Origin of the sequence: Geomesophilobacter sediminis (assembly GCF_016458275.1) — a bacterium.
Taxonomy (GTDB): Bacteria; Desulfobacterota; Desulfuromonadia; order Geobacterales; family Geobacteraceae; genus Geomesophilobacter; species Geomesophilobacter sediminis.
In genome coordinates this window covers 1-57,671 of the sequence record NZ_JAEMHM010000025.1, presented here as the reverse complement: position 1 = coordinate 57,671, position 57,671 = coordinate 1, and the positions used below count along the sequence as shown (strand labels likewise).

The following is a 57,671-nucleotide window of genomic DNA, read 5'->3' as shown; positions in this document are numbered from 1 at the left end:
TACGGTGTGAACTCGCTGGTTCACGGAAACATCGGAATCACCTCCCTTGTCTGGAGGCCGTCATGGTGTCCCAGGTCGTGCGGCCTCCAACATCGTAAACTGCGGACGGGCAAACGCGTGAGGCTAAGAGCAACTTTTGGCTCGCGACGGATGGGGGGGCTCGCACGGAGCGGTCCGGCTAACTAGATGCTGCTTTCCGAGAAAGAACCGGATGAGTTAATACTTCGAAGTGAAAACCGTGAAAAATTGAAGCGGTCGAGGAATTAGAAAAAGAAATTGAAGATTTAGGTAATCCAGTCCATCTGTGCTTTGATGCCTGAACCCAAGATCGGTGAATAAGATTGAATGTTTATGAAATTCAGGCGATGTAAGGGAGACAAAGATCTGATGCGTGACGTAATACAGATCAGTAACTGCATCAATGTATCGCATCTTTGGAAGGATGTATGGCAAGTTAGGGGAAAATAAGGTTAATGCTATCGGCTTTGACTGTAATTAGACATGATTAACTGTGCTCTACGGCGAGATCCTTCCCCGGCCCTCTCTGGCTGCCGACTTCACGCGGTGCTTCCGGCATCGATGGTGACCACCGATCCGGTGACCGCCCCTCCTTTTTCTCCCATCAAATAAGCTGCCGCCGCGGCAACGTCCTTTACCGTCACCAAGCGCCCCAAGGGGGTCCGCCGCACCACCGAGTCGAGTTTTTCCCCCTGCAACGAGGAGGTCATCTCGGTTGCCATAAACCCCGGGGCGATGGCGTTCACCGTGATGCCGGCCTTTCCTACCTCGCGGGCCAGCGATTTCGTGAAACCGACCAGGGCCGCCTTGGTGGCTGCATAGACGGAGAGACCGCTGAAACCGGTACTGGCGATGATGGACGAAATGTTGATGACCCGGCCGCGCCGCCGGGTCATCATCTGGCGCACCGCATATTTGGTCAGGAGGATCGGCGCCAGCACGTTCACCGCGACGAGCTGCTGGATCTCCCGTTCGTGCTGCGTTCCCAATACCCCATCCAGGCCCAAAGCCGCATTGTTGACCAGCCCGTAGGGTGCCGCCGAGTATCTCTGGCACAAGCCGGTAACGAGGTCGTGGATGGCGTCGGTTTGAGAAAGGTCGAAGCGCTCGAACTTGAGGCGCCCGGCGCTGTGGTCCAGCTCCGCCTGTAACTCCGGGGAAAGGGCGCGACCGATTGCCACGACCTGGTACCCCTCCGCGATCAACTCCTTGCAGATGGCCAGCCCCAACCCGCGCGTCCCACCGGTTACCATTACCCAGTCCATTGCGGCCTCCTGGTGATCTTCCCGCTTTCGTTGACCGTCAGATCATCAACAAGGGTCACCCGTGCCGGGACCTTGTACAGGTCGAGCCGCTCGCGGCAGAAGAAACGGAGCTCCTTCTCGATCTCCGTCGCTACCGTATGATGCCCGGGTTTCAGCGCGACTTCCGCCACCACGATCTGCCCCGAAATCGGGTTGCGGGCCCCGTGTGCCGAGGCCAGTAAAACGGCGGGGTGGGCCAGGAGCACCTGCTCCACCTCTTCCGGGGAGACCTTGTTTCCCCCGACGTTGATCGTTCCGTTCATCCTGCCGAGGAAACGGACGCGGTCACTGTCAACCAACACCAAGTCTCCGGTGTTGATGTACCCTTCCTCGTCGACCTCCACGATGCCGCATGTCGGAGAGAGGGTCCGCCCCGGGATCTTGAGCCAGAGCGTCCCGTCGTGAATTTTCATCCTGACGTTCTCGATCCCATCAGCCAGCCAGGAGCAAGGGAAGCCGGAAAGACCGTCCTTCACGGTGAAGCCGACCCCGGTCTCGGTGGAAGCATAGATATGCACCACTCTCGCCTCGGGAAACCGGCTCTTCACGAGATCCAGCAGCGGCTGATCCACAATCTCCCCACCGACGGTGATCTGCTGCAAACGAAGCCTCTCGGATAAGGGGGTCATCAGGATCTTGCGCCAATGGGTCGGGGTGGCGGAGAGAGCGGTACAGCCACACTCGCTGAGGTAACGTACCTTCTCCGGAAAACTTGCCCCGGAAGGAGGGAAGAGGAGCACCCCACCTCCCAGAAGGCTTTGCAGAAAAACCTGCAAACCGGCAAAGCGGGTAATGCCATACATGAGCCCCCAGTGGTGGGGGAGACCAGCCGCGGGCGACTTCACGGTCCGCGAAAGCGAGGCGGAGTCATGCGGTATCAACCGGGGCGTCCGCGTCGTGCCTGAGGTAGGGATCATCCATTTCGTGACGGTCTCCGGAACCGCTGCCCCCTTTACGTGTGGGACAGGCGGGGAATCGTCCCCCGCGAAATCGGCGTCGGTCAGCACCCCATCGGGACCAAAACCGCTTTCCACCGCTGCGCAGTCGGACTCCGGGGTGCCGGGGTGGATCAGCAGCAGTTCGGCGCAGAAGCCATCCAGGGTTAGCAGTGCCCTGGCCGTCAGAAAATCGCTGTTGCAACGCAGCACCACTTTTCTTCCTTGCAGCCCGGCGTGGCGCGATCTTAAAGCGGTGACCAGCACCTCGATTTCGGGGGCGGATAGTATCTTCCCGTCCGGACCGATCCAGACCGGTATATCGACACGTCTGCTTTTCATTCTTTCCAAGAGCATGGTTGCTTCCTCACGGTGCTTCAAAGGTTCCCATCGGGCCGGTACCGCTCGTAAATCTGAACGAAGTCACCGAACGTTACCGGATAATAGGGTTGATCCATGAGTGAGAAAGGATCGTAGCCTAACTTTGTTTCCAGTTGGGCAACAAGAATGGCAAAACCGAGAGAATCCATGCCGGTTTCAAGCAAGACTGCTTCATCGGATAGTTCAGTACGAAGTGTCGCATTTGCTTGGCTCATGACGTCCATGAACTCCTTCAAGATAATTTCGCGCATCACCGAGTCTCCGCTCTTGGTTTTTTTGTTTTATCCAATGAAAAACTGCCTATGTACGGCTGGGAGATATGTAAATCTAAATCCTCGGATTGGCATGTCAAGTCCGGTGAGGCGCCACCTTTGGGCAGCGAGACTGCGCGTCGGAAGCGGGGCGGCGGGCATATCACGGGTTGACCCAGGGGGATCAGGTGGTAAATAATTCCGATTGGTCTGCTCTAATGCAGGGTCCGCACTGGGGAGACACGGAAAGGAGCCCGGATTATGACTTCTGGCACGCAACCCCGCTCACCATTTCCCTTCGATGCGATCGCGCGTCAGGGGAAAGAGCCCCTGCGGCAGCTGCTGGAGAAGCTCCCGGTGCCCCGGCGCGATGCCGTGCTGGAGGAAGTCGGCTGGGTGATCCGGCTCCTCGACGCTGCCTCGGGAGATCAGTATTTTCGGGTTCCGGTCGAAGCTTTGGGTTGGTGGCGCAAGGTGAAGCCTCAGGAGGAGAGGGAGCAATACCTTTGGGGAGCCATACTCCTGGCCCTCCTGATTCCCGAGCTCCCGGAACGATTTCTGGCGCATCCCCTGCCTGCACCTTGTCTGGAGGGGGTTCTCGAGCAGTTGCAGCGGATCGTGTCCGGTCTTACCGGCGACTCACCCCGGCCGATGTCCCTGGAACACGATCTTTTCCTTAAGGATCTCGGGATCTGTCGGCTGGAAATGGTACCCGGAGGGGCTGCTCTGATCGAAAAATACGCTGCGATTCCGAGATCTTTGGCCTTCCGGCACGGGTTGCGCCAGATGCTGCAGGTTACCAAAATGGCGCTGCAGCATCGGGGCCGTATCGCTCCCTATCTCGCCCTGCATCTTCATACGCCGATGCTGAGATCCTTCAATGAGTCCGGCTGGGAGCGCTGCTATCGACTTGCCGCCGAGCTTTTGTCCCTTCACCCCGAGTATCGCGGCCTGATCGGAAGCAGTTGGTTTTACGACCCGGCGGTAGAGAAGATAACTCCCACGCTGTCCTACCTGCGGCGTTTTCCCCTGCAGGGGGGAGCTTTTTTCCTACGGGTCGGTTCTTCTCCGGCCGACATTGACCTCGCCACCCGGCGGGACCTGTCCGGAAACCGGGTCAAGCTCTACCAGGAAGGGAAGTATTTGCCGACCAGCTACCTGCTGGTGTGGCCGCGCGCACAGCTTCTGTCCTGGGCGCAGCGCTGAGAGGAGAATTCCATGCCGAAAAAGGGTTTCTCGGCCCACCTGAGAAAGAGCGTCAAGCTCGCTTTGCTGTTTGCCCTGAAGCTCACCGGGCTCTTTTCCCTTTCGCGTTACCTGACCCGGACCGGGGTTCGGATTCTCGCCTATCACGGCGTCTGGTTGGGCGACGAAGGGTTTCCCGGGGACGGGATGTTTATGAATCGCGGCACCTTCGCCCGCAGATTCAAATACCTGCAGACGTGGAGGTATCCGGTCCTCGCCCTGGAGGAGGCGGTTGCCGGGCTGCGTGACGGGAAACTCCCCCCGTGCGCCGTGGTGATCACCATCGACGACGGTTGGTACAGTACCTATGAGGCCATGCTTCCCGTTCTGCAGGCTCACCGGATCCCGACCACCCTTTACTGCGATACGGCAAACCTGGTGCGGGAGCAGCCGGTGCCGCACGTGATGGCGCGTTACTTGAAGATGCTGGCGGAGTCCGGGTTGGTCGGCACCGTTCCCGTCGATGATCGGATCTACGCGGCAGCCGTCTCGTTGGAGGGTGAGTCTGAGGAACGCCTGGAAAGGGTGCGCCGGCTGGCGCAATCGCTCGGGATCGATTTTGCCCGGTATTTCGATAACAAGACCTTTCACTACATGTCGCGCGACCAACTTCGGGATGCCTTTGAGAAAGGAGTCGACATCCAACTCCATACCCATAATCACACCCTTCACGATTTCAGCGACACAGCAATGGGGTCTGAAGTTGCCGATAACCGACGGCATCTTGCCCGCCTGCTTCAGGTCGAAGGCGACCGGTTCGTCCACTTTTGTTTCCCCAGTGGCAAGTACACCCGTGATTCGCGCAGTACCCTGGAACGCCTTGGCATCGCCAGCTCCATGACCACTGACCTGGGGATAGCCTTCCCCGGAGACCACCACTTCCTGCCGAGAATCATGGATGGGGAGCACATGGCACTGCTGGAGCTGGAAGCGGAACTGTGCGGTATTTCGGCCTTGTTGCGCCGGGTGAAAATGCTGTTGTCGAGCTGGATGTAGCGGGACCGGGTGGCCCAACCTGAGGTGTCGCCGGTATGACCGCGGGAGTAAGTGCGATGGGCGACCGTGCCGAACAGGGGAAAAGTGGATGACGAGTATCGCTGGATCGGAATTTGCCGGCGCCGCGGGGGGCGGAAACGAAGCCGGGCGGGATCCGCTGGTTTCGGTAATCGTGCCGACCCGCGACCGTTCGTCCCTGCTGCGCCGCGCCCTGCAAAGCATCCGCAGCCAGGATCTGTCCGACTTCGAGGTGCTCGTCGTTGATGACGGGTCTTCCTGCGAGCACCGAGCCGCTCTGCAACAGTTGAGGGGAGAACTCGACGGGCGCTTCCGTTTCATGCTCTCCTCCCCGGAGGAGGTTGGCTGCTACGGTCCCGCCGAGAATCGCAACCGCGGCCTTACCATGGCCCGCGGGCGCTTCATTGCCTTTCTCGACGACGACGATCACTGGCTTGCGGCGGACCACCTCTCCGCGGGAGTGGCCCTCCTGGAACAGGAAGCTGCCGACTTCCTCTTCGGCACCTGGAGCACCGAGGCAGACGGCAACATCGTTATTCCCGACTGGAACGCAGCTGTCTCGCCCATCCTTTCCGGTCCCATCGTGTCGACGGCTCCACCGGTGCTGCGCCTGGGCCGTGCCCAGTTTTGTCGGGCGATGCGGCGACACCCCATCGCGCACCTGAACACCTGCATCGTCCGAGCTGACCTGGCGCGATCAGTAGGTGGCTTCTGGCGCCCGATCCACTACGCCGAGGATCTCCATTTTGCCTCCCGCATCGTGGACCGTGCCCGAGCCATTTTGTACCGTACCGATCCGGTCGGCGTCCTTGACGTATCTCCCCGCCCCCGCGCCTTTTCCGCCTATTCCGATTTGTCCAAGTGTCTGCTCAATGCCACGATGGCAGGACATCTCGCCTTGTACTCCGTCACGCCGGAATGCCGGGCCCTTTCCCGACACCTGCTCTCCTGGAGCTACAAGCGGATCTCCGATTCCCTTCGCGCCAGCGGCAACTATCCGGCGGCCCTGCAGTTCTCGCTTCAGTCCGTTGCTTCCCGCGTCTCGGTCTCTTCTGTCCAAAGCCTGATGCGCTCCCTCTGGGAGCTGCTCCGGCACCACGTTGCTCCCCCGACCGACTCCCCATAGAGCAACCCCGGATTCACGGGCAAAGTGGTGAGGTGTCTGGCCTTGTGGCACGCGCAGTAGGAATTCGGGTGCTACGAAGCCGAGATCCATTCTCAACTCTGCTCCTTGACTGCGTTTTGACGACTCTTCCAGCGCAATGTGAGCCATTAGAGCGGACATAGGCACGGGCGAATGAAGATGTTCACGTTGGAGATATGATTAGGTTTGATTAACGGTTTGGCCGCCGGTGCTGCTGATAACGTCGAGGCAACGAAGAAGCTTTGGCGCAGGCGGCCGGGAGGAAGAGATGAAACCGGTGCGAGAAAAGAAGGTCGTCCAGATTGAGATCACCAACGCCTGTGTGAACCAGTGTTCCAACTGCTCCAGGTTCGTCGGCCACCACCGTGCGCCGTATTTCATGGAGTTCAAGGTGGTAGAGCGGGCGATCGATTCGCTGCTCGACTTCCCGGGCGGGGTCGGGATCATGGGTGGGGAGCCGACGCTGCACCCCCGTTTCGTTGAAATCTGCGCCCTGGTAAGGAAGATGCTGCCGCCGGACCGCCGGTTTCTGTGGACCTCAGGGCATAACTGGGGGAAGTACCGCGGTGTCATCCGGAAAACCTTCGGCTCGAACGTCATTTACAACGATCACCGCGATGTCACCCAAAAGCATCACCCCATGCTCCTGAGCATCAGCGACGTCATCGACGATCCGGCGAGTGTCGCCCGCTTGCTGGCTCGATGTTGGGTGGACCAGCGTTGGTCCGCGGCGATCAATCCCAAAGGGTGCTTTTTTTGTGAGATTGCCGCGGCCATGGACGTGCTTTTCGATGGGCCGGGAGGACTTTTGATCGAGCGCGGTTGGTGGAAGAAGGATCCCGCCGCCTTCCAGGACCAGCAGGACCGGTACTGCCTGCACTGCGGCGCCAGTGTTCCGTACGCGCCGGCCACCTTGGCCGAGGGGCACGACGTGGTTTCCGAGACCAACTACCGCAAGCTGCTTCATGTCGAGTCGCCCAAGGCAAAGAAAGGAAAGGTTCAGGTGGTTTCCGAGAAGCTATCTCCTGGCGCGGTAAAAAGTGCCGAAGAGTGGGAGCCTTGGAACCACCTCGGGGTCATGAAGGAGGAGGGGACCGGCAAGGGGGATGCAGCCCTGTACGGGCGCTTCCACGGGTGGCTGTACCAGACGAGGAAGGAACTGATCGAGAAATCCAAGGTGCTGCGCAAGGTCGATTTCGTCGTGTTGAGGGTTTTGTGGCGGCTGGGTGTCTGGTGAACCAGGCCGCCCGCAACGGCCCGGGTTTCAATCTTGGTGTCCAAAGGGAGTCGGCTGGTCCGGCTCCTTTTTTTATGGCCGGGGGGCGGGTGGCGGAATTGGGCGGGGCGCCGCTGGCTGCGCCCATTCCGGTGCTGCCGCTTGACCGGTTTATTTCCGGTAACGGCTCGCTTAATTCGGCCAATCCCGTTGCTTCGAGCCGCGGCATGCGGTAGTATGCCCGCTTCCCCATGCAGGATTCTCAAGAGGACCAATGAAAATAGCACCGTCGGAAAACTCCTATCTCAAATTCTCCCAAGTCGTTGCCGGATATCGCGTTTTTCAGCTGGTTCGGCATGCCGTACGTCTCGGTGTTTTCGAGGCCGTTGGCTCCGACGGCAACGCTGCCGGCATTATTAAAAGGACCGGCATGAAGGAGCCGGAGGGGAAAAGGTTTCTCGATCTACTCACCGCGGCCGGACTGCTGGAACGTTACGCCGACCACTACTATCTCTCCCAGTTTTCCCGCAAGTTTCTCTTGAAGGATGCTCCCCTGAGCCAGCTTGACGTCGTCAATTTCGAGGAAGTGGTTATGGCGAAATGGGCGGCGCTCGACACGGTCCTGGTCGAGGGGCAGGGGGCCCGCCAGGCAGAGCTTCCCGAGGCCGAGTATCGGGAACGGCTGCGTCTTTTCCAGGGCGCCATGCACCAGGCGGCCGTGGTGCGCGCCGATGAGCTTTGGACCGCCCTCGACTTTCTGCCGGAGCACGGGACGATCATCGATGTCGGCTCCGGCGACGGAACCTATCTCAAGGCATTTCTGGAGCGGCACCCGAATTGGGACGCCGTGGCGTGCGATTTAGCCGACGTGCTCACTTTGAGTGCCCTGGAGGGCTATCCCGCGGTAACCACACGGCCTTGCAACATCCTGGATGCCGAGGAGAGCGCGCAGCTGTGCGCCGCCTGGAGGGGGCAGGCATCGGTTTTGCTCTTCTCCAACGTCCTTCATTGCTATAACGCGGCCGAAACGGCCGACATCCTGGGACGGCTCAAGGATCTCGTCGCTTCGGACGGCCTGGTGGTGGTACACGACTTCTTTTCCGACGCGAACGACTTCAGCGCCTTATATGACGGGCACATGCTGGCGAACACCTACAGCGGCCGCACCTACGGCATCGACGAGACCAAGCGGCTCCTCGATGGCGCCGGATTTTGTCATGCGTCCGAGTACCATCTCCCTTCCGCCTCCAGTGTGGTGGTTGCCTCGGCCCGGCCACTGGTCGGCGCCGTCAGTGATCCGTTGCCCCTCTTGCAACGGGAGGCTCTAGCCTTGGGGCTCATCGATGCCAAGCCCCTTCCCGCCGACTCAATTCGGGTCGAGCCGTGGGTTAAGGCGAAGTGCCGCTACGGATGCGGCCTTTACGGGCGGAAATGGAGCTGCCCGCCGCACTCCATGGATGCCGGGGAGTTTGCCGAACTACTTACTTCCTACCGGCGTGCCTTGTTGGTGGTGGGGCAGCCGCCGTTGCGCGATTTTCAGGAACGGCTGCTGGAGTTGGAGAAACGGGCTTTTCTGCAGGGGATGAAAAAGGCGCTGGTTTTCTCCGGCGGTCCCTGCGTCTGGTGCGAGAGCTGTCCCGAACCGCGCTGCGCCTTTCCGGAGAAGCGGCGCCCTTCGCTGGAATCGTGTGGGTGCGACGTCTTCGAGTTGGCCGCCAGCTGCGGGATCAACCTGCGGCCGGTGAAGGAAAAGGACGATTTTGTCCAGTACGTAGGAATGCTGCTGGTGGATTGAAAGTTGAATGCAAAAGCCCACCGCAAAAGGGCGCGCTGAGGAGCGCAAAGGAGAAGGGCCCTTCACTTGTGGGAGCGCCTTTCCAGGCGCGATGCGCCCCGAGCCGGGCGCTGACCGTCTTAGACCGCTTGAGCAGATTATTAGTCCGAGCATGCGCCAAACGCGGCAGGAGCGACCTTCCGGTCGCGATTCCCTGCTGCAGGTCGCGACAGGAGTGTCGCTCCGACCAGAGCAAGCGATCACCCCCCCAGATCGCGACCAATGTCGCACGCGAGGAGGCACCGGTTCCCAATCCTATGAAAATAGTCATCGTCGAAAATCCCAGGCCGCTCACCATTGAGCATTACAACGACGTCGCCAATGCCCCCCTCTCCGCGAGCCTCAACAGCGGCTATGCGTTGGCCGTCGCCCGCGAGGCCGGCTGGGAGACCTGTCATCTCGACTTCACCCGGTCCGCCGAAGGTGACGCGTCCCTTGCCGCCGCCATCCTTGCCACCGGTGCCGATCTCGTCCTTTTTCATTGGGTTTACAGCTGGGGCAACGACGGCCGGGTCGCCGGCATTATCGATCTTTTGCAGCGCGAGCGCCACGTCATCGTCGGTGCCTTCGGACTTTTTCCCACCTTGGCCGGCGCTGCCCTGTTCGGATTCGCCGGTGGCCTGGATTGTCTGTTGATCGGTGAGTTTGAGGCGAGCCTAAAAGAATTACTGCTAAGCATGGAATGCAAGGGGAGACCGACCGGAATTGCCGGCGTGGCCTTGCCGGGAGAGCCGTTTCGACGCCGGGAGGTTCATCGTGACCTATCGTGGCTCCCGATTCCCGATGACGTCGGCATCAACGCCGGCCTCAGCAGCATCAACGTTGCCGCCAGCCGGGGATGTTTCGGGAATTGCGGTTTTTGCTTCATTCCTACGTACTACGGGGCTCCGGGGCGCCGGGTACGAGCCGTCGAGTCGCTGGAGGCCGAGCTGGACGCCCGTCTCGCCCGAAGGAAGGCCGACCACGCATATTTCATCGATCCCACCTTTTTTGGCATCGGCGCCGCGGAAAAGGAGCGGGTACGGCGGATCGGGAAACTCCTCGCTCAGAGGCGGGTTGGCTTTGGATTCGAGTGCCGGGTCGATACGGTCGATAGGGACCTGCTGGAGGATTTGGGTAGTGACGGCGCCACCGATATCTTTCTCGGGGTCGAGTCCGGATGCGATGCCGCCCTGCGGCGGATGAACAAGCGGGTTACCAAGGAAGATATCGTCCGCGCCGTGAAGTCGGTGCAGCAGGTGGGGATCAACCTCCACGTCGGCTTCATCATGTTCGAGCCCGACACGACCTTGGATGAGGTGGGGGAGAACTTCCGGTTTCTCGAAGAGCTCGGTCTTCTGAGCGATCCGGATCGGACCGTGAACCTTCTCTATCACAGCCAGATCGTTCTCTATGGATCGAGAAGCTGGGAGCGCTTCGAAAGGGAAGGACGCCTATTGAAGGATGAACGCCTTCCTTTCGAAGCATCATTCACCTTCCGGGACCCGAAGGTCGCCAAGGTCTGCGCCGGGATGAAGGAGATCGCCACGGAGTACTTCTTGAAGGGGGAAGGCAAGGTAGCTGCCGAGCACATCGGCACCTGCGGAAGGGACGGGAGCGAAGCGGTGAACGCGCAGATGAAGGAATCTTTCCTGCGCCTGCTTCGAGAGGCATAAGCCGGATCTATTAAATCTCGTTCCCGAGGTCCACCTTGAGAACGACACTGCCGTTCAAAGCTCCAGCTTTGTATAGAAGCCTCACGAAGGAGGAGCTTCGAGAAAGATTGCGTTCCCAAGGCTGGAACTTGGGAACGAGCTAAAACCGCTCCCTCACCCCGACCCTCTCCCGGAAGGCGAGGGGCAACGGAACAAAAAAAGGCGGGACCGATTCGGTCCCGCCTTTCTTGCTTCTATCTGAGAACTTCTTCTAGTTGTTGTGGCAGCGGTCGCAGTCGCCGGAGGTCGGGAAGGCGTCCTGGCCGTTGTGGCACGCACCGCAGGAGCGCCCCTGCTCCATCTGGTGCATGGTGTACTGCTTCTGCCCGTGGGAATACGGGAAGAGCTTGGTGTGGCAGTCGGCGCAGCCGTAGTTGTTGACGTGCTTGTCGTGGCTGAACTTGACGTAGCCTTTTTTCAGCTGGAAGGTGACCACGCCCGGCTTGAAGCCCTGGTGGCACTTGTAGCAGGCCCCGGTGGTGGTGAAGGCGGCCTTGCCGTTGTGGCAGCCACCGCAGGATTTCCCCTGGGCCATGTCGTTCATGGTGAACTTCGTGGCGGTGTTGTAGGGGAAGAGCTTGGTGTGGCAGTCCTGGCACTTGTATTTCTTCAGGTGGTAGTCGTGGCTGAAGGTGACCGGGCTGATCCCGGCGAACTTGAAGTTGATGTCGTGCGGCTTCATCCCCTTGTGGCACTGGTTGCAGTTGCCGTTGGCGGTGAAGGCCCGCTTGCCGTTGTGGCAAATGCCGCAGGACTTGCCCTTTTCCATCTGTGCCATGGACCAGTGGCCGTTGCCGCGCACGAAGTTGGCGTTATGGCAGGCTTTGCACTGGCCGCCGGTCTTCTTGACGTGGAAGACGTGGTCGAAGGTGACGTCCGGAGTGTTTTTGATCTTGAAGGTGATGCTCTTGGTAGCGCCCTTGTGGCAGTTTACGCAGGCCTTCTCATCGGCTACGCTGAATGCCTTCACGCCCGTGTGGCAGGCACCGCAGGATTTGGTCTTTTCCATCTCTGCCATGGTGAAGTGGTGACGCTCTTTCAGATTGAAGATCGCGTTGTGGCAGACCTTACAATTGTTGTTATATTTCCTCAGGTGAATTTCATGGCTGAAGACAACCGGCTCCGCGCCCTTGATCGGGAACTTGATGTCTTTAGTCTCGACCGCCCAGACTGTGAGGGGCATAGTACACAGGATCAATAGGAAGATGGCAAGACGAAACTGCATGGTACTCTCCTTAAGGCGTTGTATTTGTTAAATGCCCGGGGTTTGGCTACAGCCGCAGTAATATACACAGTGCGACGGAACTCGTCAATTCAAAAGTATTGGATCAAATTTATCTTTTTACTTCCACCGTCGTCGACTGTTCCGGAGGTAGCGACATGAATAGATTTCTCACAGCTCTCTGTTTTATCGCGGTTTTTTCATCATCCATTGCGGCCGCCCCCATATACCAGTGGACCGACGCCAACGGGGTCACCAACTTCACCGACGACCCCGACTCGATCCCGAAAACCTACCGCGGCAAGGCGATTCGCAGGGAAAACGATGGGAAAGTGAAGGCACCCAACCCGGCAACCCAAAATGCCATTCCGCCGGCACCACCGCCCGGGGCAAACCACGCGGAGCCGAGCCACGGCGGGCATGTCCGCGGGTGGTGGGGCGAGCGGTTCCGGACCTTGCGGGAGGAGATCCAGAACCTGAAGGCGGCAATCGATCAGAAACAGACCCAGTTGGTGGAATTGCGCCGCAAACGCGCCATCTTCATGAGAGGCAGGGACCGTGAGGCGGTCAACATGGCCCAGGCTGAGATCGATGCCGACAACGCGCGCCTGGCCGATCTGGAAAGGCAGCTCAAAGTGCTGGAGCAGAATGCCGATGAAGCCGGTGTTCCGGCGGGTTGGCGCCAGTAGTTCAATCTTTATTACCGGTTGCGGGGCATGGTCCAGCTGTGCTATAAAAATATGCCTTACGACTGGGGGAAAGATTTAATGAATGGACTTGATCGCATCATAGAAAATGCCCTCGCCGAGGACATCCATACCGGCGACGTTACCACGCTCGCCATCTTGCCGACTCCGCGCCGGATGCGCGCCCGCCTGATCGCCAAGGAGTCGATGGTTCTGGCCGGGATCGCCGTGGCGGAGCAGGTTTTCGCCATGGTCGACCCGACTGCGGAGTTCACCGCCCATTTCCACGACGGTTACCAGCTGCAGAAGGGGGACCTGATCGCCGAGGTGGTCGGCGACGGCTCCGCGCTGCTCCAGGGCGAGCGGGTTGCGCTCAACTTCCTGCAGCGGATGTGCGGCATCGCCACCCAGACCGCGGCCTACGTCCGCGAGGTCGCCGGCACCGGAGCCCGCGTCGTCGATACCAGGAAGACCACCCCGGGACTGCGGGTGCTCGAGAAGTACGCGGTTCGTGTCGGCGGCGGCATCAACCACCGCACCGGCCTGTACGACGGCGTGCTCATCAAGGAAAACCACATCGCCGCGGCCGGCGGCGTCGTCGAGGCGATCCGGCGCGCCCGCGCCTACGTTCCGCATACCCTGAAGATCGAGATCGAGACGGAAACCCTGGAGCAGGTAGGCCTTGCCCTGGAGGCGGGCGCCGACATCATCATGCTCGACAACATGACGCTGGCCGAGATGACCGAGGCCGTGCTGGTGATCGGCAAACGGGCCCTCGTCGAGGCTTCCGGCGGCGTGAACCTGCAGACCATCCGCGCCATCGCCGAAACCGGCGTCGACATCATCTCGGTCGGGGCGCTGACCCACTCGGTCCGGGCGATGGATATCTCCATGCTCATGGAGGATCGTTGAAAGGGGCGGATGTCGACGAGGGGATACTGGGACTCTTCCGGGAGGGGGAAGGCTTCGTCTCGGGTGAGGAACTGAGCCGGCACCTGGGGGTCTCCCGGACCGCCGTCTGGAAACACATGAAAGGGCTGAGGGCACAGGGGTACCACATCGAGGCGGTGCCCGCCAAGGGATACCGGCTGGTTGCCGCGCCGGATCGCCTCACCCCGCGGCAGATCATGGCAGGGCTGCCAGCCCGCCGCATCGGCGGTTCCGTCATCTGCCTCAAGGAAACCGAATCCACCAACGCGGTTGCCTTCAAGCTTGCCGAGGAAGGTGGCGTCGAGGGAACCGTGGTGATCGCCGACGCCCAGTCGGCAGGGAAGGGGAGGCTCGGTCGCGTCTGGCTTTCCCCCCCCGGAGTAAACCTCTACTGCTCCGTCATCCTGCGTCCCCCGATCTCCCCCGTAGCCGCCTGTCAGCTCACCTTCCTCTCCGTCGTAGCCGTTGCGCGCGCCGTCGAAGCCTGCACTACCGTCACGCCCCAGATCAAATGGCCCAACGACATCCTGGTGTCGGGTAAGAAGGTCGCCGGCCTGCTCAACGAGATGAACGCCGAAACCGAGAAAGTGAACTTCGTCGTGCTCGGGATCGGGGTGAACCTGAACATGCGTGCCGACCAGTTCGGCACCACCCTGCGCCATCCGGCGACCTCGCTTTTCGAGGCGGGTGGGGTGGAAGTGAACCGGGTCCAGTTTGCCCGGACGCTTTTGGCTGAACTGGACCGGCTCTACGAGGTTTTCCTGAAGGAAGGCGAGGCGCCGATCCGGTCCGAATGGCTGGAGCGCTCCCGGATCTGCGGCCGAGGCGTCAAGGTGAGCTGCGGCGAGCGCGAGTTCTCCGGGGTCGTGGAAGGGCTCGATGCGTTCGGCGCGCTTTTGGTGCGGCTTTCCGACGGCAAGCTGGAAACGGTTCTCTCAGGAGATGTAAGTCTGATCAATTGACAATGGATAATTGACAATTGACAACGAAAACCGTTTTGTCGCAGCGGGTCGGACCTTTCTCGGTAGAGGTAAGGCCGATTAAGTCCCCCTTTAGCAAAGGGGGATTGAGGGGGATTTGCCTTTGAGGGAGTGCGTTTTCAGAGCATTGACACGCCTCAGAACCTAAATCCCAGCCCTCTTTTTTCCAATGGGGGAGCTGAAAGCTTACCGGCATCGGGCCTCAGGGAATCGGCGTTGCTGCCGATATAAAGTAACACTGCGGATGAGGGACCATGGTCAATTGTCCATTGAGATAGGAGGTTTGCTTGCTACTGGTCATTGATGTCGGCAACAGCAACATCGTGCTGGGGATTTACGACGGGGATACCCTGATCCGCGACTGGCGGGTCTCCACGGACAAGTCGAAAACCACCGACGAGTACGGCATCCTCTTCCACGAGCTGTTCCACCTGGCCGGCATCGCCTTCTCCAACATCAAGGACATCATCGTCTCCTCGGTCGTTCCGACCCTGACCGGCGTCCTGGAACGGCTCGCCAAACAGTACTTCAACACCACCCCCTACGTGGTCGGCCCCGGCATCAAGACCGGCATGCCGATCCACTACGACAACCCGAAGGAAGTCGGGGCGGACCGGATCGTCAACGCCGTTGCCGGTTTCGAAAAATACCGGACGCCGCTCATCATCATCGATTTCGGCACCGCCACCACCTTCGACTACGTCAATAAGAAGGGGGAGTACTGCGGCGGGGCGATCGCCCCGGGGCTGGCCATTTCCATGGAGGCGCTCTTCCAGAAAGCCAGCAAGCTGCCGCGGGTCGACATCGCCCGCCCTCCCAGCATCATCGCGAAGAACACGGTGAACTCCATGCAGGCCGGCGTCTTCTTCGGCTACGTGGGGCTGGTCGACGGGATCGTGCAGCGGATGAAGGCCGAAGGCAAGGACAATCCCAAAGTCATCGCCACCGGCGGGCTGGCATCGTTGATTGCGCCGGAATCAACCACCATCGAGCACGTGGATGAATTTCTCACTCTGGAGGGGCTGCGGATCATCTATCTCAGAAACAAGTAGGGAAGATCGTCGTTCCATAAAGTCACTGGCAGTACCTGCTCCATCGTTGTATTCTCAAATAGTTCCGGAAGAAGTTCGTTTTCCTTAACCTTAACCTGTTTCTATGAATCTAGGGGGGCGCTATGGGAAGGTACGAAACGGCAAAGTTGAGAAACCTTGGAATTGTGGCTCACGGGGGCGCAGGCAAGACCTCGCTCAGTGAAGCGATCCTTTTCAACACCGGGATGGTCGACCGACTCGGACGGGTCGATGACGGCACCTCGACCATGGACTTCGAGCCGGAGGAGATCAAGCGGCGCATCTCCATCACCTCCTCGCTGGACCACTGCGAGTGGAAGGAGTGCTCGATCCACCTGGTCGACACCCCGGGATACGGCAACTTCATCGCCGACACCCGGGCCTGCATGCGGGCGCTCGACTGCGCCGTGGTCATCCTCTCCGCCATTTCCGGGGTTAAGGTCCAGACCGAGGAAGTGTGGGCCTGGGCCAACGAGTTCGAGATTCCGCGCATCGCTTTCGTCAACAAGATGGACCGCGAGCGGGCGAGCTTTTTGCGCGCCATCGACGACATGGAAAAGGCGCTCGGAGCGCGCAGCGTGGCGTTGCAGATCCCGATGGGGGCCGAGGAGAACTTCTCCGGCGTCATCGATCTGATTCACATGAAGGCCTACCAGTTCCAGAAGGATCTCTCCGGCAAGTTCCAGGAGATCGACATCCCGGCCGAATACCAGGCCGAGGCGAGCCGGATGCGCGACCTCATGGTGGAGACGGTAGCCGAGGCGTACGACGCCCTTACCGAAAAGTTCCTCGATACCGGGGAGCTGACCACCGACGAGATCCTGGACGGGCTCCGGGTCGGCACCCTGCGCAGCACCTTCACCCCGGTCCTTTGCGGCTCCGCGCTGATGAACATCGGCGTCGCCCAGCTTTTGGACGCCATCTGCGCCTACTTGCCGTCTCCTTTGGACAAGACCGCCGCGGTGGGGACCGACCCGCGCAACCAGGAGATCGTCGAGCGCAAGCCGGCCGAGAACGAGCCGTTTTCGGCGCTGGTCTTCAAGACCACTTCCGATCCCTACACCGGCAAGATCAGCATCTTCCGGGTCTATTCCGGCGTGCTCAACTCCGACTCCACCGTGTACAACTCCACCCGGGGGACCCAGGAACGGATCGGGCAGATCTACGAGCTGGAAGGGAAGAAGCAGCACGCCATCAAGCAGGCGGTGGCGGGCGACATCGTCGCGGTGGCGAAGCTCAAGGAGACCATCACCGGGGACACCCTGTGTGACGAAGGGAAACCGGTCGTCTACGAGCCGGCGAAGCTTTTGCTGCCGGTGATCTCCTACGCCATCGCGCCCAAGACCAAAAACGACGAGGACAAGATCCACTCCGCGCTGCACCGGATGATCGAGGAGGAGCCGACGCTGGAGTCGCACCGCGACCCGCAGACCAACGAGTTCATCATCTCCGGGATGGGGCAGGTCCACCTGGAGGTCATCGTCGAGAAGATGAAGCGGAAGTTCGGGGTGGAGGTGCTCCTGAAGACCCCGAAGGTCCCCTACCTGGAAACCATCCGCGCCAGCGCCAAGGTGCAGGGCAAATACAAGAAGCAGTCCGGCGGGCGTGGCCAGTACGGCGACTGCTGGATCGAACTCTCCCCGCAGCCGCGCGGCGAGGGGTACCTGTTCGAGGACAAGATCGTCGGCGGGGTCATCCCGCGCCAGTACATCCCGGCGGTCGACAAGGGGATCCAGGACGCCGCCAAAGAGGGTTTCCTCGCCGGCTACCCGGTGGTCGATATCAAGGTCGCGCTCTACGACGGCTCCTTCCATACCGTCGACTCCTCCGAGCTCGCCTTCAAGGTCGCCGGTTCCATGGCATTCAAAAAGGCGATGGAGCTTTGCAAGCCGGTCCTTTTGGAGCCGATCGTCAACATGAAGATCACGGTTCCCGACGAGAACATGGGGGACGTCATCGGCGATTTGAACTCGCGGCGCGGCAAGGTCGTGGGGGTCGAGCCGAAGGCGAACGCGCAGATCATCCGCGCGGTGGTCCCGATGTCCGAGGTGCTGACCTATTCCAACGACCTCCGTTCCATGACCAGCGACCGCGGCCTCTTCAGTTCCGAGTTCTCGCACTACGAAGAGGTGCCCAGCCACCTGGCCCAGAAGATCATCACCGAGTCGGGGGCCGCTAACAAGGGTAACGGCAACAACCATTAGCCGGTGGGGCTGGGGCGTCCCCGGGATGCCCCGGCCCGATCGCCGAATCGGCAGTCTGGCAGGGATGGCGGCGTAGCTCGGGAAGCTTTTCTTTCCCCCGGCTCCCCGTTATCCCTGTTGCTTGTTTTCAGAAGTACGCAATCCCCGTCCTTCGTCCGGCATTGCCGCGGGGGGCGGACCGCAAATGATTCCCGGTCGGCCCGGGAGAGTTCAGGAGGAACCTTTACATGGCCCACGAAAACCAGCCGGATACCGAGGAACGCGCCCAGACCAAAAGCTCCCAGAAGTCGCTGCTCTTGCTCCTGGTGCTGGTAGCCGTTCTCTATGGTTATCTCTACTTCTTTACCGGGCTGATCCGGCCGCGTCCCGAGGCGCCTCCCCCCCAGCAGGCCCAGACCGTGGTGAAAAAGCCGCTCCCGCCGCGCGGCGGAGAGGCAGGCGAGGCAAAGGGAAAGAAAGGCGAGGAGGAGAAGGTTGCCGCTGCCAAGCCGGGCGACAAGGGAGCCCAGGAGGCACCGCCGGGAAAAGGCGCGAAGCCTGCTCCTGCCAAAGCGGAAAAAGGTGCCAAGCCTGCCGTAGCCAAGGAAGAAAAGGGTGCCAAGGCCCCCGCCAAGGAGGCTGCCGCCAAGGTCCCCGCCGGCAAGGAGGCGAAGGAGTCCAAGCCTGCGGTAGCCGCGGCCGACAAGGCGGCCAAGGCCAAAGCGGAGAAACCGGCCCAGCCCGCGGCCAAAGCGGAGAAGACCGCCAAGACCGCTCCCGCCGCTGCCAAGAGCGCGCCGGCCAAACCGGCCGCCGGGAAGGATGCCAAGGGCGCGGTTCCGGCCAAGACGGCCGTTGCGGCAAAGGGCGCTCCCGCCAAACCGGAAAAGGGCGATGCGAAACCGCAGGCGACCAAGGCTGCGGCGTCCAAGGCTGCGCCGCGCGGCGCATACACCCTGGAGCTTGCCGGGGACCTCGCCGAGAGCGAAGTGAGGTCGGTGACCGCAAAGCTGAAGAAAGCCGGCATCAGCGGCATGGAAAAGACCAAGATGAAAAAGGGCGAGCCGATGCACCGGCTCTTCCTGGCGGATTTCGCCAACAAGGATGAGGCGGCCGAGGAACTGCAGCGTCTCAAGCAGACCGCCCCGGATGCCTTCATGCTGACCGAAAACGGCCGCTACGCGGTCTACGCCGGTTCCTATCTGCGCGAAAAGAAAGCCGCCCTGGAACAGGACCGCCTCTACGACAAGGGGGTGAAGCTCCTTTTGCGGACCGCCACCGCTCCGGTTGCGGTGCTGAAGGTCCGCGCCGGGAGCTTCCCCAACCAGGCCTCGGCCGAGCAGGCCCTGGAGCGGCTGAAAAAGACCGGGGTTGATGCGAAGGTAGTGAAGACCGGCAAATAAAGGACCCCGTGGCGCAAAAAGCGACGTTCACATTCTCGGCCGCGGCCGCCCCGTACCTGGCCCAGGATGCTTCCCGCGAGAAGCGGCTGCTGGGGGCGGCGGGGCCGCCGGAACTTTTGCCCCTGGAGCGGCTGCAGCTTCTGGTCTGCCTGGGCAACGATCCGGATGCCGAGGTGCGCGACCGTGCCACGGCCACCCTGCGCGCCCTGGATTCGCGCTGGATCGAAGAGGTCCTCCGGGACCCGGCACTGCATTGGCGACTTCTCGACGTACTGGTGAAGTTCCACGCCGGCCGCTCCGAACTGGTCCCGCTCTTTCTCGCCCATCCGCTTTTGTCTCCCCAGGCGGCGGCGTTTCTTGCGGCCAAGGGGGCACCGGCATCGGTCCCGGCTCCCAGAGCCGCGGAGCCTGCCGCCGAGCCCGACGCACCGGTTTCACCTTCCGATTTGAACGCGGCTGAAGGGGAGGGCGAGGCCGAGGAAGAGTCCGACGAGATCGACGAGGAAGAGTACCAGTCGAAGTACCAGATGGCCCAGAGCATGGGGGTCGCCGAGAAGATCAAGGCGGCCCTGACCGGGGACAAGGAGTGGCGCACCCTGCTGATCAAGGACAGCAACAAGCTCGTCTCGGGGGCGGTGATCAAGAACCCGCGCCTGACCGAGAACGAGGTGCTGACGATCGCGAAATCCGCGGTGCAAAACGACGAAGTCATGCGGGTGATCTGCGCCAACAAGGAATGGGTGAAGAATTACCAGATCCGCAAGGCCCTGGTGGAAAACCACAAGACGCCGCTCCCCAACGCGCTGCGCTACGTGGCGACGCTCACGGAAAAGGACCTGGCCATGCTGGCCAAGAGCAAGAACGTCTCCACGGTCATCGCCACCCAAGCCCGGCGGATCTTGATGAGCAAATCTCAGAAATAAACAAAGGGGGCTTCCATGGCTCTTATCAATCAGGCGCTGCACGAGATAAACGCGAAGGTCGTCTATTTCGGCCCCGGCCTTGCCGGCAAATCCACCAACCTCAAGTTCATCCACGGCAAGCTGAAGCCCGACTTCCGCGGCAAACTGAAGGTGATGAACGTCCAGGGCGGCAAGATGCTGTTCTTCGACTTCACCCCTCCGGGGGAATCGATGGTCCGCGGCTACCGGGTCCGGGTGCACGTCTATACCATCTCCGGCGCAAACGTCGATCCCGCGGCGTGGAAGGTGGCACTCAAGGGGGCCGACGGCATCGTCTTCGTCGCCGACTCCGCGGCGGAACGGGCAGGGGAGAACCGTCGGAGCCTGGAGGCCCTGGAGGGGCTTTTGGGCGGGTACGGCCTGAACCTCGACTCCAAGCCGCTGGTCTTCCAATACAACAAGAGCGACCGTGCCGACGCCCAGTCCAAAGAGGACCTGGACCGGCTGCTCAACGACAACGGGGCTCCCAGCTTCACCGCTGCCAGCGAGGATGGAAGCGGGGTGCTGCAGACGCTTCTGGCACTGGTCAAGGCGGTGCTGATCGACCTGCGCCACAGTGATCTTCTGGCCGGCAAGGAGGAAGCGGCAGAGCCCGCCCCGGCGGCCGTTGCGGAAGCAGCGGCGTTAGCCCCGGTAGCCCCCGCAGCCGAGGCGGCTCCCGAGCCCTCCCCGGTGGCGCCCCCCGCTCCCGAACCGGAGCCGGCGTTCGAAACCGTTGACTTGGAGGAAGTGAACTCGGTGGCGCTTACCGAAGAGCCGTCCGGCGCAGAGGAGGCGCTCACCCTGGAGATCTCTGCCGACGTCGAACTGGCCGGTTCCCGGCTGAGCGTCCCCCTTACCGTCCGCTCCGGCGGGAAAAGCCGGTCCGTCATCCTCAATCTCACCGTTTCCCTGGACCAGGGGTAGCGGGCCGTGGGCCTCGAACTCGATCTCCATTACGTCATGCGCCTGCTCCTGGCCTCGTTGCTGGGAGGGCTGATCGGGCTCGAACGGGAGGTCCACGGCCGGCCTGCCGGGTTCCGGACCCACCTCCTCGTCTCCCTGGGGGCCTGTCTCTTCGTCATCACCTCCATCGAGTTCTACCGCCTCTACGGTGACTTCAGCGGCAAAATCCCGGTCGGCGTCGACCCCGGCCGCGTCGCCGCCCAGGTCGTCACGGGAATCGGTTTTCTCGGCGCCGGCGCCATCTTGCGCGACAAGACTTCGATCCGCGGCCTCACCACCGCCGCCTGCCTCTGGGTTGCCGCCGCCCTCGGCGTTGCCTGCGGCATCGGATTCTATGCCCTCGCGTTTCTGGTCACCTTCATCGCACTGGCAAGCCTCATGCTCCTCAAGCCGGTGGAAAAGTTGCTCCCCCGCGACACGTACCTTTCCATCCGCATCTGGGGGGAGGACAACCCCGACTTCATCTGCGACATCGAGAAGGGGCTGGCCGGCTGCCGCATCGTGCCGCTGAACCTCAAGCTGGACCGCGACATCCAGCACCGTCGCCTGATGATGGCCTTCCAGGTCAAAGTGGCCGCGAACGAGACCACCGGCAGTATCTGCGACAAGCTCGGTGCTCTTGCCGGGGTGGTCCGGGTGAGCGTGGAATGACGACCATTAGCCGTTGATCATGGACCATTGACCACGCTTCAAGTCCCTTATTTTTCGCCGTTCCTTCCTTGTCAGTTGCTTCGTTGCCCCCCGCTCCGTACCCCCTTCCGAACGATCTCTCGGTTACTATCTACTTGTATACAGTGGAGAAACCGTGCTATCATGACTTGATTTTTCATTAGGAAGGAGGAGCTTGCATGGCAATAATCACCATTTCCCGGCAGATGGGAACCGGCGCCTATGCCGTATCGAAGGAACTCGCGAAACGGCTAAAATACACGCTGGTCGATCGTGCCAAGGTGGAGGAGCTTGCTCCCAAATACGGCCTGACCACCGATATTCTGGATCGCGTGGACGAGAAACCTCCGGCGTATCGGACTGCGGAAGACCGCCTGCAAGCCGCCTATCTGACTACCGTTGAATTGATCCTGCTCGACTGCGCCAAGCAGGGGAACGTCATTCTCTACGGACGGGGTGGGCAGGATCTGCTCGAAGGGATGGGGAACGTCCTGCGGGTCCGTTTCATTGCTCCCTTTGAAGACCGGGTGGAAAAGCTCGCCGAGCGCGACTGGATCGATCCGGAACTCGCCCGGGTCCTGGTCCGGAAAAGCGATCACCAGCTGGGCGGTTACATCCATTTCTATTTCAACCGTGACTGGAGCGATCCGCTCGGGTACGACCTTTTGTTCAATACCACCCACGTCTCCCAGAGCACCATGGTCGACAGCATCGTCGCGGCGGTCAAGGACCCGCGGCTCAAGGAAGCCGAAGAAGAGTCCGCGGAGCTGCTGGAGAACATCATCCTCGCCAAGCGGGTGGAAGCCGAACTGCTGAAATCCACCGAAGTGAATGCCGTCCAGTGCCACATCATCGCCGAGGAGGGCCTGGTCACCATCTCAGGACACGTCCAGTCCGAAGAGGAGATCGAGGCCGCGCTGAAGATCGCAGCGCAGGTGAGCGGGGTCACGGACGTGGAAAGCGAGCTCAACGTGATGAGCTACCGCCCGGGGGAAGACTAGGCCGAAGGACCGGCCCAGAGGGCACCATAAACAAAAACGCGAAAGGGGGATAAACCGGGCAGGCTTATCCCCCTTTCGCGCGTCCGGAGTGCCGTATAGGAGCGACATTCTTGTCGCGATCAAATATCTCTTCTCCGTCGGCCCGTAAATAAGCAGGCCGTTGCCTACCCTGCGGGAGCGCCTTTCCCGGCGCCCGGCCCTTACCGGCCGGCCTGGATCCTTTTCAACTCGGTGACGCAGTCGTACGGCACCACCATGGACCCCCGTCCCGAACCGATCTCGATCCCTTCCTCGATCCCGTGGAAGTCGGAGCCGCCGGTCCAGATCATCCCGTGGCGTGCGGCCAGGGAACGGAGAAAGGCGCTCTCCTGATCGCTGCAGATGTTGTTGAACGCCTCGACGCCGTCCAGACCCAGCCCCTGCAAACGGGACACGACGCTTTCCAGTACCTCGCGCTCCTTGCTGATGCTGACCGGGTGTGCCAGGATCGCCACCCCGCCCAGACGGCGCACGGTCGCGATCGCCTCGTCGATGGCGAAATACTGCTTCGGGACGTTGCAGGGGATGAGGTAGCTCTTGAAGGCATCCTGCATGTCGCTCGCGTACCCCCTTTGCAAAAGGATCTGGGCGATGTGCGGCCGGCCGATACTCCCCTCGGCAAGCGACGCCGCTTCCTGGGCCGAAATCGGTTGGCGCCCTTCGCGGGCCAGTTTCTCGTTGATCCGCTCCACGATGGCGTCCACGCGCGTTTCCCGCCGCTCCCGGAAGGTGCCCAGAATCTCCTTGAGCCCCGCGTCCCGGTGGTCCATCAGGTATCCCAAAAGGTGGACGTCGTGGTAGTTGCCGAACTCGACCGAGAACTCGATCGCGGGGAGAACCTCCACCCCGGCGCTCTTTCCGTACTCCAGGGCTTCATCGACCCCGTCGACGGTGTCGTGGTCCGCGATGGCGATTGCCTTGAGCCCCAAAGCGGCGGCCTTGTCGATCAGCACCGCAGGAGCAAACACCCCGTCGGAATAGGTGGAATGAAGGTGCAAATCTACGTAACCGTGCATCTGGATACTCCCTTTTTCGGATCATTTCCGCCTCCCGGACCGCTCCGGTCCCGAGCCGGCGGAAGCTTCAGTATAGGCGGTTTACTATGTGGTGCAAAGAAATAACACTGTTTCAAATAGAAGTTGCCTTAAACTGGCGCTTCTGCTAAAACATACCAATCATTTAGGGATCGCCCTGTTTGTAATTGCATGGAGCGTGCGGAAAAAAGAAACACGATCAGTGCGGGCAGGCGATGAAGGGTGAATGAACTGAAGAACAATAAGGCGAAAGCCCAATCGGTAGTCGGGTCCCGGACGGCAAAGTCGTCGGTAGCCATTGCAGGAGCCGCGCTGTCGGTGTTCGTTGCCGGCGGGCTCGCCACCTTTTCCGGGCTGGGCTGCTTTTTCTTCATGAGAAACCGGCCGTTTCTTTCCTTCGGCGACGGACGCAGCTTCGGGATGCTCCTGGTCTTCGGCGGGCTCGGGCTCTCCATCTTCGGGGTCCTGATGATGCGGATCGCCCGAAACCGGTGGCTCAACTGAAAGGGGACGAGATTCACCGGGCGATGGCCGTTCTCGCCGAGGTGGTCCAGCAGTGGCAGACCCCGGCGGTGACCATCATTGCCAACGACCGGTCCCCGTTCAAGGTCCTGGTCTCCTGCATCCTGTCCCTGCGTACCCGCGACGAAACCACCGCCGCGGCCTCAAAGCGTCTCTTCCGGCTCGCCGACAACCCGAAGGACCTCGCCGCGCTGGAGGTGACCACGATCGAGGAAGCGATCTTCCCGGTCGGGTTCTACCGGAACAAGGCCGCCCAGTTGCAGCAGATAGCCAAGGAACTGGTGGAGAATTACGGCGGGAAGGTCCCGGACGAGATCGACGAACTGCTGAAGTTCAAAGGGGTGGGGCGAAAGACGGCGAACCTGGTCGTGACGCTGGGATACGACAAGCCCGGCATCTGCGTCGACATCCACGTGCACCGGATCTGCAACCGCTGGGGTTACGTAAGTACCGCGACCCCCGCCGCCACCGAGACGGCGCTGCGGGAAAAACTCCCCAGGGAGTACTGGATCCCGATCAACGACCTTTTGGTCACCTTCGGGCAAAACCAGTGCCTGCCGGTCACGCCGCGCTGCAGTACCTGCCCGCTTGCCCCGTGGTGCGACCGGGTCGGGGTGAAGAAATTCCGGTAGGTTCGCCGTTGCAGGACAAGTAGTTGTAAGTATAATGAGAACTTTCCACAGACGAATTAACCTACGTCGCCTTAGCAAGCGAATGATATCCTCCGGTGCCGGTGCGGCATCGGGAACTTTGGGGGGAGCATGCTGAAAAAGATCGGATTTGTTGGTTTGGGGACCGTTGGGAAGCACATGGCCGAGAACCTGGCCAAATCGGACTATGCCTTGACCGTTTGGGACGAGGATGCCGAAGCGGCAGCCGCGCTGGGCAAGCTCGGCGTCAAGGTCGGTTCTTCTGCCAAGGAGACCGCCAAGGGCCAGGATCTGGTGATCGTCATCGTTCCGGAAAGCGAGCAGATCGTCTTCGGCGCCGAAGGGGTGCTCGAGGGGATCGATCCCGGCACCATCTTCGTCGACATGGGAACCCACTGCCCCGAGACCATCGAGCGGATGTCCAAAGAAGCGGTCAAGCGCCGCGCCATGTTCCTCGAGGCGCCGGTCTGGGGGAGCAAGGAGCACGCCGCCAACGGCCTGCTCACTATCCTCGCCGGTGGCGACGAGGCGCTTTTGGGCCGCTGCCGTGAGCCGTTCTCCTACTTCGGCCTCAACATCATCCATATCGGCAAGGTCGGTGACGCGACCCGCATGAAGATGATCGTCAACATGCTGCAGGCCGAGCTCCTGGTCTCCCTCTCCGAGGGGCTGGTGATGGGTAACAAGATGGGGTTCACCCCGGACAAGATCCTGGAGGTGCTCGACTCCGGCGGGGTTGCTTCGCCGCTTTTCCACTCCAAGGGTCGCAGCATCGCCCGCGGCGACTTCAGCCGCAACCTCGCGCTCAAGTACGTCCACAGCCAGCTGGAGCGGGTTCTCGAAGCCGCCCAGAAGTTCGGTCTCGAGCTTCCGGCCGCCGAGACCGCCCGCAAGCTCTACGCCCAGGCGGACGCCGACGGCAGGGGTGAGGAGGATTTCTCCGCGATCATCAAGCTGCTCAGAAGGTAGTGGCAGCAGGAACGGTTAAAAAAGGCGCTCCGCAAGGGGCGCCTTTTTTCGTACCCTTACCTGGTCTCACGAAGTTGATACCGCCGGTTACCACCCCTGCTGGCCAACCCTGTGGGAGCGCCTTTCCAGGGGCGAATTAACGTCGGTCCGACGGGCGCAGCATGCTGCCCTACGTAGGAAATTCGAGGATGAACCTGCGGAGCGCACTCCGTAGGTAGATGAGGTAGCGAAATGCTGGATAACAACGATGTACTGCGGCGGCTCCGTTACGCGCTGGATCTGAACAACCCGACCGTGTCGGAGATCTTCCGGCTGAGCGGGGTGGAGCTGAAAGGCCCGGAAGTGATCGCCCTTTTGAAAAAGGAAACCGAGGAAGGCTTTGTGCCCTGCGACCTGGCCACCCTGGACGCTTTTCTGGACGGCCTGATCGCCCTGAAGCGCGGCAAGCGGGAGGTCGGGGGCGGGGGGAAGACGACGGAAAAGCTGGGCAACAACCTGATCCTGAGAAAACTGAGGATTGCCCTGGAATTGCGTGAGGAAGACATGCTGGCGGTGTTCAAGCTGGCGGGATTCCCGGTGTCCCGTTCGGAGCTGAGCGCCCTGTTCCGCGCCAAGGGACAGTCAAATTACAAGGCGTGCGGCGACCAGATCCTGCGGAACTTCATCAAGGGGCTGACGCTGAGAAAGGGTAACGGGTAGGGAAGGGGTTGTCCTTGCTCATCTGCTGATGCGTCCCTCCTTCTTCAAGGGGGGATGCCGGCTTTCCAAGCAGCCGAACCCCATTCTCACCCCGACCCTCCCCTTGAAGGGGAGGGGGGAATTGGGGCTGGCTCAGGGGGAATTACCTCTGCTCCATCCGTCGGAGTCCCGGCTGGTCCATCCGGCGCGGCCCTTCCTGGACCGGCTGCTCCGGCGCCGCACCTTCTTCCGGCGGAGCCGGGCTGACCCCGCCCGGCGCCGATTGCTGCATCCTCTGCTCCGCCGCCGAAGGAACGACGATCTGTGCCAGCTGAGCCCGAGCCAGGCGGACCTGGACCAAGGCCAGGTCGATCGCGTCGCTGAGGCTTTCGGCGTCGTTTTGCCCTTTCTTGATCAGAAAATCCAGGTAGTCGATCTTTCTCGGCGTTGGCGGGGAGCTGTCGCGCAACTGATCCACGTCGAACGCAAACGGGGTCAGCGCCCGGCGGACCTTGTCCCCCTCGTCGGTTATTCCCGCAAACGGCTGGCTCAGGTCGTTGATCTGGTCCTGGTTCAGCATCCGGATCTTCGGATTGACGTAGTTGCCCCGGTCCTTGGCCCATTCCGTGAAGTAATCGATCCCCTGCACCCGCAACTGCTCCAGGTGCCGGTTCATCTGGTCCCTGGTGCGGTCCATCAACTCAGCCGTTGCGACGTACTCGGCAAAAAGCTCCGCCACGTCGAACTCCTGGGCCGAACTGAGCTCCTGCATGGCGTCTTGCGTGGCTTCGACCTGCGACTGTGCCTTGCGCAAATCGTCTTCCAGCACCGGCAGGTTTGTCTTCGGCAGCGCCTCGGTGTGGTGGGTCAGGGCGCAACCTGCTGCCAGGAGGGCGCAGATGGTCAGAGTGGCTGCCAGGGTCAGTATCAAGGTCCGGCACGGTTTCCCTTTCATTTCGGTCTCCTTGCGGGTCAGGCGGCGTAGATCCCGGGTTTCAGGACAGATTAAATCTATATAATGTTGCGGTGCTGTCAATGAACCCGCCTTGCCGTAACACCGGAAGGTTCCTTGACTTGCCCCGGTGCCCGGCGGTATACAAGAACGATCCATTTTCCGCGGAGCCCTAATCCATGACCGTCCGTTTCATCCATACCTCCGACATCCATCTCGGCAAGACCTACCGGTTTGCCGGCTGCGAGGCGGAGCGCTACGGAGACTTCTTCGATACCTTCCGGGGGATCGTCGCCGATGCCATCGCGCAGCAGGTCGATTTCGTGCTGGTGGGGGGGGACCTCTTCCATACCGGCCAGATCCTGCCCAAGACCTTTGCGCGCACCATCGAACTGCTGCAGCCGTTGCGCGAGGCGGGGATTCCCTGCATTGCCGTGGAAGGAAACCACGACTGGATCCACCGCCGGGACAGCATCTCCTGGATGGAGGCGCTTTCCCAACTGGGTTACCTGCACCTGCTGCGCCCGGAACGGACCTCCGAGGGGGGCTACCGCTTCGAACCCTTCGACCGGGAAACCGGCTCCGGCGGCCGGATCGAGGTCGGCGGGGTGAACATCTACGGCCTGGGGTACATCGGCTCCCAAGCGGCCGCCCACGTGGAGCGGATCTGCGACGCGGTGCAGACCCGGCGCAACATCCTCCTTTTCCACGTCGGCATCTGGAGCTATTCGCCGGTCGAGATCGGCAACATCCATCCGGACGACGCCTTGCCTCTGGCCCATTGTTTCGACTACCTCGCGCTGGGGCACGGCCACAAGCCGTACCTGATCAAGACTCCGGAGGGGCGGCCCTACGGCTTCAATCCCGGGTCGCCGGACTGCGTCAACTTCGGTGAGGAGCGCTACGACAAGGGATACTACCTGGTGGAATTCCCCGAGGCGGGGCCGATCTCCCACGAGTTCCGGACCACCGCGCCGCGGCCGATGCTCGTCACCAAGATCGACCTGGAAGGGGCGGAAAACGTGGACGAGGCGCTCTCCCGGCTCGCGGCGCAACTTGGGGAGAAGCTCGCGGGGATCGAGGATTCCCGCCGGGTCCTCCTCGAAATCCGCCTTGCCGGCCGGGTCCGCTTCCATCCTTTCGAGCTGGGGCGGGAGAGGTTGCGCCTTGCCGTCGAGGAAGTCTGCCGTCCGTTGCATATCGAGGTAAAAAACCATCTTTCCCTGGTGGCCAAGGGGGGGGAGGGGGAGACGGTCAAAAAAAGCCTGGCCGAGATCGAGCGCGACGTCCTCGCCGAACTGGTGGGGGCGCACGACCAGTTCAAGGGGCGGGAGACCGAGATGGTCGATTTGTGCCTGGCGCTTCGGGACCGCGTGCTGAAAGGTGATGCCGAGGGTGACGATCTCCTCGGGCTGCTCGAAGGATGGGAGGGACCGTGCGCCTAGTATCCATCCGGCTCAAGAACATCAAATCCCACCGCGACACGGAACTTACCTTCAGTCCCGGGATCAACGTCCTTTCCGGCCCCAACGGCGCCGGCAAGAGCACCATCTTCGAGGCGATCGGGTATGCGCTTTTCGGCGTGAGCGCCCAGGATTTCGTCACCAAGGCGGACCGCTTCCTCTCGATCGGGGCCAAAAAAGGGGAGATCTCGGTAGTCTTCGAGCCCGCCGACGGCGAGCTGTACCGGGTGACCCGGACCGTCGGCCCGGCCGCCAAGTGGCTTTTGGCCAAAAGGCAGGGGGACGACTTCGAGATCGAGGAACATGCCAACCTGCAGGAGACCGAGACGAGGATCGCGACCCTGCTCGGGCTGAACAACGGGCGCTCCCTGGCCGACCAGTTCAAGCTGGTGATCGGTCCTTTCCAGAACGACTTCCTCGGCCCCTTCGTCATCAAGCAGCCGACCGCGCGTCAGAACGCCTTTGACCAGATCCTGGGCATCGACGCCTGGCGCCGTACCTACGACGGCACCAAGTCGATCGCCTCGGCCATCCAGTCCCGCAGCGAGGTGCTCAAGGCCGAGATCGCGGGAAGAGAAGAGCAGGTGGCGGCGCTGCCCGAGCGGGTCCAGGAGCTCAAGGCGCTCAAGGTGGGCGAGCAGGAAAAGGTGGGGGAGCTGAGCGCCCGCCAGGCCGAGGTCGCCGAGGTGTCGGCGCGCATCGCCGCGCTGGACGGGGAAAAGGGGCGCCTGGACGCGGCCCAGGCCGAGGTGCAGGCGCTGGAAGAGCGGATCGGCTCCGGCAAGGAGCACGTGGCGAGCCAGCAGACGCTGGTGGAGCAGTCGCGCGCCGCATCGGTCGTTCTGGGCTCGGCCCGCGCGGGAAAGGAATGCTTCGACCGGGCCGAGCAGGAGCTGAAGGAGTTGCGGACCAAGGAACAGGCCAAACTCCAACTGGAGCGGAAAAAGGGCGAAATTGAGAAGGAACTTTCCGCCCTTTGCGCCACCCGGGACGCCGAGGCCCGCGAGGTTGCCGAGCTGCGCCAGGGTATCGACGCCGACGCGGTGAAGCTTTCCCGCGAGGAACTCGCGCTGACCGAGGCGCGCGGCGCGCTGCAGCAGGAGGAGTCGGCAGCTCGCCGGGGATTGGCCGCCACCGAGGCGGCGCTGGCCGGTTTCAAATCCCTGCCGCTGCTCCAGATCGATACCAGGCTCCCCTATCTTTTGACGGCGCTCGATCGCCAGGCGGCACTGGCCCGGGAAGCCGGGGACAAGGAGCGGACCGTTTCCGGTGCCGACGCGGTGCGCCGCGCGGCCGCCGAGGCCCCGGCGCTGAAGCGACAGCTCGACGAGGTCCAGGCGGGGAAAGCGCGGCTGCTCGGCCAGAAGCAGAGCCTTCTGGAAGGGAAGGAGAAACTGTCGGCCGGGGAGTGTCCCTTCTTTGGCGAGCCCTGCCGCAACCTCGAGACCGGAGGGGGCGCCGACCCGTTCAGCGACCGGATTGCTCGGCTGGACCGCGAAATTTCCCAACTGGAGGCGAAATCCGCCGATCTCGCCGCTGCCCTGACCGCTGCCGAACGTGCCGCGAACGAACTGGTGGCCATCGAGACGACCGCCGCCGATCTGGCGAAGCTCGAAGCAGAAAAAGCGCAGCTGGAGCGGGAGTTTGCCGAACGGCGGGAACAGATGGCGCCGAAGCTGATCCTGGAAACGCTCAACGCCTTTCTCGCGTCGACCTCCCTGGCCCAGGTGCCGGCGGGGGCGGTCGTTCTCGATCTGGCGGGGACCCCTGCTGAGCGGCGCGAGCAGCTGGAAACGTGGGGGAGGAAGCTTAAAACGCTGGCGGCCAAGGTCGAGGCGGACCTGAACCGGGAGCAGGCCGCAGCTCGGGAGCCGGTACTCGCGGTGGAGCGCAAAAAAGCCGGGCTGGACGCTAACGGTAACGAGCTCGGTCGTTTCCGGACCGAGCTGTCGGCCCGCAAGGAAAGGCTCGCCGTCCGGGAGAAGGCGATCGCCGCACGGGACGAGCGGGTGCGGGAGCTTCAGGAGACGCTCCAGGCCCGGCTGGGCGAGCTTTCCCGGCTCGAAGACGTGACGGCGCAGATCGCGCGCACCGAGGGGGAGCTGGAGCGGTACCGAAAGGACCGCGACACGTTCATCGCCAACGAGGCGGCGGCCGAGCAACTGGCGGCGCACCAGGAACGACTGGAACGCTACCAGCAGCGGCTGCTGCAGCTCCAGCAGGAGCGGGAAGCCAAGCACGGCGAGCTGGAAAGCCTGAAGCAGAGCTACGACCCGGCGCGGCACGATGCCGCCAAGGGGGCGCGCGAGCAGCTGCTGGGGCGGATGGCAACCCTGGAGGCCGAACTTGCCGGATTGAAGGAGAACGCCCGACGGCTGGAAGGGGAGGTCGAGATGCTGACCGCGATGGCGGAGGAGGTACGGAAGAAGACCGCCGCCATCGGGAAGCTCGCCCGGCAGGGGGAGATGGTAAAGCTTTTGCGCAACCAGGTCTTCAAGAACGTCTCCGCGCAGCTCTCGGAGCGGTTCCGGGAGGAGATCAGCTTCCGTGCCGACCGGATCTACCGGAGCATCGCCGAGTCCGACGAGGAACTGGTCTGGGGGGAGAATTACCAGGTGGTGCTGCGGGACATGGCGGACGGCGCGGTGCGGGAGCGGTCCGACGACCAGCTCTCCGGCGGCCAGATGATGAGCGCCGTCGTGGCGCTGCGCCTGGCCCTTTTGCAGACCATTGGGGCGCGCATCGCGTTTTTCGACGAGCCGACGTCCAATCTCGATGCCGAGCGCCGCGAGAACCTGGCCAAGGCGTTTCGCGCCATCGATCTTGGCAAGGAAGAAGTCACCGAGCACTGGTACGACCAGCTTTTCCTGGTGAGTCACGACGTGAGCTTCACCGAGATCACGGATCAGATGATTCAGTTAGGTGGAGATCAGGAGCAGGGCCATTCCTCTGTATAACCGGTGGATCGATTTCCCACAGCGTAGGCGGCTTCCAGAGACTAAATCGCGACCGGAAGGTCGCTCCTACAAGATCAGCCCTCCTACAGCCGCGGCGACGCGGAAGGTCACCAGCCTCGCGAGCCGATTACCGATCACGGTGTGACTGACTCTTTTCTCTGACTACGGTTCCTGTCCACTGATTTGACTTTACCTTTCCAATCTGTTAGAAAAAACCGCTTCAATCGACCGTTTACAGGGGCCCCATGGATTCCTTATTACAGAACTTTTCCTTCCTGCAGCCGTTCTTTTTCAAGGTCTCGGTGATGCTGGTCCCCGGGTTGCTGGCGATCACCTGCCATGAGGTCTCACACGGCTTTGTCGCGGACAAGTTCGGGGACAACACGGCCCGTAACCTGGGACGGCTCACCCTCAATCCCCTCAAGCACCTCGACATCGTCGGGACCCTGATGATCTTCATCGTGCACATCGGCTGGGCCAAGCCGGTCCCGGTGAACTTCAACAACCTGCGCAACCCGAAACGGGACATGATCTGGGTCGCCGCCGCGGGTCCGATCACCAACTTCGTCCTGGCCACCGTTTCCGCCTTCGCCCTTCGTCTCATGGCGCAACTCACCGTTCCGGACGGCTCGCTCCTGGTGGAGATCCTGAACCCCATCACCCTGATGCTGGCCTTCTCGGTGTACATCAACCTCCTTCTCGCCATCTTCAACCTGATCCCGGTTCCTCCTTTGGATGGGGGGAGGGTGGCGGTCGGGATACTCCCCTACCGGATGTCGTATGCCCTGGCGCGGGTCGAGCCGGTGGGGATGATCCTGATCATTCTGCTGGTGTTCTTCACCGATGTCTTCAGTTACGTGATCTCGCCGCTTTTGGTGTACGGCGTTGGTTTCGTCGCCGGCCCCCAGGCCAAGCTCGTTTTCGACGTCACCCGGATCCTGATGATGTGACGGGGTTCGCCTTGGGCCGACGTTTTTCATTGCCGCAGCATTACCTGTAAGAGGTTTCCCCTTTGGTAGAGCAAAACCCGCAGAGCACGCTTTTCTCCGATCCGCTCGAACCCGCCTATCTCGTCAATCTCGAGGCGTTCGAAGGCCCGCTGGATCTGTTGCTGCACCTCATCAAGAAGAACGAGGTGGACATCTACAACATTCCGATTGCGGCCATCACCGCCCAGTACCTCGAGTACGTCGAGCTGATGAAGGAACTCAACCTCGACGTCGCCGGGGAGTTCCTGGTCATGGCGGCGACCCTTTTGCAGATCAAGTCGCGCATGCTCCTCCCCCCCGATCCGGACGACGAAGAGGCGGCCGAGGTCGAGGACCCGCGCGCCGAACTGGTGCGCCGGCTGCTGGAATACCAGCGCTATCGTGAGGCAGCGACCACGTTGGTGTCCCGCGACCTCATGGGGCGCGACGTCTTTGCCCGCAAGTTCCTGGCCCCGGACCGGGCCGAACAGGAGCCGGAACAGGAGCAGATCGACGTGGAGCTCTTCGAGCTGGTCGAGGCGTTCCAGCGGGTGCTGAAGCGGGCGCCGGTCGCGCTTTTCCACGAGGTCGAGGCCGACGGCATCAGCATCGCGGAGCGGATTTCCCAGGTCCTGGACCTGGTCCGGGTGACGGGAAGCATCGCCTTCGAAAAGCTCTTCGTCGAGACCGCGACCCGGCCGCTTTTGATCGTTACCTTCCTTTCCGTCCTGGAGCTTTGCCGGCTCAAGCTGATCAAGATCACCCAGGTGCAGGATCTCGGCGCCATCTGGCTCGTCGCCAACGGCGAGGGTGAGGGGCCGGGGGATGACGAGGAGTTAGCTTTGGAGGGTGCCGTTGTCGGGTAAATCGCTGAAAAACATCGTGGAGAGCCTTTTGTTCGTGTACGACCAGCCGCTCACCCTGGACCGGCTGGCCGGGCTGCTCGAGGAGTTCGAGCGCTCCGACATCCGTGAGGCGCTGAACCAGCTCGTCGCCAAGTACCAGGAGGCGGACGGCGGTATCGTCCTGGTCCAGGTGGCGGGAGGCTACCAGCTGCGCAGCCGACCCGAGAATGCCGACTACATACGACGCCTCACCAAGGGGAAAGGGGTGAAGTTCAGCCAGTCCGCCCTGGAGACCCTGGCCATCGTCGCCTATCGTCAGCCGGTGACCCGCTCCGAGGTCGAATATCTGCGCGGGGTCGATTCGGGCGGGGTGCTGAAATCGCTTCTGGAGAAGAGGCTTTTGAAGATCCTCGGGAAGAAGGATGTGCCGGGCAAACCACTCATCTACGGCACCAGCCGGGAGTTTCTGGAACTGTTCGACTTAAAGGACATCTCCGCGCTCCCCACTCTCAAAGAGATCGAAGAACTGGTTCCGCCCGACCCGTTTGCCGATCAGCCCCAGCTCCCCCTCGAACCGGACGCCGCAGAGTCAGAGTCAATTGACAATTGACAATGGACAATTGACAATGAGGCTGACTCAAAGTCACTGACCTTGCTGATGAGCCCCGGGAGATGGTGCCCGATGCCCTCTCCCAAAGGGAGAGGGAGGTTCGTGGACTGCTGAATCGGCAACGATCCATCGGAAAGGAGGAGTTATGCTACGTCATCCGGCAGTGGCAGGGCAGTTCTACACGGACGATCCCGCGCAGCTCAGGAGGGAACTCGACCGGTTCATCGTCTCGGGCGAGCGGCGTCGCGCGCTGGGCATCATCTCTCCTCACGCAGGGTACGTTTATTCGGGAGCCGTTGCGGGACGGGTTTTCGGGAAGGTCGAGATCCCCAATACCGTGCTGGTCTTGGGCCCCAACCACCACGGGGTCGGCGCCCCTGCGGCACTCTATCCCGCCGGGGAATGGCTTCTTCCCAACGGCCGCGTCGCGATCGACCAGCGGCTCTCCGAGCTCATCCTGAAGCACGCCCCGTTCGTTACCGAAGACCCGACGGCACACCGCTTCGAGCACTCCCTCGAAGTCCAGGTCCCCTTCCTCCAGCACGAAAACCCCCACGTCACCATCGCCGCCATCTGCCTCGGCTTTTCCGATTTCCGGTCCTGCAGCGCCCTCGGTAACGCCCTGGCCGCCGCCATCACCGAATACGGCGACCCGGTTCTCATCGTGGCGAGCTCCGACATGACCCACTATGAATCCGCGGCTGCCGCCAAGGAAAAGGACCACCTGGCACTGCAGGAGATCGAGCGGCTCGACCCGGAAGCGCTGCTCAAGACCTGCCGGGCACGCAACATCACCATGTGCGGCGTGGTGCCGGCCACGGTCATGCTGGTCGCGGCCAAGGCGCTGGGCGCCACCTCCGCTCAAGTGATCAGCTACGCCTCCAGCGGCGAGGTCAACGGCGATTACGACCGGGTGGTCGGTTACGCCGCGGTGGCGGTCTGCTGATGGACGTCATCACCACCCACGTCAGCGCCGACTTCGACTGTGTCGGCTCGATGGTGGCCGCCCGAAAGCTCTACCCCGACGCGCTGCTCGTCTTCTCCGGTTCCCAGGAAAAGGGGGTCCGCGACTTCTTTCAGAAGAGCGGATCCCCCCTCCCCGAATTCACCCGCATCAAGGACGTCGACCTCGCCCAGGTGACCCGGCTCATCGTCGTCGACTGCCAAAGCGCCGCTCGGATCGCCAAGTTCGCCGAGCTGGTCGGCCGGGTGGAAACCCACATCTACGACCACCATCCCGCCTCATCGGGGGACATCCCCTTTACCTTCGGCGTCGTCCGCGACTGCGGTTCCACCACGACCATCCTGACCTGCCTCCTCATGGAGCGCGACATTTCGGTAACGCCGGCCGAGGCGACCGTCATGATGCTCGGGATCTACGAGGACACCGGAAACCTCACCTTTCCCTCGACCACGGTCGACGACTACCGGGCCGCCGCCTGGCTCCTGGAGCGGGGCGCGCGCCTGAACGAGGTGGCCGATTCCATCTCCCACGAGCTCACCGTGGAGCAGGTCTCCCTGCTCAACGATCTTCTGAAGTCGCTCAAGACCACCTCCCTCAAGGGGATCGACGTCTCCATCGCGCATGCCTCCACCGACCGCTACATCGGCGACGTGGCGACCCTGGCCCACATGATGCGGGACATGGAAAACCTCCAGGCCCTGTTCATGGTGGTCGGGATGGAGGACCGGGTCTATATCGTGGCGCGCAGCCGGGTTCCCGAGGTGAGGGTGGGGGAGATCCTCGAAGAGCTGGGTGGAGGCGGGCATCCCACCGCGGCGTCGGCCACCGTGCGCGGCATGACCCTGATCCAGGTCCTGGAGCAGTTGGAGACGGTGCTGCGCCGGCGGGTGAATCCCCGGCGGGTGGCGCAGGATATCATGTCGAGCCCGGTGATCACCCTCCCTCCCGACTGCACCATCACTGCCGCCCGGGAACTTTTGGTCCGTTACAACGTAAGCGCGATGCCGGTGGTGGCCCGCGGCAAGGTGAAGGGGGTCATGTCCCGCAAGATCGTGGAGAAGGCGCTCTACCACAACCTGGGTGGCGTGCCGGTCTCCGATTACATGCACTCCGAGTTTCTCACCGCCCGAACCGATACGCCGATCAACGAGATCCAGTCCTACATGCTGGGGCAGGATGCGCGGCTGGTGCCGGTCCTGGACGACGGGAAGCTGGTCGGCGTCATCACCCGGACCGACCTCTTGCGCTACAGCTACGGCGGGGAGGCGCTCTACGACCTTGCGCGGGAGACCGGGCCGGCGAAGAACCGGATTGTCGGGTCGCTGCTGAACAAGACCCTCCCCCCGAGGGCCAGGGAGATCCTGGTCAACCTGGGCAAGGTCGGGGACCGGCTCGATCTCCCGGTCTATGCGGTCGGCGGCTTCGTGCGCGATCTGCTGCTCGGTTCGGAGAACCGCGACGTCGACGTGACCGTCGAGGGGGACGGGATCCTCTTCGCGGAAACCTTCGCCGCCGAGTTCGGCTGCCGCGTCAAAAGCCACGAGAAATTCGGGACCGCGGTCCTGGTCTTTCCCGACGGGCACAAGATCGACGTGGCGAGCACCCGTCTGGAATACTACGTGTCACCGGGGGCGCTGCCGACCGTGGAGCGCTCCTCGCTGCGGATGGACCTCTACCGGCGCGACTTCACCGTGAACACCCTCGCCATCCAGCTCAATGCCGCCTCCTTCGGGCTCCTCATCGATTTCTTCGGGGCGTATCGCGACCTGCACGACGGGGTCATCCGGGTGCTGCACAACCTCTCCTTCGTCGAGGATCCCACCCGGGTCTTCCGCGCCATCCGCTTCGAGCAGCGGCTCCACTTCCGGATCGCCCGGCACACGGAGAACCTGATCAAGAACGCGGTTAAGATGGACTTTCTGGAAAAGCTGGGGGGCAGACGGCTTCTCGCCGAGCTGGTGCAGATCCTCAAGGAAAAGGAGCCGCTGAGCGCGGTCTGGCGCCTGGAGTCGCTCGGTCTTTTGCGGTTCATCCATCCGGCGCTGGAGGCGAGCCCCCCCAGTCACGATCTCATGGAGGAGGCGCGCGACGTCATCTCCTGGTTTGAACTCCTCTTCCTGGAGCGGCGCTACGAGCGGTGGGTCGTCTATTTCCTCGCCCTGTGCGATTCCCTTTCTTCCGAAGCCTTCGAGGGGGCCTGCGCCCGTCTGGCCCTGAACGTCCACTTCCAGGAAAAGCTCAAGGAGATGCGCCGTTCGGCGGAAGAACGGATGGCGAACATGGAAAAGCGGCTTTCCCAGCAGGGAAGGTTGGAAAACAACGAGATCTACTACTTCTTCAAGGGGCTCTCCGTGGAGGTCCTCCTCTACCGGATGGCGAAGAGCGGCAACCCCGAACTCAAGCGCTGCATCTCCCTGTATTTCACCAAGTTGGACAGCGTCCGCACGTCAATTGACGGAACCGACCTGCAACGGATCGGGGTACCGCCGGGGCCGCGCTACCGGGAGATCCTCGACGCCGTCCTCTCCGCGAAGCTGAACGGGGTGGTTTTCAGTAAGGAAGAGGAAATCGCGCTGGCGAAGTCCTACCTGCGGTAGGTGTGGTGAAAACGCCACAGCTTCGTTATATGGCCGGAACCGATCAAGGTGTTGATTTATCGAACATCTGCTGTCAAATAACGGACTACTGATGTGGGAATGCCACATTAGAACCGAAAGTTTCACCCCTTCATTTGCCTCTGTGGCCCGCTTCTAACCTGCTTTTCTTATAGAAACGATGACTTAGCTCTCTGGCTGATTTGTTGGCCCTCTTTTTGCTATTGTTTCGGCAACCAAACAACTACCGAGGGCTACCCAATGAACCGAATCAAGCGCGCCGCAGCCATTACCGTAACCCTGCTCCTGATCGCCACCCCCTGCCTGGCTGAAAACACCTTCGAAACCGTCTTCAAGGACGCCTTCTACGGTGGGCTTACCGGTGCGCTGGTTGGCGGGGCCGCGATGGTTTTCACCAAGCAGCCCGGCAAGCACTGGGATTACGTCGAGTACGCCGGCGCGGGCGGGGTCCTGGTTGGCGCGGCCTACGGTGCGGTTGTCGCGACCAAGTCCCTCGCTGAATACGACAACGGCCACATCAAGTTCTCCATGCCGACCATCAAGCCGGAATTCCGCGAGGCGAAAGGGCAGACGAACTTCGTGGCGATGGCCGAGATCTTCCGCGGCAAGTTCTGAACCGGTTGAACGGACATAGATGACAAAAGGGGCGCAAGCCCCTTTTTTTATGGGCGCGGTCTGAACCGTTGCTGTCGCGCTCCTGCTGCGACTAATATGGAAGCAGAAGCCGGGAAATCTTGCCATATGATAGGGGCAGGATACACTTCATGAGTTTTCGAGCCGGCCAACACCCATGTGGGAACGATCCCACGGCTTTTAAAAAGGGTTCCCTGATGGTTCCTTATCAAAGACAGGATGACGTGAAAGGGTACACCGATGCCATGCTCACCTGGGTGAGCGGGCGGGGACGCATCTTGATCGTGGTGCACGACAACCCCGACCCCGACGCCCTCGCCTCGGCGATGGCGCTGCGCCACCTGTTCGCCGTCCGCTTGAACCGGGAGGCGGTGATCGCTTTTTCCGGCATGATCGGGCGCAGCGAGAACCTCGCCATGGCGACGCTGCTCCAGATCCCGCTCACCCCGTTTCCCATCATCGAGCTCAAATGCTTCCAGGTCATCTGCCTTTTGGACAGCCAGCCTGGCACCGGGAACAACTCGCTTCCTCCCGAGGCCCGGGTCGACATCGTCATCGACCACCACCCGATGCGGGAACAAACCGCGTCCTGCAAATGGGTCGACATCCGCCCCGAATACGGCACCACGGCCACCATCCTCTACGAATACCTGAAGGTCCAGGGGGTATCGGTGGGGACCAAGCTGGCCACGGCGCTTTTCTACGCCATCAAGTCGGAGACCCAGGACCTCGGGCGCGAGGCGCGCCATCCCGACCGCGAGGCCTATCTCTCGCTCTTTCCGACCACCAACAAGGTGCTCCTCAACGGGATCACCCATCCGCCGCTGCCGCGGGAGTATTTTGTCGCGCTGCACGACGCCCTGGAAAACGCCCACTGCTACGGCAACGTCCTCGTTGCCATGCTGAAACGGGTGCAGATTCCGGAGCTGGTTGCCGAACTCGCCGACCTGCTGCTCCGGTTGGAAGGGGTGGAGACGGTCCTTTGCATGGGGCACTTCAACGAGGAGATGGCGCTGTCGATCCGGACCTCGAACGAGTCGATCAACGCCGGGGCCCTGATCCGTTCCATCGTCACCGGTTACGGCACCGCCGGGGGGCACGGCATGATGGCCGGAGGGAAGATCGACCACGTCCCGGCACTCCCGGAGGCGATCGCGGCGATGGAAGAGCTGATCACCAAGCGGCTCCTCGCCGAGCTCGGCGTGGAGGTGACCGAGCCGGATCGGCTGATTCGCTGAGCCCTGCGAAACGGGTTGCCAAAGCGGCATATTACATGCTAGTTATTGGTTATGTCTGTCTTCCTCGATAACGCTGCAACTTCCTTCCCGAAGCCGGAGGCCGTCTACCGGGCCATGGATTCGATGATGCGGGAGGTTGGGGTCGCTCCGGGGAGAGGGAGCTATAGCCAGGCCATAGCGGCAGCGCGCCTCGTTTTCGATGCGAGGAGGGCGTTGGCCGCTTTTTTCGGCGTTGCCGATTCCTCGCGTCTGGTCTTTACCCACAGCGCGACCGAATCCCTCAACCTCGCCGTGAGCGGACTTTTGAAGCCGGGTGACCACGTCGTTTCCACCTCGATGGAGCACAACGCGCTGCTGCGCCCGCTGCTTCTGGCCCGCAGTCGCGGGGTCGAGGTCAGCTTCGTCGCTGCCGGCCGAAACGGGGTCGTCTCCGCCGCCGACGTGGCGGCGGCGCTGCGTCCCACCACCCGGCTGGTCGCCCTGGCTCACGCTTCCAACGTCACCGGTACGGTGCAGCCGGTCGCCGAGATCGCGCGCGAGGCCAAGCGCTGCGGTGCGCTGGTCCTGGTGGATGCCGCCCAGACCGCGGGATATCTCCCCATCGATGTCGCCGAACTGGGGATCGATCTGCTGGCCGCCCCCGGACACAAGGGGCTTTTCGGTCCGCCGGGGACCGGGATCCTCGCCGTCGCGCCCGGGGTCGATCTGGACCCGCTGGTGGTCGGGGGGACCGGAGGGAATTCCGGAAGCGGGGAACAGCCCACCGAAATGCCGGAGCGCTACGAAAGCGGCACCATCAACACGCCGGGTATTGCCGGCCTGGGGGCCGGAGTGGAATTCGTCCGGCAGACCGGGATCGAGGCGATCCGGAAGAAAAGCGGCGAGTTGACGGGACAGCTTCTGGAAGGGATGCGGGGGATTGCCGGTCTGCAGCTGTATGGGACCGACGCTCCGGAGCGGGTCGGGGTGATTTCGTTCACCATGGAAGGAAAGGACCCTGCCATCATCGGCTTCCAGCTCGATCGCAGCTACGACATCGCGGTCCGGGTCGGGCTTCAATGCGCCCCCGATGTGCACAAGACCATCGGGACCTATCCCGCCGGTACCATCAGGGTGAGCCCGGGGTTCTTCAACACCCCGGAGGACATCGAACATTTTCTGAAAGCGCTGCGGGAGCTGTAGCCGTCGAGAAGGGGGACAGGCACCTGCGGAGCCAGTCCCCCGTATCTGCTGAAGCACCAACGTACTCCCGGAAAGGGAGAAAGGGCTGCGGAAAAATATTTCTGCAGCCCGCTTCGTCACTACCGATAGATAATAAAAGCAGGAGATGATGTGTTGAACTGGCAGTAAAGCATCAGATGATCCGTCCCAGAAGCGCTGCTGACTGGGACCGCATCGGGTAAACCCACTTCAAAGGGAGGGGGAAGACGAAAACAACGGACCAAACAGATTCCGCATGCTCACTTCCCCACTTCATGCCAATACGGGGAGGAATGTAAACTGGCTACCGAACGATGTAATACAATGCAAGGGGTGGATATGAAGAAAATTTATGTTCTTGATACCAATGTCCTTCTGTACGATCCGCAGGCCCTCAACCGGTTCGAGGACAACTCGATCATCATTCCGATCACCGTCATCGAGGAGATCGACCGTTTCAAGAAGGACATGAACGAGACCGGGCGCAACGCACGCCAGGTTTCGCGGCTGATGGACTCCCTGCGCAAGGAAGGGTCGCTCTCCGAGGGAATTCAGCTCGAAAGCGGCGGCCTGCTCCGCATCGAGATCTACGAGGAACAGGTTCTCAAAAGGCTTCCACCCGAGCTTCGCGAGGAGCGCGGCGACAACCGCATCCTGGCGGTCGCCGTCGACCTGATGGAGTCCGAGCCCGCCGTTCCGGTCATCCTGGTCACCAAGGACACCAACCTCAGGATCAAGGCGGACGCCTTGGGCCTGGAGGCGCAGGACTACGAGTCGGACAAGGTCGCCATCGACGACCTCTTCACCGGCGTCGCGAACTTCACCGTGGGCGCCGAGATGATCGACCGCTTCTACGGCCAGGGATTTTTGAACCTGGAGGAGTCGCTCTACCCGAACCAGTTCGTGTCGTTATCCGAGATCGGCAACCCCTCCCACAGCGCCATCGGCCGCTTCGACGCCACCGCCGGCCGGGTCGTCCCGCTGCGCGGCAGCGGCAAGGAAGGGGTCTGGAGCGTCTTTCCGCGCAACCGGGAGCAGTCTTTCGCCCTCGACGCCCTGCTCGACGACGACGTGAAGATCGTCACCCTGGTCGGCAAGGCGGGTACCGGCAAGACGCTGCTGGCCATCGCGGCCGGTCTGCACAAGACCGCCGAGGAAAACGTCTACAACCGGCTTTTGGTTTCCCGTCCGGTCTTCCCGATGGGGCGGGACCTGGGCTTCCTCCCCGGTGACATCGAAGAAAAGCTCACCCCGTGGATGCAGCCGATCTTCGACAACGTCGAGCTTTTGCTGACCGGGCACGAGAACGAAAAGCGCCACAGCAAGGGATACAAGGAGCTGATGGCGATGGGGATTCTCGAGATCGAGCCGCTCACCTACATCCGCGGCCGGTCGATCCCGAACCAGTACCTGATCGTGGACGAGGCCCAGAACCTCACCCCGCACGAGATCAAGACCATCGTCACCCGCGCCGGAGAGGGGACCAAGATCGTGCTCACCGGCGACCCGTACCAGATCGACAACCCGTACGTCGACGCGGAGAGTAACGGCCTGACCTACGTGGTCGAGCGCCTGAAGGACCAGAAGATCTCCGGCCACGTCACGATGACCAAGGGGGAGCGCTCCGAGCTCGCCGAGCTCGCCGCGAACCTGCTGTAGGTGCGGTCTGAAGTAACCCCATCCTCACCCTGTCCCTCCCCTTGAAGGGGAGGGGACCAGGAGGGCTGCCTCCCCTTCAAGGGGAGGGGACGTGTTGGGACGTTTCAGAAGTCAGAAGTATTTTCACCCGGAGCCGCTCTGCGGCTCCTGCTCATTTTCAGGGGCCGGTTTTTTTAGGCTCCATCCGGGAGGGTAGTGCTGCGCCTTGCCGCGCGGCAGACCGCTATGCTCGTTCTCGCCATCGAATCCTCATGCGATGAAACCGCCGCCGCCGTCGTGCGCGATGGCCGCTCCATCCTCTCCAATATCGTCTCCTCGCAGATCAGCGTCCACGCCGAGTACGGCGGGGTGGTCCCGGAGATCGCCTCGCGCAAGCATCTGGAGGCGGTCGCCACCGTGGTGACCACCGCCCTGGATGAGGCCGGCGTCGGGCTGGACGACATCGAGGGGGTGGCGGTCACCCAGGGGCCCGGTCTGGCCGGCGCGCTCCTCGTCGGCATCTCCGTTGCCAAGGGGCTCTCCTTTGGCCGCGGCGTGCCGCTGGTCGGGGTGAACCACATCGAGGGGCATCTCCTGGCGGTCTTTTTGGAACAGCCGGTCGAGTTCCCGTTCATCGCCCTGGCGGTGTCCGGCGGGCATTCCCATCTCTACCGGGTCGACGGGGTGGGGCGGTACCGGACCCTCGGCCAGACCGTGGACGATGCCGCGGGGGAGGCCTTCGACAAGGTCGGCAAGCTGATCGGGCTTCCCTATCCGGCCGGCGTCGCCATCGACCGGTTGGCCGTATCCGGAAACCCGCAGGCGATCCGCTTTCCCCGTCCCCTCATGCATGACGGCACCTTCAACTTCAGTTTCTCGGGACTGAAAACCGCGGTCCTCACCCACGTCCGGAACCATCCGGAGGCGGCCGGGGCCGGGATCAACGACCTCGCGGCCTCCTTCCAGTCCGCCGTCTGCGAGGTCCTCACCCACAAGACCGCCGCCGCCATCGAGGCGACCGGCATCCGGCGGCTGGTGGTGGCGGGCGGGGTCGCCTGCAACAGCGGCTTGCGCCAGTCGATGCGGCAGCTTTGCGACGCGCGCGGCATCGAGCTGTCCCTTGCCTCCCCCCCCCTTTGCTCGGACAACGCGGCGATGATCGCCGTCCCGGGCGATTACTATCTCGAAAACGGAGTGGCGAGCGGGTTCGACCTCGACGCCCTTCCGGTATGGCCGCTGGACCAACTGGCGGCACGGCTTCAAGGGGAGCGTTGATGATGCAGCAGCGGCACCGCGCCAAGAAATCGTTTGGACAGAACTTCCTCGTGGATAACGGCGTCCTGGAGCGGATCGTCTCCTGCGTCGATCCCGCCGATACCGACGCCATCCTGGAAGTCGGGCCGGGGCAGGGGGCCCTGACCCGGCTCCTCGCCCAGCGGGCGGGGCGGCTCCTCGCCATCGAACTGGACCGGGATCTCCTCCCCATCCTGGACCGGGAGTTCGCCGGTTCTCCCCAGGTCGAGGTGGAGCATGGCGACGTCTTGCGGGTCGACCTCCCCAAGCTTCTCTCCGGTCGGCATCCGGGCCGTTGGAAGGTGGCCGCGAACCTCCCGTACAACATCTCCTCCCAGGTCCTCTTCCGGTTCCTGGAATGCGTCGAGCTTTTCGAACGGCTGGTGCTCATGCTCCAGAAGGAGGTCGGCGACCGGCTGGTGGCCCAGGCGGGATCGAAGGAGTACGGTGCGCTCACCGTGCTTTTGCGGCTCCACTTCGACATCCGCCGGGAGTTCATCGTGAAGCCCGGCTCGTTCAGGCCGATCCCGAAAGTGGATTCCGCGGTCCTCACCTTCACTCCGCTCCCCGCCCCGCGCGTGGAGGTGGGCGATGAGCGGGTGTTCCGCCAGGTGGTGAAGGGTGCCTTCAGCCAGCGGCGCAAGACGCTTTTCAACGCGCTGCGCGCAAGCGCCATCGTCGACGATGCGGTCCTGCAGGATGCCCTGGCCAGCTGTGGCATCGACGGGGGACGCCGGGGGGAAACCCTCTCCCTGGACGAGTTCGCGGCCCTTTCCCTGGCCCTTCAGGCGGGGAAAAATCTGGCCTAACCGTGCATCTTTGTGCTATATACGACTGCTAATTCTAATTTTTAAGGGGTGGGCGCCATGAAGATATGTGTCATCGGTTCCGGGTATGTCGGCCTGGTTGCTGGTACCTGTTTTGCGGAAAGCGGGAACAACGTAATCTGTGTCGATGTGGACGAGGCGAAGATCGAGGGGCTCAAAAAGGGGATCATCCCGATCTACGAGCCGGGGCTCAAGGAGCTCGTGCTGCGCAACTGCGAGGAGGGACGACTCTCCTTCACCACCGATTTGGCCTACGCGGTCAAGGAATCCCTGGTCAACTTCATCGCGGTCGGTACTCCGCCGGGGGCCGACGGTTCCGCCGACCTGCAGTACGTTCTCTCCGTCGCCCGTTCCATCGGGCAGCACATGGATGGCTTCAAGATCATCGTGGACAAGTCCACCGTTCCGGTCGGGACCGCGGACAAGGTTCGGGTTGCCGTCGCCGAGGAGCTGGACCGCCGCGGGGCGGCGCTCGAATTCGACGTCGTCTCCAACCCGGAATTCCTCAAGGAAGGGGCGGCGATCGACGACTTCATGAAACCGGACCGGGTCGTGATCGGCTGCGATGACGTGCGGACCGCGGAGATCATGAAGGAGCTCTACTCCCCCTTCATGCGCAAGTCGAACCGCCTCATCGTGATGGATGTGCGCAGTGCGGAGATGACCAAGTACGCCGCCAATGCCATGCTTGCCACCAAGATCACCTTCATGAACCAGATCGCGCTTTTGTGCGACCTGATGGGGGCCGACGTCATGGCGGTGCGCGAGGGGATCGGCTCGGACTCCCGCATCGGCTACGACTTCCTCTTCCCGGGGGTCGGTTACGGCGGCTCCTGCTTCCCCAAGGACGTCAAGGCGCTGGCCAAGACCGCCGAGGAGTGCGACTACGACTTCATCCTGCTGAAGGCGGTCGAGGAGGCCAACTCCCGGCAGAAGAAGGTCCTCTCCGACAAGATCCAGGCGCGCCTGGGGAACGGCGGGGCGAAGCCTCTGGCCGGAAAGACCATCGCCATCTGGGGGCTTTCCTTCAAGCCGCGCACCGACGACATGCGCGAGGCCCCGTCGGTCACCATCATCGAGCGCCTGCTGGAAATGGGGGCCGCGGTGCGGGCCCACGATCCCGAGGCGATCAAGGAAGCCAAAAAGATCTTCGGGGACCGGATCACCTACAGCACCAACCAGTACGACATCCTGAAAGATGCCGATGCGCTGGCGATCATCACCGAGTGGAACGAGTACCGCAACCCGGACTTCGAGCGGATCGGCAACCTCCTGGTGCAAAAGCTCATCTTCGACGGCCGTAACCTGTACCTGCCGAACCGGATGAAGCAGGCGGGCTTCGAGTACCTGCCGATCGGCCGCAACGGCAAGGTCTGCAGCGAACTCGTGTAGTCTGCACCGGTCCTGGCGAGCCCAGGCTCCCCGGGCGGTTTTCCTTCGGCCCGGCCGCATTCGGCACCACGGTGCCTGGTGTGAAATCCTTTGGTAAGAGGTATGACCATGCGCGTTCTGGTTACCGGCGGTGCCGGGTTTTTGGGGTCCCACCTCTGTGAACGACTGCTCAACGACGGGCATGAAGTCGTCTGCCTGGACAACTTTTTCACCGGCAGCAAGCGGAACATCCGGCACCTGCAGGACAGCCGCAACTTCGAGCTGATCCGCCACGACATCACCCAGCCGATCCTCCTCGAGGTCGACCGGATCTACAACCTGGCCTGTCCCGCGTCGCCGATCCACTACCAGTACAACCCGGTGAAGACGACCAAGACCAGCGTGATGGGGGCGATCAACATGCTCGGGCTCGCCAAAAGGGTCAAGGCGCGCATTCTCCAGGCCTCCACCTCCGAAATCTACGGGGACCCGCAGGTGCACCCCCAGGTGGAATCCTACTGGGGCAACGTGAACACCCTCGGGCCGAGAAGCTGCTACGACGAGGGGAAACGGGTCGCCGAGACCCTGATGATGGACTACCACCGGCAGAACAACGTCGACATCCGCATCATCCGGATCTTCAACACCTACGGGCCGCGCATGGCGAAAAACGACGGGCGGGTGGTCTCCAACTTCATCCTGCAGGCGCTCAAAGGCGAGGACATCACCGTCTACGGCAAGGGGGAGCAGACCCGCTCCTTCTGCTTCGTCTCCGACCTCATCGAGGGGATGGTGCGGATGATGAACGCGCCGAACTTCATCGGGCCGGTGAACCTGGGCAACCCGACCGAGACCACCATCCTCGAGTTCGCCGAAAGGATCATCGAGCTCACCGGTTCCAAATCGAAGATCAAGTACGAGCCGCTGCCGGCCGACGATCCCCAGCAGCGGCGCCCGGACATCACCCTGGCGCGGACCGTGCTCGACTGGGAGCCGACGGTTCCCCTCCAGGAAGGGCTCCTGCAGACGGTGGAATATTTCCGATCCGTGCTCGGAATGGGGTAAGCATGCAGAAGCGGTTTGTTTTTTTTCCCGCGATCATCATCCTCTTCATCCTCTACTTCACCGTTTTCGGCGAGCGGGGCCTGCTGCGGATCAGCCACCTGCGTCGTGACCAGGAGGAGATGCAGAAGAAGCTGACCGACCTCAAGGGAGAAAACGACAAGCTGAAAAGGGAGATCGAGGCGCTGCGCAGCGATCGCCGCTACCTGGAAAGCATCGCCCGCCGAGACTTCGGCCTGGTCCGGGGCAACGAGGTGATCTACCAGTTCCCCCAGGGGGACCGCAAGGCGGCGCAGCCGCCGGCGGCGCCGGGGGCGCCGGTGCCGGCCAAAAAGTAGGGCACCCCGTTACATTGCCAATCGAAGTCCTCCGGTACGACGGGGGGGCGGGGAAGGTGCGGCGCGAGGCCGACGGCTTCCCGCGGCTCCCCGTTTGCACTCGTGAGCAAGAGGGAATTCCATGACACAAAGGCAGCACTGTGTGGTCTGTGCCTGGCGGGAAAACTGCGCCAAGAAGTTCTGCGTGACCGACGGGGGGGCGCGCTGCCCCGATTTTTCCCGTGACGTCTCCATCAAGAGCGAACCGGATCAGCACCAAGAAACCAAGAAGGGAGAACAGAGCATATGAAGGAGCAGCTGCGCGCATGCATCCTTAACGAAATCGAGGGTTGCTTCGCCGACGGCACGCTTTCCTCGGGGATACTGCCGACCATCACCGTCGAGAAACCGGCTCATGCCGAGCACGGCGATTTCGCCACCAACGCGGCCCTGCAGATGGCCAAGGCCGAGCGCAAGGCCCCGCGCGCCATCGCGGAGATCATCGTCTCGCGCCTGAAGGGGAAATCGGATCTCATCGAGTCCGTCGAGATCGCCGGGCCCGGGTTCATCAACTTCTTCCTGAAGCCCTCCGCCTGGCGCGAGACCCTGAACCGGATCGTGTCCCAAGGGGCCGAGTACGGCAAGAGTAGCGTCGGGGCCGGCAAGAAGGTCATGGTCGAATTCGTCAGCGCGAACCCGACCGGCCCTTTACACATCGGCCACGGGCGCGGTGCCGCGACCGGCGACGCGGTCGCCTCGCTGCTCAAGGCTGCCGGCTTCGACGTCACCCGCGAATACTACATCAACGATGCCGGCAACCAGATGAACACCCTGGGGTTGTCGGTGCTGCTCCGCTACCTGGAGCTTTTGGGCGAGACCACCGAATTCCCCGCCGATTGCTACCAGGGGGACTACATCAAGGACATCGCCCGCGACGCGGTCACCAAGTACGCGGACAAGTACCAGAAGGTTTCGCGCGAGGAGGGGGTCAAGTTCTTCGCCAAGCTGGGGGGGGACCTGATCCTGAAGGGGATCGACGAGGACCTCCAGGACTTCGGGGTCCGCTTCGACAACTGGTTCTCCGAGCAGTCCCTCTTCGACGAGGGGAAGGTCGACGCGGCGGTGAAGGAGATGCAGGGCAAGGGGCTCATCTACGAGCAGGAGGGTGCCCTCTGGTTCAAGACCACCCAGTTCGGCGACGACAAGGACCGCGTCGTGGTCCGCTCCAACGGCGTCACCACCTACTTCGCCTCCGACATCGCCTACCACCGCGACAAGTTCGCCCGCGGCTTCGACTGGGCCATCGACGTCTGGGGCGCCGACCACCACGGCTACGTGCCCAGGCTCAAGGGGATCGTCCAGGGGCTCGGCCGCAGCGCCGACGATCTGGGGATCATCCTGGTCCAGCTGGTCGCCCTTTTGCGCGACGGCGTTCCCGTTGCCATGTCCACCCGAAGCGGCGAGTTCGTCACCTTGAAAGAGGTCGTGGACGAAGTCGGCCGTGACGCGGCGCGCTTCTTCTTCCTGATGCGCCGCTCGGACAGCCAGCTTGACTTCGACCTGGAGCTTGCCAAGCGGCAAAGCGCGGACAACCCGGTGTACTACGTCCAGTACGCCCACGCCCGGATCAAGAGCATCTTCGAGACCGCCCGGGAGCGGGGTTTCGAGCTCAAGCTGGACGGGGTCGATCTCTCCCTTTTGGACAACGCCGAGGAGATGGACCTGGTCAAGAAGCTTTCCCAGTACCCCGAGGTCCTGGAGTCCAGCGCGGTGAACTTCGAACCGCACCGGATCACCTATTACCTCCAGGAGCTGGCGGGCGGATTCCACAGCTTCTACAACAAGAGCCGGGTCATCACCGAGGAACCGGCCTTGACCGCTGCCCGGCTGTACCTGTTGCACTGCGTTGCCATCACCTTGAGCAACGCGCTTACCTTGTTGGGGATCTCGGCACCGGAAAGGATGTAACAAGCAGGGGATTCACTGATGGTAATGGATTACCGCGACAAAAAACCGATTCAAAACAACACCGAAAAAAGGACCGTAGCCAAGAACAAGGCGCGTCGCGAGCCGATCGGGCTCATCGCGCTCGTTTCGGTGATTGCCCTTTTGACCAGTTTCGGTGCCGGAGTTCTCACCGGCTGGCTCATCTTCAAGGGGCGCAAGCCCGCCGCTCCGGTCGCTGCGGCTGCGCCGGCGGCGAAGAAGGACGAGCTTCCTCAGCCTTCGGCCAAGGCGGGTCCCGCCGGGGCCGAGCCGCTCACCTTCTACCATACCCTGCCGCAGGGCGGGAAGGCGGCGTTGGGGAGCGGCATGAATCCGAAAAAGGATGACAAGAAGTCGAACGCCGTAACGACCGTCCCCGTCGCAGCCCCGGCTCCGGCCGATGCCGCTGGCGGCGCCGCGGGTGCTCCTTCAGCCGCGGGGGCTGCCGGTGCCGCCAAGGAGGGGGGTACCCGATACGTGGTGCAGACCGCCTCCTACCGGGACAAGAAGGAAGCGGAGGCGGCACGCGAGAAGCTCTCCGGCAAGGGGCTCGCCGCCTACGTCGTCGAATCGAACACGCCGGAAAAGGGACTCTGGTTCCGGGTCCGGATCGGGAAGCACCTCAGCCGCGAGGAGGCCAAGGGACTTGCCGGAAACGCAGGGCAGGGGGCTATTGTCGTAGCCGAATAGGCCCGTGACGCAGGTTCTCCCGGGTCCATCCGACGAGGTGGTGTGATGCAGAGAAAAAGGGTGGGGGAGATCCTGGTCGAAAAGGGGATCCTGACCGTGAAAACGGTGGATCGCATGGTGGAGATCTCCAAGCAGCGCCACAAGCGGATCGGGGTGGTTCTCGAGGATTTCGGCCTGATCAACAGCGAGGAGCTGGCCGAGGTGCTCGCCACGCAGCACGGCTGCCGGGTGATCAACAATTTCGCGCAGCACAATTTCCCCCCCGAACTGCTGGCGCTGATCTCCGCCGATGTCGCGATGCAGAACCAGATCTTCCCCCTGAAGCTGGAGGGAAACCGGCTGGCGCTGGCGATGGCGGACCCCGCCGAGAACCGGATCGTGAAGAACCTGGCGGTCAATCGGGGGCTCAGCATCATTCCGTTTGTGGCCACCACCACCGAGATCTACGAGGCGATCTGCCGAAGTTACCTGCAGAAAGAGATCACCCAGTCGGAGGCGCCGACCGTGCTGGTAGCCCAAGAGGACCGGCTGGTGCGTACCATGCTCTCCGATGTCCTCGGCAAGAGCGGATTTAGGGTGGTAGCGGCGATCGACGGGCTGGAGGCGTACAAGACGGTCCTCATCGAGCGCCCCCAGGTGATCGTCACCGATCTTTTTCTCCCCAAGCTGGACGGCTACGGTCTCTTCGATTCGCTGCAGTCGGTGCCGGAACTGAAACGGATACCGGTGATCCTGGTTGCCGATTCGATGCACCCGCAGGATGAGGAGAAAGCCTTCGAGCGCGGCTTTTTCGACTTCATCACGAAGCCGCTCCGGGAGAGCACCGTCATCAGCCGCACGCGGCGGGCGCTTCTCTTCTACGACCGCAAATACATGATCTGATCAGTGATCCAACCCCATCCTCACCCCGACCCTCCCCTTGAACGGGAGGGAGGTGGAACCCGACTCTCGTTGACAGTTCTTTCGGCAACGTGTTGAAATGCTTATAGTAGCACCTGAAGCATCTCGCCGCGTCCCCTCTCCTTCAAGGGTTGGGTGCGAAAGCACGGGGGCAACCGACAGGGTGAGGATGGGGTTATTACCCGAACGAAAAAAGGTTGCCACGCCATGACCACCATAAAATGTCCGCAATGCCGCAAGGAGACTACCCTGGAGGGGAACCCGAACCGTCCCTTCTGCTCCGAGCGGTGCAAGTTGATCGACCTCGGGACCTGGGCCACGGAGGGGTACCGCTTCCCCGGTGAAAAGGCCCCCACCCGAAGCGACGACGAAGAAGAGCCTTCCGAATAAATCCCGCCGCCTCGCATCCGCATCCGGCAAACATCACGATCGAAGGAGTTACTGATGTCCGAAGTACGCCTGCGTTTTGCGCCCAGCCCGACCGGCTATCTCCACGTCGGCGGCGCGCGTACCGCTCTTTTCAACTGGCTTCTCGCCCGGAAGCAGCACGGCAAGTTCATCCTCAGGATCGAGGACACCGACGTCGCCCGTTCCACCCAGGAGTCGGTCGACGCGATCCTCCAGGGGATGACCTGGCTCGGCCTGGATTGGGACGAAGGGCCGTTCTACCAGTCGGACAACTTCCCCCTTTACAAGGAGTACGCCCAGAAGCTGTTGGACAGCGGCAAGGCCTACAAATGCTACTGCACCGCCGAGGAGCTCGAAGCGAAGCGGGAAAGTGCTCTGAAAGAGGGGAGAAAGCCGAAGTATGACGGCACCTGCCGCAACGCACCGGACCGGCCGGGCCAGCCGTTCGTGATCCGTTTCAAGGCCCCCGAGGAGGGGACGACCACCTGGAACGACCTGATCAAGGGACCGATCTCCTTCGAAAACCAGGAGCTCGACGACCTGATCATCCAGCGCACCGACGGGACCCCGACCTACAACTTCGTCGTGGTCATCGACGACGCCACCATGGGGATCACCACCGTCATCCGCGGCGACGACCACGTCAACAACACCCCGCGCCAGATCCTTCTCTACGAGGCGCTCGGCTTCCCGGTCCCCGTGTTCGCGCACGTCCCGATGATTCTCGGCGCCGACAAGACCCGCCTTTCCAAGCGCCACGGCGCGACGAGCGTCATGGCCTACCGCGACATGGGCTTTCTCCCCGAGGCGATGGTGAATTACCTGGTGCGTCTGGGGTGGAGCTTCGGCGACGAGGAGATCTTCTCGCTGGAGGACCTGATCCAGAAGTTCAGCGTCGAGAACGTGGGACGCTCCGCCGGGGTGTTCAATCCCGACAAGCTCCTCTGGCTGAACGCGCATTACATCAAGACCGGCGATCCGGTCCGCCTGGCCGAGCTGGTCACCCCGTTTCTCAAGGAGCGCGGCGTCGATCCGTCCCAGGGCGGACCCGAGCTGGTGGCAGTGGTCAAGACCCTGCTGGAGCGGGCCAAAACCATGCTGGAGCTCGCCGACGGTGCCGTCTTCTATTACAAAGGGGACTTCGAGTACGACGAGAAGGGGGCCGCCAAGGCGTTCCACGCCGAGGCTCCTGCGCTGCTCCGTCTGGTGGTCGAGAAACTGGCCGGGCTCTCTTCCTGGACCATGGAGTCGATCGAGGCCGTCTTTGCCGAGGTGATGGCCGAGAAGGGGATCAAGCTGGGGCAGCTCGGACCCGCGGTCCGTCTGGCCCTTTCCGGCACCACCGCCTCCCCCGGCATCTACGAGATGATTCTCGTCCTGGGCTTGGAGGAGACCCGCAAGCGGGTAGAGCGCGCCATCGCCTTCATGGAGAAATAGCGGCCAAAGAAAAGGGGACTGGCACCTACGGTGCCTGTCCCCCTCTCAGCTGAATAAGTTTTGAGACACACGAAAAGGGGGCGAAAGCCCCCTTTTTTTGTTCGTAATCCTTTTGGAATCGGATTGTCCACAGTAGACGGCACTTTCTGGTGGAGGTGCAAATGCTGTAGGAGCGACATTCCTGTCGCGATCAGTCTCAGGATACAGCAAGGTAGCTGCTTACCCTGTGGGAGCGCCTTTCCAGGCGCGATCCGCCGAAGGCGGCAACAAAGGTTGCGGTTGATTCGCGCCTGGAAAGGCGCTCCCACAGAAAAAGCGACCACCCTGGTAGGTCGCGTTGAGGAACGAAACGCGACATTCCCTCCCGATACGTCGGCGGTTTTTCCCTTTATGCCCGCGCCACTCCCCCCTTTTCTTCCCCCCTCGTTCTACCATTTCGTTGACGATATAGCCTGTTACATGTAACATTCCCCGGAAGCTAGGAGGTGTGAAGTGCAGGCGAATAAACAACGGGTACATAACTACCGGCAAAAACTACGGGCGGCAGGCTTCAAACAGGTGCAGATCTGGGTTCCTGACCCGAAGGCTCCCGGGTTCGCCGAGGAGTGCCAAAGGCAGTCCCTTCTGGCACAGCGGGACGTGAATAACCTTGAGGATCTGGAAGCTTTTGCCGCTGCCGCAGACTGGGGGGATGAACCGTGAAGCGGGGCGACTTGGTCTTGGTCGCTGTGTCGGGAGACTACGGCAAGCCGCGGCCTGCCCTGGTAATTCAGACCGACTTCTTCGGTAGCCATCCAAGTATCACGGTCTGCCTGGTGACCTCACATTTGCTTGATGCTCCCCTTTATCGGCTTCGTATAGAGCCTACGGTGAAAAATGGCCTCCAGGTGTCTTCGGAGATTCAGATCGACAAGATTATGACTGTGCCAAGAGAAAAGGTTCGTACGGTTATGGGCGAGCTCAGTGACAAGGATATGGGCGCAGTTACGAAGCTCTTGGCGCTGTGGGTCGGAATAGCCGGGTGAGGCGTATGCCGACTTGAGCAGAGAAGGGGACTGGCACCTACGGTGCCTGTCCCCCTTCAGTTGAATAACTTTGAGCCTCGTAGGTCGCGTTGAGGAACGAAACGCGACATTATCCGATGTAGAGAGAGTTGCAGCAAAAGAAAGGGGGGCGAAAGCCCCCTTTTTTGTTGGGATCGAATGTCCCCGCCAGGCGGTACCCTGGAGGTGAAGGTACTAATACGGGTAGGAGCGACATTCCTGTCGCGATCAGCCTCAGGAATATAGCAAAGTAGTTGCTTACCCTGTGGGAGCGCCTTTCCAGGCGCGATTAACCGCAACCGTTGTTACAGCCTGCGGCGGATCGCGCCTGGAAAGGCGCTCCCACAGAAAAAGCGACCACCCTCGTAGGTCGCGCTGAGGCACGAAGCGCGACATCCACCTAGCCTGCAAGCCAACAAACATCCGCTGATTAACGCAGACACACCCCACTCATCTTTCCCATCGAATCACCCCGCAACGATCATCACTCCCGCCGCGACAAATCCAACCGACTGTATGAAAGTTCGTCCCACCCAAAAGCAGAGGAACGACCGAGTCGCCTTTGACACCTTCCTCTCAATTATTTCTGCCCTCATCGGTTAATCATATGCATAACATATAGAATTGACACAGTTTTGCCCTAGATTTCCCGTTGACATTGAACCATCTCTACATGTATTAAAGCTTTGAAATCCTTGAAGATGGCTGGAATCTGGACCCATAAAATGGGTTGGTCCAGGCCTCGGGGGGCTGGACCATAGGGGTGTCAATAGATCATACCCGGTCCCATGCTGGCCCCCCAGGCTAATTAAATCAAATAGGACCAGGGTGCCTATATAAGGAACTTGAATGTGGCCTATATAGGTACCTAGTTCCCTATATAGGTGATTTGTTACTTATATAAGGAACCTACCCGGACTGTTCAACAGGTAGTTGGCTGGTAAAGGCGTAGGCACCTTCGATTGCTTCAGAGCTGTCAAGTTTTTCAGGAGACTTATCGTTGAAGCAATTGAACAAATCATTAGCCATTGTCTGCTCCATCGTTTTCCTGGCCTTCCTATATTGGCTCACCTCTCCCCCGCCTCTTTTATACCTGGCGTTTCTTGTGGCAGGTACCGGAGTTTGGGCTCTGCTGGCATGGTTAGGTACCACTGTCCGAAAGCCTCTCGGTTCCTACCCAGCAATCGGTACGAAAAATGTTGTGACACAGGGCATCTACCGCCTGTGTGTTACAGCAGGCGGAAAATCGGTCCAGGTTGATTCTGATCGCGCTAACGTCAGCATGTTCGGAATCACGGAGATTCGACAAGATCTTAACATTTATGGGGATGTCATCGAATTCCTTGTAGAAGAGGAAGACGCGGGAAAATGTCGAGTCCAAATCTATGGACGCAGAAGGATGTCCTCTAGGATGTTTTTCTCTCAAGATGAGATGAAGGCTTATCGCTACGACGCATTCAAGATACGGATGCTGCTCCAAGAAATAATCAACATTTGAAACGAGGCTCCCAACCAAGCGCGAGGACCGGTCTGTGCGCGGTCGGGTAAAGCGGGATAAAAGCCGATGGGAGCCGGGCGCTTCGCCGGTCACCCTACAAACGTTGGGCGAAAATACTACGATTAAATGCGAGCAACAAACGAATATGTCCGAAATGGGATTGCTACTATCTGAAGCTGTCATGTTAGCGGTTGGTATCAATGCGTTTGAACCATATATTTATAGGCTCGAAAAAGATTACGCTGAACAAAGGTTTATTGATTGGCCGACAATAGTTCTTGCGAATACCGTTCAGGCAACTACTATCTCGTTATTCAAACTACTTCCGTCTGGCTCACAGTTTGAGGATGGTGTTAGACAGTTTTCAATACTATCTGTATTTAAAACATTTTGGCGAATCGTCAGGTTTAAACATGGAAGTAAAGAACTTCTTGATAAGCGATCCATAGCAACTATGATTCGGAATATTGTAGATACACACGATGTTCTTGAAATGATGGTAAACACTAAAACACCAGACGAGTTTTGTCTCCACAGAGACATCTTAGGGTACTACATTGCCAACAGAACCTACGCTGTTCAGAATCACATTGATAAACCTAAGGCTCAACAATTTTACAAAAACGTGCAACAAACCTATTGGACTAAAATTCAAAATTCTCCCCTCTACACAAAGGCAATAGAACGAGTCAAAAAAGGGGAATCTGTATTTTACAGGAGTCGGCGTGAACGAGTATCTGGGGTTTGCGGAGAAAATACTGATTTTGTGATGGGAGTGCTGGCAGACCTTTCAACATTTGTGCATTCCATTCCTCCGTCAATCTGGATGAAAGATCTAGGAAGTTTGTATAGCGACAGCGAGGATAACAGAGACATGGTTGCGATTTGGTTAAGGGTCGGCAACTTCTACTATGCTAAGGTGATGGAGATTGTCTTAAATCAAACTGGTTACGAAAAATCGTTTGAAATTTTAAAATATTTAGAACGATACGAATCGCTATTTTCGCAGCCAGAAACAGTAGATGGACACGATACAAATGATGCAGTCCAGTAAAGAGCCAACAAAGCGTAGCAGCGGCCATGCCGCTGTACTCTCAGCGTTGGGTGAATACGATATGAAGCATGAGAAACAGTGATGACAACTCACAAGAACACTCCCGACAGATTCAAACTTATTCTACAATTTATCGTTTTCTCTCTTGGCGGTGGGCTTCTTCTATTGCTCATCTCAATGTTTGGCGGTTTTTTCGCCTTCTTCCCACATGCAGATTTCGGACGGGTGCTGCTGTCGTTATTGCTGATTTCAGTGAGCGTAAATGCATGGCGGTTTGTCGTCCAATGGAAAAAACTGCGAGTCCAAGAAGAATCCGGGGAAACACCTGATTATCAAAACCCAAAGAACATCAAACCATTTCAAGTCGTCATACTATGCGTGGAAATACCTTTAGTGGTTGCCGGATATGCGATCTATGAGTTGTCTTCAAAGTTCGCTGGTCAAGTATGTTACGGTGTAGCTGTAGTCATCGCTGTCCTTGAAATAGTGTATCTGAGGCTTTATCGGAAGCCCAATCAGAACACGCAACCAGGCCGGTAGAGCGGAGAAGCCCCGCTCACCGCCCGCGCCGTTGGCCCAAGAAGAGATAAGATGATTCCATATGATTTTGAATATAACGACGGATATCACGAACACCTAAAAATCAGGTTCTTCCGCAGAATGTGTGGGTAACTGAGGCGTTCGCATAGGGGTGAGCAGCGCCCCCAAAATAGAGCATCCCGC

At 61.2% G+C, this 57,671-nt stretch carries 53 protein-coding genes; 47 read left to right on the top strand and 6 right to left on the bottom strand.

Going from position 1 to position 57,671, the window contains the following annotated elements; genetic code table 11:
- Nucleotides 1–557: 557 nt before the first annotated feature.
- From JFN93_RS22865 to JFN93_RS22855, 3 genes are read right to left on the bottom strand one after another with little or no spacing between them, the layout of a single operon-like run.
- A complete protein-coding gene (locus JFN93_RS22865) occupies nt 558–1,283 on the bottom strand; it encodes an SDR family NAD(P)-dependent oxidoreductase (RefSeq protein ID WP_199386701.1) in 726 nt (241 codons plus the stop codon).
- Complete coding sequence (locus tag JFN93_RS22860; RefSeq protein WP_199386700.1) at nt 1,271–2,614, bottom strand: ANL family adenylate-forming protein; 1,344 nt, start codon at nt 2,612–2,614, stop codon at nt 1,271–1,273. The genes JFN93_RS22865 and JFN93_RS22860 overlap by 13 nt, the downstream gene beginning before the upstream one ends.
- A 20-nt stretch (nt 2,615–2,634) precedes the next feature.
- Entirely contained in the window at nt 2,635–2,889 is a 255-nt protein-coding gene (locus JFN93_RS22855; protein ID WP_199386699.1) for a hypothetical protein, read from the bottom strand.
- 261 nt (nt 2,890–3,150) lie between these two features.
- Between JFN93_RS22855 and JFN93_RS22850 the strand changes: the two genes are divergently transcribed.
- The 6 genes from JFN93_RS22850 (at nt 3,151) to JFN93_RS22825 (ending at nt 10,997) form a co-directional block, all read left to right on the top strand.
- Nucleotides 3,151–4,095: a hypothetical protein gene (locus JFN93_RS22850; RefSeq protein ID WP_199386698.1), complete on the top strand. Its 945-nt coding sequence runs from the start codon at nt 3,151–3,153 to the stop codon at nt 4,093–4,095.
- Between the two features lie 12 nt (nt 4,096–4,107).
- Nucleotides 4,108–5,130: a polysaccharide deacetylase family protein gene (locus JFN93_RS22845; protein WP_199386697.1), complete on the top strand. Its 1,023-nt coding sequence runs from the start codon at nt 4,108–4,110 to the stop codon at nt 5,128–5,130.
- Nucleotides 5,131–5,218: 88 nt separating this feature from the next.
- Complete coding sequence (locus JFN93_RS22840; RefSeq protein ID WP_199386696.1) at nt 5,219–6,274, top strand: glycosyltransferase family 2 protein; 1,056 nt, start codon at nt 5,219–5,221, stop codon at nt 6,272–6,274.
- 286 nt (nt 6,275–6,560) lie between these two features.
- Nucleotides 6,561–7,529, top strand: a complete 969-nt coding sequence (locus JFN93_RS22835) for a radical SAM protein (RefSeq protein WP_199386695.1) — start codon at nt 6,561–6,563, stop codon at nt 7,527–7,529.
- 253 nt (nt 7,530–7,782) lie between these two features.
- The gene (locus JFN93_RS22830; protein ID WP_199386694.1) at nt 7,783–9,303 is read left to right on the top strand and encodes a DUF2284 domain-containing protein; all 1,521 of its coding nucleotides are present in this window, start codon (nt 7,783–7,785) and stop codon (nt 9,301–9,303) included.
- Between the two features lie 296 nt (nt 9,304–9,599).
- Complete coding sequence (locus JFN93_RS22825) at nt 9,600–10,997, top strand: B12-binding domain-containing radical SAM protein (protein ID WP_199386693.1); 1,398 nt, start codon at nt 9,600–9,602, stop codon at nt 10,995–10,997.
- A 250-nt stretch (nt 10,998–11,247) separates the two neighbouring features.
- Here JFN93_RS22825 and JFN93_RS22820 read toward each other — a convergent pair whose 3' ends face one another.
- Nucleotides 11,248–12,261, bottom strand: coding sequence for a cytochrome c3 family protein (locus JFN93_RS22820; RefSeq protein ID WP_199386692.1), 1,014 nt, complete (start codon nt 12,259–12,261; stop codon nt 11,248–11,250).
- Between the two features lie 155 nt (nt 12,262–12,416).
- Here JFN93_RS22820 and JFN93_RS22815 point away from each other — a divergent pair, with 155 nt between their 5' ends.
- From JFN93_RS22815 to JFN93_RS22770, 10 genes are all read left to right on the top strand, one after another.
- On the top strand, nt 12,417–12,947 hold the full coding sequence (locus JFN93_RS22815; RefSeq protein ID WP_199386691.1) for a DUF4124 domain-containing protein: 531 nt from the start codon (nt 12,417–12,419) through the stop codon (nt 12,945–12,947).
- Between the two features lie 78 nt (nt 12,948–13,025).
- Nucleotides 13,026–13,856 (top strand): carboxylating nicotinate-nucleotide diphosphorylase, encoded by an 831-nt coding sequence (gene nadC, locus JFN93_RS22810; RefSeq protein WP_199386690.1) that lies wholly within the window; start codon nt 13,026–13,028, stop codon nt 13,854–13,856.
- Entirely contained in the window at nt 13,853–14,836 is a 984-nt protein-coding gene (locus tag JFN93_RS22805) for a biotin--[acetyl-CoA-carboxylase] ligase (protein ID WP_199386689.1), read from the top strand. The genes nadC and JFN93_RS22805 overlap by 4 nt, the downstream gene beginning before the upstream one ends.
- A gap of 305 nt (nt 14,837–15,141) precedes the next feature.
- On the top strand, nt 15,142–15,906 hold the full coding sequence (locus JFN93_RS22800; RefSeq protein ID WP_199386688.1) for a type III pantothenate kinase: 765 nt from the start codon (nt 15,142–15,144) through the stop codon (nt 15,904–15,906).
- A gap of 122 nt (nt 15,907–16,028) precedes the next feature.
- Nucleotides 16,029–18,128 (top strand): elongation factor G, encoded by a 2,100-nt coding sequence (fusA, locus tag JFN93_RS22795; protein ID WP_199386687.1) that lies wholly within the window; start codon nt 16,029–16,031, stop codon nt 18,126–18,128.
- 227 nt (nt 18,129–18,355) lie between these two features.
- The gene (locus JFN93_RS22790) at nt 18,356–19,510 is read left to right on the top strand and encodes an SPOR domain-containing protein (protein WP_199386686.1); all 1,155 of its coding nucleotides are present in this window, start codon (nt 18,356–18,358) and stop codon (nt 19,508–19,510) included.
- A gap of 8 nt (nt 19,511–19,518) precedes the next feature.
- Nucleotides 19,519–20,433, top strand: coding sequence for a hypothetical protein (locus JFN93_RS22785; protein ID WP_199386685.1), 915 nt, complete (start codon nt 19,519–19,521; stop codon nt 20,431–20,433).
- 15 nt (nt 20,434–20,448) lie between these two features.
- The gene (locus tag JFN93_RS22780) at nt 20,449–21,378 is read left to right on the top strand and encodes a GTP-binding protein (RefSeq protein WP_199386684.1); all 930 of its coding nucleotides are present in this window, start codon (nt 20,449–20,451) and stop codon (nt 21,376–21,378) included.
- Between the two features lie 6 nt (nt 21,379–21,384).
- Nucleotides 21,385–22,068 carry an MgtC/SapB family protein gene (locus tag JFN93_RS22775; protein ID WP_328754563.1) on the top strand — a complete coding sequence of 228 codons (684 nt, stop codon included), beginning with the start codon at nt 21,385–21,387 and terminating at the stop codon, nt 22,066–22,068.
- Between the two features lie 197 nt (nt 22,069–22,265).
- A complete protein-coding gene (locus tag JFN93_RS22770) occupies nt 22,266–23,087 on the top strand; it encodes a cytidylate kinase family protein (RefSeq protein ID WP_199386683.1) in 822 nt (273 codons plus the stop codon).
- Nucleotides 23,088–23,287: 200 nt separating this feature from the next.
- Here JFN93_RS22770 and JFN93_RS22765 read toward each other — a convergent pair whose 3' ends face one another.
- The gene (locus JFN93_RS22765; RefSeq protein ID WP_199386682.1) at nt 23,288–24,142 is read right to left on the bottom strand and encodes a PHP domain-containing protein; all 855 of its coding nucleotides are present in this window, start codon (nt 24,140–24,142) and stop codon (nt 23,288–23,290) included.
- 240 nt (nt 24,143–24,382) lie between these two features.
- Between JFN93_RS22765 and JFN93_RS22760 the strand changes: the two genes are divergently transcribed.
- The 4 genes from JFN93_RS22760 to JFN93_RS22745 all read left to right on the top strand — a co-directional run bounded on the left by JFN93_RS22760 (nt 24,383) and on the right by JFN93_RS22745 (nt 27,000).
- Entirely contained in the window at nt 24,383–24,664 is a 282-nt protein-coding gene (locus JFN93_RS22760) for a hypothetical protein (protein ID WP_328754562.1), read from the top strand.
- Nucleotides 24,661–25,314: an endonuclease III domain-containing protein gene (locus JFN93_RS22755; RefSeq protein WP_199386725.1), complete on the top strand. Its 654-nt coding sequence runs from the start codon at nt 24,661–24,663 to the stop codon at nt 25,312–25,314. The genes JFN93_RS22760 and JFN93_RS22755 overlap by 4 nt, the downstream gene beginning before the upstream one ends.
- A 129-nt stretch (nt 25,315–25,443) precedes the next feature.
- Nucleotides 25,444–26,301 (top strand): NAD(P)-dependent oxidoreductase, encoded by an 858-nt coding sequence (locus JFN93_RS22750; RefSeq protein ID WP_199386681.1) that lies wholly within the window; start codon nt 25,444–25,446, stop codon nt 26,299–26,301.
- Between the two features lie 231 nt (nt 26,302–26,532).
- Complete coding sequence (locus JFN93_RS22745) at nt 26,533–27,000, top strand: YehS family protein (protein WP_236021917.1); 468 nt, start codon at nt 26,533–26,535, stop codon at nt 26,998–27,000.
- Between the two features lie 142 nt (nt 27,001–27,142).
- On the opposite strand, the gene JFN93_RS22740 is transcribed toward JFN93_RS22745, so the two are convergent.
- On the bottom strand, nt 27,143–27,934 hold the full coding sequence (locus JFN93_RS22740; RefSeq protein WP_199386680.1) for a hypothetical protein: 792 nt from the start codon (nt 27,932–27,934) through the stop codon (nt 27,143–27,145).
- A 176-nt stretch (nt 27,935–28,110) separates the two neighbouring features.
- On the opposite strand from JFN93_RS22740, the gene JFN93_RS22735 reads away from it, so the two are divergent.
- From JFN93_RS22735 to JFN93_RS22605, 27 genes are all read left to right on the top strand, one after another.
- Nucleotides 28,111–29,376, top strand: coding sequence for a metallophosphoesterase family protein (locus JFN93_RS22735; protein WP_199386679.1), 1,266 nt, complete (start codon nt 28,111–28,113; stop codon nt 29,374–29,376).
- Nucleotides 29,367–32,351, top strand: a complete 2,985-nt coding sequence (locus JFN93_RS22730; protein WP_199386678.1) for an AAA family ATPase — start codon at nt 29,367–29,369, stop codon at nt 32,349–32,351. The genes JFN93_RS22735 and JFN93_RS22730 overlap by 10 nt, the downstream gene beginning before the upstream one ends.
- A gap of 275 nt (nt 32,352–32,626) precedes the next feature.
- Nucleotides 32,627–33,301 carry a site-2 protease family protein gene (locus JFN93_RS22725; RefSeq protein WP_199386723.1) on the top strand — a complete coding sequence of 225 codons (675 nt, stop codon included), beginning with the start codon at nt 32,627–32,629 and terminating at the stop codon, nt 33,299–33,301.
- Between the two features lie 62 nt (nt 33,302–33,363).
- Nucleotides 33,364–34,185: a segregation and condensation protein A gene (locus JFN93_RS22720; RefSeq protein WP_199386677.1), complete on the top strand. Its 822-nt coding sequence runs from the start codon at nt 33,364–33,366 to the stop codon at nt 34,183–34,185.
- Nucleotides 34,175–34,774 carry an SMC-Scp complex subunit ScpB gene (gene scpB, locus JFN93_RS22715; protein ID WP_199386676.1) on the top strand — a complete coding sequence of 200 codons (600 nt, stop codon included), beginning with the start codon at nt 34,175–34,177 and terminating at the stop codon, nt 34,772–34,774. The genes JFN93_RS22720 and scpB overlap by 11 nt, the downstream gene beginning before the upstream one ends.
- 145 nt (nt 34,775–34,919) lie before the next feature.
- Complete coding sequence (gene amrB / locus JFN93_RS22710) at nt 34,920–35,720, top strand: AmmeMemoRadiSam system protein B (protein ID WP_199386675.1); 801 nt, start codon at nt 34,920–34,922, stop codon at nt 35,718–35,720.
- Nucleotides 35,720–38,335: a CBS domain-containing protein gene (locus JFN93_RS22705; RefSeq protein WP_199386674.1), complete on the top strand. Its 2,616-nt coding sequence runs from the start codon at nt 35,720–35,722 to the stop codon at nt 38,333–38,335. Before amrB ends, JFN93_RS22705 begins: the two co-directional genes overlap by 1 nt.
- A gap of 258 nt (nt 38,336–38,593) precedes the next feature.
- Nucleotides 38,594–38,968: a hypothetical protein gene (locus tag JFN93_RS22700; protein ID WP_199386673.1), complete on the top strand. Its 375-nt coding sequence runs from the start codon at nt 38,594–38,596 to the stop codon at nt 38,966–38,968.
- 215 nt (nt 38,969–39,183) lie between these two features.
- Nucleotides 39,184–40,224 carry a DHH family phosphoesterase gene (locus tag JFN93_RS22695; protein WP_199386672.1) on the top strand — a complete coding sequence of 347 codons (1,041 nt, stop codon included), beginning with the start codon at nt 39,184–39,186 and terminating at the stop codon, nt 40,222–40,224.
- A 51-nt stretch (nt 40,225–40,275) separates the two neighbouring features.
- The gene (locus JFN93_RS22690; protein ID WP_199386671.1) at nt 40,276–41,406 is read left to right on the top strand and encodes an aminotransferase class V-fold PLP-dependent enzyme; all 1,131 of its coding nucleotides are present in this window, start codon (nt 40,276–40,278) and stop codon (nt 41,404–41,406) included.
- 357 nt (nt 41,407–41,763) lie between these two features.
- Entirely contained in the window at nt 41,764–43,083 is a 1,320-nt protein-coding gene (locus JFN93_RS22685; protein WP_199386670.1) for a PhoH family protein, read from the top strand.
- Nucleotides 43,084–43,308: 225 nt separating this feature from the next.
- Nucleotides 43,309–44,337, top strand: coding sequence for a tRNA (adenosine(37)-N6)-threonylcarbamoyltransferase complex transferase subunit TsaD (gene tsaD, locus JFN93_RS22680; protein WP_199386722.1), 1,029 nt, complete (start codon nt 43,309–43,311; stop codon nt 44,335–44,337).
- Entirely contained in the window at nt 44,337–45,164 is an 828-nt protein-coding gene (gene rsmA, locus JFN93_RS22675; RefSeq protein WP_199386669.1) for a 16S rRNA (adenine(1518)-N(6)/adenine(1519)-N(6))-dimethyltransferase RsmA, read from the top strand. Before tsaD ends, rsmA begins: the two co-directional genes overlap by 1 nt.
- A 57-nt stretch (nt 45,165–45,221) precedes the next feature.
- Nucleotides 45,222–46,574, top strand: a complete 1,353-nt coding sequence (locus tag JFN93_RS22670) for a UDP-glucose dehydrogenase family protein (protein WP_199386668.1) — start codon at nt 45,222–45,224, stop codon at nt 46,572–46,574.
- A 108-nt stretch (nt 46,575–46,682) separates the two neighbouring features.
- Nucleotides 46,683–47,618 carry a UDP-glucuronic acid decarboxylase family protein gene (locus JFN93_RS22665; protein ID WP_199386667.1) on the top strand — a complete coding sequence of 312 codons (936 nt, stop codon included), beginning with the start codon at nt 46,683–46,685 and terminating at the stop codon, nt 47,616–47,618.
- A gap of 2 nt (nt 47,619–47,620) precedes the next feature.
- A complete protein-coding gene (locus tag JFN93_RS22660; RefSeq protein WP_199386666.1) occupies nt 47,621–47,953 on the top strand; it encodes an FtsB family cell division protein in 333 nt (110 codons plus the stop codon).
- 121 nt (nt 47,954–48,074) lie between these two features.
- Entirely contained in the window at nt 48,075–48,242 is a 168-nt protein-coding gene (locus tag JFN93_RS22655; RefSeq protein WP_199386665.1) for a hypothetical protein, read from the top strand.
- Nucleotides 48,239–49,900, top strand: a complete 1,662-nt coding sequence (gene argS, locus JFN93_RS22650) for an arginine--tRNA ligase (protein WP_199386664.1) — start codon at nt 48,239–48,241, stop codon at nt 49,898–49,900. The genes JFN93_RS22655 and argS overlap by 4 nt, the downstream gene beginning before the upstream one ends.
- A gap of 18 nt (nt 49,901–49,918) precedes the next feature.
- Nucleotides 49,919–50,608: an SPOR domain-containing protein gene (locus JFN93_RS22645; protein ID WP_199386663.1), complete on the top strand. Its 690-nt coding sequence runs from the start codon at nt 49,919–49,921 to the stop codon at nt 50,606–50,608.
- 45 nt (nt 50,609–50,653) lie between these two features.
- Nucleotides 50,654–51,490 carry a response regulator gene (locus JFN93_RS22640; protein WP_215907844.1) on the top strand — a complete coding sequence of 279 codons (837 nt, stop codon included), beginning with the start codon at nt 50,654–50,656 and terminating at the stop codon, nt 51,488–51,490.
- A gap of 225 nt (nt 51,491–51,715) precedes the next feature.
- Nucleotides 51,716–51,898 (top strand): DNA gyrase inhibitor YacG, encoded by a 183-nt coding sequence (locus tag JFN93_RS22635; RefSeq protein WP_199386661.1) that lies wholly within the window; start codon nt 51,716–51,718, stop codon nt 51,896–51,898.
- A gap of 54 nt (nt 51,899–51,952) precedes the next feature.
- A complete protein-coding gene (gene gltX, locus JFN93_RS22630) occupies nt 51,953–53,353 on the top strand; it encodes a glutamate--tRNA ligase (RefSeq protein WP_199386660.1) in 1,401 nt (466 codons plus the stop codon).
- A 492-nt stretch (nt 53,354–53,845) separates the two neighbouring features.
- Entirely contained in the window at nt 53,846–54,055 is a 210-nt protein-coding gene (locus tag JFN93_RS25660) for an antitoxin MazE family protein (protein WP_199386659.1), read from the top strand.
- Nucleotides 54,052–54,378 (top strand): type II toxin-antitoxin system PemK/MazF family toxin, encoded by a 327-nt coding sequence (locus JFN93_RS22620; protein ID WP_199386658.1) that lies wholly within the window; start codon nt 54,052–54,054, stop codon nt 54,376–54,378. Before JFN93_RS25660 ends, JFN93_RS22620 begins: the two co-directional genes overlap by 4 nt.
- 1,018 nt (nt 54,379–55,396) lie before the next feature.
- On the top strand, nt 55,397–55,894 hold the full coding sequence (locus JFN93_RS22615; RefSeq protein ID WP_199386657.1) for a hypothetical protein: 498 nt from the start codon (nt 55,397–55,399) through the stop codon (nt 55,892–55,894).
- 34 nt (nt 55,895–55,928) lie between these two features.
- Nucleotides 55,929–56,948 carry a hypothetical protein gene (locus JFN93_RS22610; RefSeq protein ID WP_328754560.1) on the top strand — a complete coding sequence of 340 codons (1,020 nt, stop codon included), beginning with the start codon at nt 55,929–55,931 and terminating at the stop codon, nt 56,946–56,948.
- An 81-nt stretch (nt 56,949–57,029) separates the two neighbouring features.
- Nucleotides 57,030–57,488: a hypothetical protein gene (locus JFN93_RS22605; protein ID WP_199386656.1), complete on the top strand. Its 459-nt coding sequence runs from the start codon at nt 57,030–57,032 to the stop codon at nt 57,486–57,488.
- Nucleotides 57,489–57,671 lie beyond the last annotated feature (183 nt).

Bases quoted from the DNA above. Each gene is read 5' to 3' on its own strand.
- JFN93_RS22865 (WP_199386701.1), bottom strand. From the start codon at position 1,283: ATGGACTGGGTAATGGTAACCGGTGGGACGCGCGGGTTGGGGCTGGCC.
- JFN93_RS22860 (WP_199386700.1), bottom strand. From the start codon at position 2,614: ATGCTCTTGGAAAGAATGAAAAGCAGACGTGTCGATATACCGGTCTGG.
- JFN93_RS22855 (WP_199386699.1), bottom strand. From the start codon at position 2,889: ATGCGCGAAATTATCTTGAAGGAGTTCATGGACGTCATGAGCCAAGCA.
- JFN93_RS22850 (WP_199386698.1), top strand. From the start codon at position 3,151: ATGACTTCTGGCACGCAACCCCGCTCACCATTTCCCTTCGATGCGATC.
- JFN93_RS22845 (WP_199386697.1), top strand. From the start codon at position 4,108: ATGCCGAAAAAGGGTTTCTCGGCCCACCTGAGAAAGAGCGTCAAGCTC.
- JFN93_RS22840 (WP_199386696.1), top strand. From the start codon at position 5,219: ATGACGAGTATCGCTGGATCGGAATTTGCCGGCGCCGCGGGGGGCGGA.
- JFN93_RS22835 (WP_199386695.1), top strand. From the start codon at position 6,561: ATGAAACCGGTGCGAGAAAAGAAGGTCGTCCAGATTGAGATCACCAAC.
- JFN93_RS22830 (WP_199386694.1), top strand. From the start codon at position 7,783: ATGAAAATAGCACCGTCGGAAAACTCCTATCTCAAATTCTCCCAAGTC.
- JFN93_RS22825 (WP_199386693.1), top strand. From the start codon at position 9,600: ATGAAAATAGTCATCGTCGAAAATCCCAGGCCGCTCACCATTGAGCAT.
- JFN93_RS22820 (WP_199386692.1), bottom strand. From the start codon at position 12,261: ATGCAGTTTCGTCTTGCCATCTTCCTATTGATCCTGTGTACTATGCCC.
- JFN93_RS22815 (WP_199386691.1), top strand. From the start codon at position 12,417: ATGAATAGATTTCTCACAGCTCTCTGTTTTATCGCGGTTTTTTCATCA.
- nadC (WP_199386690.1), top strand. From the start codon at position 13,026: ATGAATGGACTTGATCGCATCATAGAAAATGCCCTCGCCGAGGACATC.
- fusA (WP_199386687.1), top strand. From the start codon at position 16,029: ATGGGAAGGTACGAAACGGCAAAGTTGAGAAACCTTGGAATTGTGGCT.
- JFN93_RS22790 (WP_199386686.1), top strand. From the start codon at position 18,356: ATGGCCCACGAAAACCAGCCGGATACCGAGGAACGCGCCCAGACCAAA.
- JFN93_RS22780 (WP_199386684.1), top strand. From the start codon at position 20,449: ATGGCTCTTATCAATCAGGCGCTGCACGAGATAAACGCGAAGGTCGTC.
- JFN93_RS22770 (WP_199386683.1), top strand. From the start codon at position 22,266: ATGGCAATAATCACCATTTCCCGGCAGATGGGAACCGGCGCCTATGCC.
- JFN93_RS22765 (WP_199386682.1), bottom strand. From the start codon at position 24,142: ATGCACGGTTACGTAGATTTGCACCTTCATTCCACCTATTCCGACGGG.
- JFN93_RS22750 (WP_199386681.1), top strand. From the start codon at position 25,444: ATGCTGAAAAAGATCGGATTTGTTGGTTTGGGGACCGTTGGGAAGCAC.
- JFN93_RS22745 (WP_236021917.1), top strand. From the start codon at position 26,533: ATGCTGGATAACAACGATGTACTGCGGCGGCTCCGTTACGCGCTGGAT.
- JFN93_RS22740 (WP_199386680.1), bottom strand. From the start codon at position 27,934: ATGAAAGGGAAACCGTGCCGGACCTTGATACTGACCCTGGCAGCCACT.
- JFN93_RS22735 (WP_199386679.1), top strand. From the start codon at position 28,111: ATGACCGTCCGTTTCATCCATACCTCCGACATCCATCTCGGCAAGACC.
- amrB (WP_199386675.1), top strand. From the start codon at position 34,920: ATGCTACGTCATCCGGCAGTGGCAGGGCAGTTCTACACGGACGATCCC.
- JFN93_RS22705 (WP_199386674.1), top strand. From the start codon at position 35,720: ATGGACGTCATCACCACCCACGTCAGCGCCGACTTCGACTGTGTCGGC.
- JFN93_RS22700 (WP_199386673.1), top strand. From the start codon at position 38,594: ATGAACCGAATCAAGCGCGCCGCAGCCATTACCGTAACCCTGCTCCTG.
- JFN93_RS22695 (WP_199386672.1), top strand. From the start codon at position 39,184: ATGGTTCCTTATCAAAGACAGGATGACGTGAAAGGGTACACCGATGCC.
- JFN93_RS22690 (WP_199386671.1), top strand. From the start codon at position 40,276: ATGTCTGTCTTCCTCGATAACGCTGCAACTTCCTTCCCGAAGCCGGAG.
- JFN93_RS22685 (WP_199386670.1), top strand. From the start codon at position 41,764: ATGAAGAAAATTTATGTTCTTGATACCAATGTCCTTCTGTACGATCCG.
- tsaD (WP_199386722.1), top strand. From the start codon at position 43,309: ATGCTCGTTCTCGCCATCGAATCCTCATGCGATGAAACCGCCGCCGCC.
- rsmA (WP_199386669.1), top strand. From the start codon at position 44,337: ATGATGCAGCAGCGGCACCGCGCCAAGAAATCGTTTGGACAGAACTTC.
- JFN93_RS22670 (WP_199386668.1), top strand. From the start codon at position 45,222: ATGAAGATATGTGTCATCGGTTCCGGGTATGTCGGCCTGGTTGCTGGT.
- JFN93_RS22665 (WP_199386667.1), top strand. From the start codon at position 46,683: ATGCGCGTTCTGGTTACCGGCGGTGCCGGGTTTTTGGGGTCCCACCTC.
- JFN93_RS22660 (WP_199386666.1), top strand. From the start codon at position 47,621: ATGCAGAAGCGGTTTGTTTTTTTTCCCGCGATCATCATCCTCTTCATC.
- JFN93_RS22655 (WP_199386665.1), top strand. From the start codon at position 48,075: ATGACACAAAGGCAGCACTGTGTGGTCTGTGCCTGGCGGGAAAACTGC.
- argS (WP_199386664.1), top strand. From the start codon at position 48,239: ATGAAGGAGCAGCTGCGCGCATGCATCCTTAACGAAATCGAGGGTTGC.
- JFN93_RS22645 (WP_199386663.1), top strand. From the start codon at position 49,919: ATGGTAATGGATTACCGCGACAAAAAACCGATTCAAAACAACACCGAA.
- JFN93_RS22640 (WP_215907844.1), top strand. From the start codon at position 50,654: ATGCAGAGAAAAAGGGTGGGGGAGATCCTGGTCGAAAAGGGGATCCTG.
- JFN93_RS22635 (WP_199386661.1), top strand. From the start codon at position 51,716: ATGACCACCATAAAATGTCCGCAATGCCGCAAGGAGACTACCCTGGAG.
- gltX (WP_199386660.1), top strand. From the start codon at position 51,953: ATGTCCGAAGTACGCCTGCGTTTTGCGCCCAGCCCGACCGGCTATCTC.
- JFN93_RS22605 (WP_199386656.1), top strand. From the start codon at position 57,030: ATGACAACTCACAAGAACACTCCCGACAGATTCAAACTTATTCTACAA.